This window comes from Rhizobium ruizarguesonis (assembly GCF_017357285.1).
Classification (GTDB): Bacteria; Pseudomonadota; Alphaproteobacteria; order Rhizobiales; family Rhizobiaceae; genus Rhizobium; species Rhizobium ruizarguesonis.
Genome location: NZ_CP071678.1, coordinates 4,059,096 through 4,102,500, shown reverse-complemented (window position 1 = coordinate 4,102,500; position 43,405 = coordinate 4,059,096). Strand labels below are relative to the sequence as shown.

Here is a 43,405-nt window from a genome sequence, read left to right as displayed (position 1 = left end):
ATACCCCCGGGGGTAGAGCACTGGATGGGCTATGGGGACTCACCGTCTTACTGATCCTAACCAAACTCCGAATACCGGGGAGTACTACTCGGCAGACACACGGCGGGTGCTAACGTCCGTCGTGAAAAGGGCAACAACCCTAACCTCCAGCTAAGGTCCCCAAGTCATGGCTAAGTGGGAAAGGATGTGAGGATCCCAAAACAACCAGGATGTTGGCTTAGAAGCAGCCATCATTTAAAGAAAGCGTAACAGCTCACTGGTCTAAATAAGGGTCTTTGCGCCGAAAATGTAACGGGGCTGAAGCCATGCACCGAAGCTGAGGATTTGCGAGCAATCGCAAGTGGTAGCGGAGCGTTCCGTAAGCTGATGAAGGGAGACCCGTGAGGGCTCCTGGAGGTATCGGAAGTGCGAATGTTGACATGAGTAACGATAAAGAGGGTGAGAGACCCTCTCGCCGAAAGACCAAGGGTTCCTGCTTAAAGTTAATCTGAGCAGGGTTAGCCGGCCCCTAAGGCGAGGCAGAAATGCGTAGTCGATGGGAACCACGTTAATATTCGTGGGCCTGGTGGTAGTGACGGATTGCACAAGTTGTTCATTCTTATTGGATTGGATGGGCAGCGGAGCGGTTCCAGGAAATAGCTCCACCGTATAGACCGTACCCGAAACCGACACAGGTGGTCAGGTAGAGTATACCAAGGCGCTTGAGAGAACTATGTTGAAGGAACTCGGCAAATTGCACGCGTAACTTCGGAAGAAGCGTGACCCCATGCTAGGCAACTATTATGGGGTGGCACAGACCAGGGGGTAGCGACTGTTTATCAAAAACACAGGGCTCTGCGAAGTCGCAAGACGACGTATAGGGTCTGACGCCTGCCCGGTGCTGGAAGGTTAAGAGGAGAGGTGCAAGCTTTGAATCGAAGCCCCAGTAAACGGCGGCCGTAACTATAACGGTCCTAAGGTAGCGAAATTCCTTGTCGGGTAAGTTCCGACCTGCACGAATGGCGTAACGACTTCCCCGCTGTCTCCAACATAGACTCAGTGAAATTGAATTCCCCGTGAAGATGCGGGGTTCCTGCGGTCAGACGGAAAGACCCCGTGCACCTTTACTATAGCTTTACACTGGCATTCGTGTCGGCATGTGTAGGATAGGTGGTAGGCTTTGAAGCGGGGACGCCAGTTTCCGTGGAGCCATCCTTGAAATACCACCCTTATCGTCATGGATGTCTAACCGCGGCCCGTTATCCGGGTCCGGGACAGTGTATGGTGGGTAGTTTGACTGGGGCGGTCGCCTCCGAAAGAGTAACGGAGGCGCGCGATGGTGGGCTCAGACCGGTCGGAAATCGGTCGTCGAGTGCAATGGCATAAGCCCGCCTGACTGCGAGACTGACAAGTCGAGCAGAGACGAAAGTCGGTCATAGTGATCCGGTGGTCCCGCGTGGAAGGGCCATCGCTCAACGGATAAAAGGTACGCCGGGGATAACAGGCTGATGACCCCCAAGAGTCCATATCGACGGGGTTGTTTGGCACCTCGATGTCGGCTCATCGCATCCTGGGGCTGGAGCAGGTCCCAAGGGTTTGGCTGTTCGCCAATTAAAGCGGTACGTGAGCTGGGTTCAGAACGTCGTGAGACAGTTCGGTCCCTATCTGCCGTGGGTGTAGGAATATTGACAGGATCTGTCCCTAGTACGAGAGGACCGGGATGGACATATCTCTGGTGGACCTGTTGTCCTGCCAAGGGCATAGCAGGGTAGCTATATATGGACGGGATAACCGCTGAAGGCATCTAAGCGGGAAACCCACCTGAAAACGAGTATTCCCTATCAGAGCCGTGGAAGACGACCACGTTGATAGGCCGGGTGTGGAAGTGCGGCAACGCATGAAGCTTACCGGTACTAATAGCTCGATTGGCTTGATCGTTCTCATTGACTATGCTCATCTCAAGGCGACCGCAAAGCGGTCGTCCTGACAAGGCGAAGGCACCAGCCTTTGCCCGGTCCCGGCGAACACGAAGTGTTCGTCCGGTTGGAGCTCTAAAACGTGTTCAAAAACGAAGTCATAGCACTTCACCAGCTTCTCAAAACATATAGTTGCGCTTTGCCGACCTGGTGGTTATGGCGGGGTGGCTGCACCCGTTCCCTTTCCGAACACGGCCGTGAAACGCCCCTGCGCCCATGGTACTTCGTCTTAAGACGCGGGAGAGTAGGTCGCTGCCAGGTCTGCAAAACGCAACTTATGTAAAACAATCTTCTCATCACTAACTCTACGGCCCATGCCGAACAAAAAGGGTCGCGCAAGCGGCCCTTTCTGCTGTAAAATAATAACGCGGGGTGGAGCAGCCCGGTAGCTCGTCAGGCTCATAACCTGAAGGCCGCAGGTTCAAATCCTGCCCCCGCAACCACTGAAACTCGCAAATTTGCCCACTCCGGGTATTTGCTCTTGAGCTCCTCCGCGTAAGCCTCGAGGAGCTTTTGTTTTTTGGCTTCCGTGTCGATCTCGCCGGAGGCAATCTTCGCCATCAGGTCGTTCTGGGCGGCAGCCGGAAACTGCTGCTCGAGCACGTCAATCGCCTCCATGGATGCCATGATGTTGGCGATTGATCCGTGGACCTGCAGTGACCTTGCCCCCAAGTTCTATCCAGTTTTGAGTTCGCTCCAGCGGTTTTTGGTTGCTGTTGTTGGTTCGGTAGCGGCGGGTTGCGGTGCGGAGCCATTTCGGCTGCGCAGCACCGCATCACGTCGCGGGTTGAGTGTCTGAGCGAATTCGGCCGGTGTCAGCCAGCCAAGGCCTGAATGCGGGCGTTGATCGTTGTAATCACTACGCCAGTTTGAAAGCGCGGACCGGGCGTGAGCAAGCGACGAGAACAGAGTTTCATTCAAGAACTCGTCTCGCAGCCGCCCGTTGAAGCTTTCGATAAAAGCGTTCTGGATAGGCTTGCCAGGCGCAATGTAATGCCAGTCAACTTTGGTCCGGTCCGCCCATTGCAGGATCGCGTTGCTGGTGAACTCGCTGCCGTTGTCGCTGACGATCATCCTCGGCTTGCCGCGCTCCTCGATAATCCGGTCAAGCTCCCGTGCGACGCGAAGACCGGAAAGCGATGTATCGGCGACGAGCGCCAGGCACTCCCTCGTGCAATCATCGACGACGGTCAGAATCCGCAACCTGCGCCCATCGGTGAACTGATCCGACACGAAGTCTAGCGACCAACGATCATTGGCCACCATCGGCACCAGCATCGGCGCTCGCGTGCCTATCGCTCGCTTGCGACCGCCGCGCTTGCGCACCGTCAGTTTCTCCTCCCGATAGAGCCGGAAGAGCCTCTTGTGGTTCACGAGGTGACCCTCCCGCCGGAGCAGCACATGAATGCGTCGATATCCGAAGCGGCGACGTTCATGCGCCAACGCCTTCATTCGCTCGCGAAGCTCATGATCATCGTCGCGCCTGGTCTCGTAACGGACCGTCATTCGGCAAAAACCAATGGCTTTACACGCCCGCCGTTCGCTCATCTCATGATGGCTCATCAGATGCGCGACAGCTTTCCGCTTGGCCGCGGGCGTCACCACTTCTTTCCCAAAAGGTCTTTCAAGGCAGCATTGTCGAGCATCGCATCCGCCAGAAGCCGCTTCAGCTTCGTGTTCTCGTCCTCAAGCGTCTTCAGCCGCTTGGCCTCGGACACCTCCATGCCGCCGAACTTGGCCTTCCATTTATAGATGCTGGCATCGCTGACGCCATGCTTGCGGCAAAGCTCCGAGACCGGCGTGCCTGCCTCGTGCTCCTTCAATATGCCGATGATCTGTTCGTCTGTGAAACGATTGCGCTTCATCCTCTGGTCCTCTCAATGGGCCAGAGCTTACTTCAAAATGGATTATTTCAACGGGGCAAGGTCACTTCTTGATGGCTTCGATATCGATGTCGAGCGCAAGGTCCGGACCGAGGCCGAAATCCGTAAGTTTCTTCAGGCCGAAATCCAGGCCGTTGAACTTGCCTGTGGCGGAGAAACCGGTCTTGACGGTCTTGGCATCCCAGGGAAGCGGAGACTCGGCATTCCAGGTGACATCCAGGGTGACCGCTTTGACGGTGCCGGCAAGCGACAGGTCGCCGCTGACCTTGGCGGTCTTGTCACCGGTCTTTTCGATCTTCGTGCTGGTGAAGGTGACATCGGGAAATTCCTCGACATTGAGGAAATCGGGGCTCTTCAGGTCGGAATCACGCTGATCGAAGTTTGTGTCGATGCTGTTGGCATCGAGCTTCAGCGAGATCGAGCTTTTCGCAATGTCTTCCTTGTCGAAGGAGATCGTGCCCCCAACGGTCTTGAAGATCCCGTGGGCATTCGACCAGCCGGCATGATTGATCTTGAACGAGACCCAAGCGTGAGTCGGGTCAACATCATAAGTATCTGCTGCAAAAGCAGATCCTGCAAAAAGCGCGCCGGTCAGGGCCGCGACTAGAGCTGCGAATTTCATTGGTACTCTCCTTTGATTGGGCCGGCCCGTCCTGGGTCGAATGTTCATCCCTGAAAGAGGACGGCGGCGATGGTGATGGCGATGGTGGCCGGAACCGCGGTGGCAATGCCGGCAGCAATGGGTCGAAGGAACCGCGGAAGGCGATGGAAAGCGATGCCTCCGAGAAGAATGAAAGCGCCGACGACAAGGGGGAGAACCGCGAATATGATTGCGGCGGGCGCCGCCTTCGGCGCAAAGAGTGCTGTCATAATCAAATGCACCGAGATCACGGCGGCAAAGGCAAGCCCCTCGAAACCGCGCAGTGCGAGCGCATGGTCGTCGCCCCTGAAATAGCTGATATAGTTGACCAGCAGCCAGCCGCCGGTGAGCGCCGCAAGCGCACCATCGATTTGGGCCATGCCGACGAATGCGCCTAACGCGGCCGAAAGCGCAGCCGCGATGGAAACGCTAAGCAACGCAGTCGCCAACGCCGATGGCTCCCCGCGGCGAGCACCGGCCGGCTTTGCGATCGCTGGGCCGATCGCGGCGGTCGTGACCACAAACACGGCGAGAACGACGATGGATTTGGTGGAATTGGCAACGAGCACGTTCTTGCCCAGCAACCAGCCTGACAGGGCGAGCGCGACGCCAACCAGCATCGTGCTGACCGCCACCGGAAGCGGCCTGCGCACAAGTGCCGGGATCGCAAAGATGCCGGCGCCGAAGAGCAGAATTATCGGGAGCTTCTGCTTTGCGGAAACGGGAGGAAGCACCGGCATACCTTCGAGCATCAAGTGGATGACAACAGCAGCCAGCGGGATCAGCAGGGCGATGATGAACCCGCGCCTGGCTGGAAACACGATCGAGGCCAACGCAACGGCCATGCCGAGAAAAAACGGCACGCCGACAGTCGTCAACAGAAGCTGCTTCATCATGGTTGTATTTCCCCGAAGCCGGATCAAGATTATCGGTCGGCACGCTATAAGCGCCCATTTTATTTAACAAGTGTACTATCTGTGGCGAGGCAACACAAATTCGTGATCAAATCCGAAACACAAGGCGGCAAACTGTTCAAAAATAGTGAACGAGCAAACCCCTTCTCGCCGATGCTGGGGAGGCCCAATCGACTCCCCTCGCGACTGGAACTGGGGATGAGGTAAATGCTTGAACGGGGCTCTGTCAGATCACCTATTTGTCCTTGTCGATCAGCCTGTTGCCACGCTGCTGAAGGGCGGTGAAAACCAGAAGCAGGATGACCGACAGCGTAATCAAGAGTGTTGCCACGGCCATGACCGTCGGGTCGAGGTTCTCGCGCGTGCCGCTTAGCAGTTCGCGCGGCAGGGTGCGTTGTTCGGGGCCGGTGAGCAGGATTGCTACCACCACCTCGTCAAGGGATGTGGTGAAGGCAAAGATTGCGCCCGAAACGATACCGGGCATGATCAATGGCATGGTCACGCGCCGGAAGGTCGTCAGCCCGCCGGCGCCAAGGCTGGCGGATGCCCGCAACAACACTCGGTCAAGCTGGCTCAGCGAGGCGCTGACGGTGATCACTACGAAGGGCACGGCAAGGGCTGTATGGGCGAGCACCAGTCCAGTCAGGCTGTTGGCGAGGCCAAGCCGCGAGAAGAGGAAATAGATGCCGACGGCGGTGATCACCGTCGGAACGATCATCGGCGACATGAAGCTCGCGATGAGGAAGGACTTACCGCGAAAGCTGGAGATGGACAGCCCGAGCCCTGCCAACGTGCCGAGTGGCGTGGCGATGCAGACGGTCGCGGTCCCGACAATCAGGCTGTTTTTGATGGCGATCCACCAGCGCGGGTCGGCGAAGAACTTAGCGTACCATTTGAACGAGAAGCCCTCCAGCGGATAGGCGAGAATGCTCGACGTGTTGAAGGAAAGCGGGATGATCGCAATGATCGGTGCGATCAGGAAAAGCAAGACGATGAAGCCAAATGTCCTGCCCGCTAGTTTCCACCAATATGTGCTGTCGGTCATGACGGGCTCCTATCCCAATCCGATGCGCTGGACGCCGAACAGCCGGATATAGGCCGCGTAGAGCAGGAAAGTCGCAGCCAGCAGTACGGAGCCAAGCGCGGCAGCAAGGCCCCAGTTGACGGTCTGGGTGGTGTTGAACGCGATGTAGTAGGGCAGCAACTGATCGCCCGCACCGCCGAGAAGCAGGGGGGTGATGTAGTAGCCGAGTGAAAGAATGAAGACGAGAAGTCCACCGGCGGAAATGCCCGGCAGGATTTGAGGCAGGTAGACGGAGAAGAAGGTTCTGAGCGGGCCGGCGCCAAGCGAGTTCGCTGCCAGCGTCTGGTTTCTGGGAACGTTGCGCATCGCGCCGAGGATCGGCAGAACCGCATAGGGCAGGAGAATATGGGCCAGCGCGATCAGCACGCCCGTCCGATTGTAGATCAGTTCCAGCGGCTGTCCGATCAGGCCGATGTTGATGAGCAGCGTGTTGATGAGCCCATTTTTCTGCAGGATCACCATCCAGGCGGCAGAGCGCACCAGAACGGAGGTCCACAGGGGCAGCAGCAGGACGATCATCAGCAGGCTGGATACGCCGGCACCGGTCGACATCAACAGAAAAGCCGCCGGCAGGGCAAGGACGATGCAGATGACCGTGACGGTGAAGGCAATGGTGAAGGTGCGGATCAAGACATCGACATAGAGGCCGCCTTCATCCCGCGCCGCGTGGAGGCGGCCGGCGGGGTCACGGCGCAGGTCGAAGGCAGAGAGCAGATAGAAATCACTCCATGGTCCTCGTGCCCGGGCGATTGCCTGCCAAATGTCGGGCCTGCCCCAAGCCGGGTCGATGACGGGCAGTTCCGCCGCCCAGTCGGTTTCGGTGCCGGCTATTTCCGGCAGGCTGCGCACTGTCGCGGTGACAACGGTGCGCAGCGAGGGAGTATCGTAATTGAGCCGTCTTGCTGCGACCCCTGCAGTGCGTGTCTTCTTGGCAGCCATCAAATCCAATGCAACCGCGTCGTAGACAGCCGGTGCCGGCAGGCCGGTTCCATCCCATCGCTTTATCGCCTCCGCCGTCAAAGGCATGACGCTGGACAGGTCCCTATCCTCTATCGACAGCCGTAACATCCCTGCCAGCGGCACGAAGAACACTGCCAGCAAAAACAGAACAAGCGGCAGGACGAGGAAGAGGCCCGCAGCCTTGATGGAAAACCCGGTAGTCGTCGTCTCGCTCATGGCATCGGCTGCTTCTGTTGCAAGGGAATGGCCGGAAGGCAGCTCCGGGACAAGGAGCCTCTTTGCCGTATGGAAAGCCCCCGGGCTCTGGACGTGCCAGGGGGCCTCGCGTTTACTTCGCTGCCCAGGCGGAGAAGCGCTCGGTCAACTGGTCGATATGGTTGACCCAGAAGCCGGCATCGAGCGTGATGGAGGCTGCCAGATTTTCCGGTGCCGTCGGTAGGTTTGCTGCGAGTTCTGCAGGCACCAGCTTCTGTGCCTCGGTAACACCGACACCGTAGTTCAGCTTGGCCGGCCAATTGGCCTGCACGGCGGGCTTGGCCATGAATTCGATCAGCTTGTAGGCGCTGTCGGCATTGGGCGAGCCTTTCATGATGACCCAGCTGTCGACGTTCAGCATCGCGCCTGGCCACATGATCTTGAAGTTGCGCTTGTCTGCAGCGTTGGCTGCGGGAATGCGGCCATTGTAGGAAGTGGTCATGGCGACTTCGCCCGAGCCCAGCAGTTGCATCGGCTGATTTCCAGAGGTCCACCAGACGATATTAGGCTTCAGCGCATCGAGTTTGGCGAAGGCGCGATCGACGCCCTCAGGCGTTGCCAGCGTTTCATAGACCTTGTTTGCAGCAACGCCATCGGCCATCAGCGCGAATTCGAGATTCATCTTCGGACCGCTGCGCAGCGCGCGCTTGCCCGGAAATTTCTTCACATCCCAGAAGTCGGCCCAACTTTTCGGACCATTGGCGAACTTTTCGCCGTCATAGGCAACCGCGATGCTGAAGATATTGGCCGGAACACCGCACTCCGATGCCGTGCCCGGAAGGTATTTCTCCGCGCCACCGAACTTTGCGGGATCGAGGACCTCGAACAGGCCCTCCTCGCAGCCTATCGTCAGCTCTTCCGCCTCTACCTCGACAAGATCCCAGGTGTTGCTGTCGCCAGCCTGGGCCTTGGAGCGCAACACGCCGACGCCACCATCCCAGCTGTCTTCTGAAAGCGGCGCCTTGGTTTCCGTCTTGAACGGCGTGAAGAACACGTCACGCTGCGCGTCTTGAAAGATCCCACCCCAGGACACAATGGTAAGGTCACGCGCAGCGGCCATCCCAGGTAACGCAAGTGCGGCCGCCAGTGCGGCCAGATGGACTATTTTTTTCATGTTGGCATTCCCCTTGTTTTTAGGTTCGTTTTCACACTTGAGATCGCACGGCACCGGTGACCGGTTGTCGCCATGCCTATTGCTTCGGCAGGACCCGGCAGGCGCCGGCCGAGAGTTCGATGTCGATCCGCTCTCCTTGCGCGATCGGCTTTTCGCCGCCAGCACTCGTCTTGAAGACCAGCCGGCCGATGCCGTCGGCCTCGACGACGATGCGCCTCTGGTCACCGAGATAGACGATGTCGATGACAGCGGCGGAGACGTGCTGGCCGGCATCGGCTGACGCACGGCGAATGTTTTCCGGTCGGATGCTGAGGATGATTTCGTCGCCGGACCTGCACGAAGTCTGGCACCGAGCCCGCAACAGGCCTCCGCCTGCGAAACGGATCGCAACCTCATCGCCGTCCTTGGCTTCAATACGGCCCGGCAGCATGTTGTTCTCGCCGATGAAGGAGGCGACGAAAGGTGTCGCAGGCCGTTCATAGAGAGCTTCCGGGGTGTCTATCTGCTCGATCCGTCCCTTGTTGAATACGGCGACCCGGTCGGAGAGCGTCAGGGCCTCGGATTGATCGTGGGTGACGAACACCATGGTCGTGCCGAGGTCGCGGTGGAGCGCCTTCAGTTCCGCCTGCAAGTGCTCGCGCAGATTTTTGTCGAGCGCGCCGAGCGGTTCGTCGAGAACGATCAGGCGCGGCTTGAAGATGATGGCGCGAGCAAGCGCCACGCGCTGTTGCTGTCCGCCGGACAGCTGCACCGGCTTGCGGTCGCCCAACCCTTCCAGATGCACCATGGCCAGCGCAGCATCCACCCGGCTTCGAATGTCTGCGGCCTCCACCCGGCGTACGCTGAGCGGAAAAGCCAGATTGTCGCGCACCGACATATGCGGAAAGAGCGCGTAATTTTGAAAGACAACACCAATGTTGCGTTTGTGTGCCGGCAGCCTCTCGATGCGGCGTCCATCCATCTCGATTGTGCCTTCGCTCGGCGTTTCGAACCCGGCCAGCATCATCAGCGTCGTGGTCTTGCCCGATCCCGACGGGCCTAGAAACGTGATGAACTCGCCCGGCACAATATCGAGATCGATCCCGTCGATGGCCTGGTAGATTCCATAGTTCTTGGAGACACCGCTGAAGCGGACGATCGGGCTCGCCGTTGCAATGGCCATCAGCGCGACCTCCGGCTCGCGGCAATCCATGCGGACAGCCGGCCTTCCCGCTGAACTCTGGCTTCACGCATTTTCATAGGCGGTGCCCTCTTGGGGGTTAGTGGTCTGTTCGGTCTGCCATCCGGTGCCTGGCGTCAGATGATCATTCGGCGGCCTCGATCTCGGCGAAGACTTCACGGGCCAGGCGAAATGCCTCCACACCGGCCGGTATGCCGGCATAGATGGCGAGTTGGATAAGCGTGTCCTTGATTTCGTCCCGGCTGCAGCCGTTCGTCAGCGCACCTTTCAGGTGCAGCTTGAACTCCGTGCTCCGGTTGAGCGCGCCGAGCATGACCAGGTTCAGCAGGCTTTTGTCGCGCAGACTGAGCGCGGTGCGCCCCCAGCCGGCGCCCCAGCAATACTCCGTGACGAGATTCTGGAAGTCACGGTTGAAATCATCGGCCGCGTCTAGCGATTTCTCGACATAGGCCGCGCCCAGCACCGCCTTGCGAATATCGAGGCCACGTTCGAAGACGTCCTGTCCCATTACGCAGTTCCTTCATCGATAACGGGGTTCGACAGCGTGCCGATACCGGGGATTTCAACGGTGATCCGGTCTCCATGTTTCAGAAAGATCGGTGGCTTGCGCTTGAAGCCGACACCGGCCGGCGTCCCCGTCGGGATCACATCGCCCGCTTCCAGATCGATGAAGTCGGAAATGTGCTCGAGGATCGTCGGAATGTCGTAGATCATCGTTTCGGTGTTGGCGAATTGCATCACTTCGCCGTTCAGCGTCGTGCGGATGTCAAGCTTGTGCGGATCTGCAATCTCGTCGGCCGTGACGATCACCGGACCGAAAGGTCCGGAGGCGCGGAAGTTCTTGCCCGCCGTGTATTGGGTAACCCGGAACTGATAGTCGCGCACGGTCACGTCGTTGAAGATGGAGTAGCCGAAGACGTAGTCCATGGCCTCTTCCTTTTTCAGGCGGCGACCATTGGTATTTTTGCCGATGATGATGGCCAGCTCGCCTTCCCAATCGAGATGGGTGGAGACAGACGGCACGATGACCGGGCCGCCGTCAGCGACAAAGGTGTTGGCGAAGCGCGCGAAGATGATCGGAATCGGTGAGATTTCGAGGCCGGCTTCCTTGGCGTGCTCAGCGTAATTGCGCGCTACGCAGATGATCTTGGGCGGGCGGCCGATCGGCGGCAGCAACTTCACGCCCGAACGCAGCTTCGAGATCGCATCGTTCGCAACGTGGTCCGCTTCGAAACGAGCGATGACTGCACGCGCCGATTCAGAGAAAACATCCGGCTCCTCGAAGAACGTCTCGATGCGCGAAGGGATGATTTCGATCGTCTCGTCGTCTGCGGCGTAAAGTTCACTGGCGCCGGCAAGGTCGATCACACGATCGCCACAGAGGGCGCCAAAGCGTGGGGTGCCATTTTCATCGTAACTGACGAGTTTCATTTTTTTGTTCCGCTATTTGAACATTTATGTTCGTATTTAGATCATATTGTGCGATACTCGTCAATGATCCGCTTGCTACAAAAACGGTGTCGAAGTAGTAGTCTTCTGATCATTTCCGGCCAGAAACCGGTATGACCTACGCAGCGGAACGGGCGGCTCGACCTTCACAGGAGTTGAAATTGGCGGAAATCTCATCGACGGGAGACCAGATGCTGACCGTTCTCGAAACGGTGGCGGGGCAGGGGCCCGTCAGCGCGTCCGACGTGGCGCGAATGTGCGACATCAACCGCACGGTGGCCCATCGTCTGCTCGTGACGCTGGCGCAACGCGCTTATGTCCGCCGAAGCGACGAGGGCTATATCGTCGGGCCTGCCGTCTTCAGTCTTGCACGACAGACCGGCACGGATCTGCGCAGCGTCGCCAAACCCGTCATGCAGAGACTGGCGGCGGAAATAGGCGAGACTGTCGTTCTGCACGGGCTGGACAATTGGGAGGCCGTCGTCATCGACCAGGCCGTCGGCCAGCGGCATCTGGTGCGCGTCGAACACAGTCCCGGTTCGCGCCACCCGCTCTACAAAGGAGCCAGCGGCTGGTCTATCCTGGCGTTCCAGGGCGAAAAAGCGATCACTCGTATCCTGAAGAAAACCGACGACCCGGTTGCGGCCCTTGCACGAATCGAAACGACGAAGGCCGATGGCTGCTCCATTTCTCATGACGAGCTGCAGATGGGCGTTCACGGGATCGCCGCGCCCCTTCTCGAAAAGAACGGGCGCTGCGAAGCAAGCCTTGGCGTTCTTGTGCCAAGTACGCGTGCCCATTTGCTTTTGTCGGTGCAAAAGCCGCTCCTCGAGGCGGCCGCGGAGATCATGAAAGGCCTCAACTGACCGATTGAAGATGCGCATCATCGCGTTGAGGCCCTTCTGTTCAGTTGTCAGGTGTTGAGACCGGAGCGAATGCCCTTGCGTGCCTCGGCTGCATCACGTTCGCGCCGGTCGACATAGGCTTCGAAATCGAAGTTGAGGAGGTCGATTTCCTCGATCGGGTCGTATGCGCGCGATGCGCCTTCCCAGCCGATCTTGTCGATGCCCCAGTAGAATTCCAGCAGATTGCCGTCGGGGTCGCGGGCATAGAAGCGCGGCTGGTTGCCGGGTCCGCCTTTGCGGCTGTTGACGATCTCGACGCCCCCGTCCCGCATCTTCTTGAAGAGCCCTTTCAGGTCTTCCGGCGTATTCAGCTCAAACGCGATATGGTGCAGTCCGAAACCATAGCGCGGCGCATCCGGTGCATCGGCGGCGAGAATGTCGCGGCGCATCCGGAAGATCGACATTTCATGATGAGTGACGTCACAGCGCAGGAAGGCTCCCGCGGCGACGGCCACGCCATGGCCGATCTTCTCTTCCGGATATTCGAACTTTTCCGTCAGACGCATACCCAGATACGTCGAATAGAAATCGATCGTGCGATCGATATCCCTGACTGTGAGCCCAACATGACCGAGCCTGACAACGCGAACCTCCATTCGATGATCCTCCTTTACATTATCCGTTAATTGAACATATATGTTCTTTATACGAACATCATCGTTCGCGCAAGAGGCGCGAAACAGGCAATGTCATCGCTGACAAATGAATGAAAACGAGGGAAAATGACCGATACAATCAGCATCGCGGTAATCTGCGGAAGTCTTCGCCAAGGATCGTTCAATGCGGCGATCGCGCGGGAATTTTCGACGCTTGCGCCAACCGGGATCTCTTTCCACCCGCTGGACGGCATGGAAAGTATTCCTCACTACAATGCGGATATTCAGTCTCAGGGCTGCCCCGCCATCGTACTCGACTGGGCCGAGATCATCCGGTCTTCGGATGCCGTTGTGTTCGTCACACCGGAATACAATTACTCGATCCCCGGCGTTTTGAAGAATGCGCTCGATTGGCTGTCACGGCTGTCTCCGCCGCCGTTCTCGGGCAAGCCGGTCGCGATCCAGACGGCTTCGGTCGGCATGCTCGGCGGTGCGCGGGCGCAATACCACCTGAGACAGGTGCTGCTTTATCTCGATGCATTCGTGCTGAACAAGCCGGAGATCATTATCGCAGATGCAGCCAGCAAGGTCTCGGCGCAGGGCGAGCTTACTGACGAGACGACACGGCGGCTGATCGCAGAACAGCTCGCCGCGCTTCAGGGGCTTATCCAGAGGGTAGCAGCATCTTGAGCATACCCCGCAAACTGTGCAGCAGTTTTGCGACCACGACATGGGGGAAACCAAAGATCTAAAGCGTCAGCAGCGAAGCTGAAAGATTGCGACGCGCATTAGTAAACCTTTGCCGTGTCCGAACTTCCGGCGGTGGTCGCGCCAGCGTTCCGAAAATCGGAAAGCTGGCGTGAAGCACCGTTTGCCAGGAGGCCGACATCGTTGCCGATGGCGACGAAGGTGGCGCCAAGTTCCACATAGCGGTTGGCAAGCGACTGGTCAGCGGTCAGGATACCGGCGGCCTTGCCGTGCGACTGGATACGGATCAGCGCCGCTTCCACCGCCTGCTGCACCTCGGCATCGCCAGGCCTGCCGAGATGGCCCATGTCGGCGGCAAGATCGGCCGGTCCGATGAAAACACCATCGACGCCGTCGGTGGTGGCGATGTCATCGAGTGCGGCCAGCCCGGCGCGGCTTTCGATCTGCAGCAGCAGGCAGACCTCGTCATTGGCGGTCTGCAGGTAGTCGGGAATACGATTGAATGCCGAAGCTCGGGCAAGCGCTGCCCCGACGCCTCGCACGCCGTGCGGCGGATAGCGCACCGCGCGCACCATGGCTCTTGCCTGGTCGCCGCTCTCGATCATCGGCACCAGCACCGTCTGCGCGCCGATATCGAGGATCTGCTTCAAGATCCAGGCCTCGCCGATCGGTGCCCGCATGATCGGATGGCTCGGCGAACCCCGGAGCGCTTGCAACTGCGCCATCATCAGAGGGATATCGTTCGGCGCATGCTCGCCATCGATCAGCAACCAGTCATAGCCCGCGCCTGCGCAGACCTCGGCCGCATAGGGGTTGGCGAGCGCCAGCCAGAGGCCGATCTGCGGACGCTTCTCCATCAAGGCCGCCTTGAATGTGTTTTTTGGCGCCGGCATGGGCATCGCTCCTATGCGAAATAGCTGCTAACGGTGCCGTAGGGTCCGAAATCGGCAACGATCGTATCGCCGCGACGTGCTTCGACCGGGCGAATGAAGGAGCCGGCAAGGACGATCTGGCCCGCCTCGATGCCGTCGCCATAATCAGCCAGCCGATTTGCAAGCCAGGCAACGCCGCGCGCCGGCTGGTTGAGAACTCCGGCACCCAGACCGGTTTCCTCGACCTCGGAGTTGCGACTAACAATTGCGCCCATCCAGCGCATGTCGACAGTGTCGGGTCGCATCATGCGTCCGCCGAGCACGATGCCGGCATTGGCCGCATTGTCGGAAATCGTGTCGACGATGGTCCGGGCCTTCTTCGTTTCCGGATCGACACGCAGGATCCGCGTATCGAGAATTTCCAGCGCCGGCGTCACATAGTCGGTGGCATTGAGCACGTCGAAGACCGTGGCGTTTGGGCCCTTCAACGGCGCCTTCATGATGAAGGCGATTTCCGCCTCGATGCGTGGCTGGATAAAACGATCCTGCGGAACCGTCTCGCCGTCCTCGAATATCATGTCGTCGAACAGGACGCCGGAATCGGGAATGTCGATATTCAGCGCATACTGCATCGCCTTGGAGGTAAGGCCAATCTTCCAGCCGATCACCTTGCGACCGGAAGCGACCTTCTTCTTGACCCAGGCCGACTGCACAGCATAGGCGTCGCCCATCGTCATGCCGGGGTACTGCAGCGACAAAAGACCGGTCTGGACGCGTGTCCGCTCTGCGATGTCAAGCCTTTCGGCCGCTTGGCGGATCTCATCGGGTGTCAACATGGTCAAACCTCGTCTGTGATCGTGTTGCGCAAGATGCCGATACCATCGGCCTCGACCTCGACGACATCGCCCGGCTTCAGCCAGATCGGCGGATCGAAGCGGGCACCGGCACCGGTTGGCGTGCCGGTGACGATCACATCGCCGGGAACCAGCGTAGTGAAGGTCGAGATGTAGTTGATGATCTTGCGAAAGGAAAAGATCATCCGGCTGGTGCGGTCGCTCTGGCGGACGTCTCCGTTGACGCGGGTTTCGAGCCTGATGTCGGCGATCTGCGCCTCGTGCGTGAACGGGATCAGCCAGGGGCCGATCGAGCCGGTGCGGTCGAAGTTCTTGCCCTGGGTGACGTTGAACTTGGCGTGGCGGACCCAGTCGCGGATCGTGCCCTCATTGCACAGAGACAGCGCCGCGATGTGGGATAGTGCCTCAGCCTCGGGAATGCGCCGGCCGGTCTTGCCGATGATGATGACGATTTCACCTTCGTAGTCGAGCTGCGGGCTTTCCGGCGGTCGGATCAGCGGCTGATCGTGGCCGGTGAAGGAGCGCGGAAAGCGAGTGAACAGGGAGGGATTGGAAGGCGCTGCCTGCCCATCCTTATATTCCTCGTTGCGGTCGGGGAAGTTCACGCCGACGCAGATGATCTTCTCCGGGGCGGGAACAGGGATTTCGTAGCGGATGTCCGACACCGGGAAATCGGGCTCCAAGCCCGCCGCTTCCTCAGCGAGCTTCAGCAGCACGCCGTCGGCAATCACCTCGCGTAGCGTTGGCCACTTCGTGCCATGGCGGGCGGAAAGGTCAATGATTCCATCTCCGGCAAGAACGCCGTATCCACTGTGGCCGTTGCGGGTAAAGCTGACAAACTTCGGGTGGGACATGGTTTTTCTTCCTATTCAGTTCAGCCGATGCCGCCGAGGCAGACATATTTGATCTCGGTGAATTCCTCGATGCCATATTTCGAGCCCTCACGGCCGAGACCCGACAGTTTGACGCCGCCAAACGGCGCTTCGGCTGTCGAGATCAGGCCGGTATTGACGCCGACCATGCCGTATTCCAGCGCCTCGGCCACACGAAATACCCGGGCGAGATCCTTGGCGTAGAAGTAAGAGGCGAGGCCGAACTCGGTGTCGTTTGCCTGCTCGATGACGTCGGCTTCGTCCTTGAAACGGAACAGCGGCGCTAACGGCCCGAAGGTTTCCTCGCGCGCCACCGCCATGTCCTTGGTGACCTCGCCCAAGATGGTCGCCTCGAAGAAGGTGCCGCCCAGCGCATGCCGTTTGCCGCCTTGCACGACGCGCGCGCCCTTGCCCACCGCGTCTGCGATATGCTCCTCGACCTTGGCTAGGGCGGCCTTGTCGATCAGCGGTCCGAGGATGACGCCTTCGTCAAAGCCGTTGCCGGTTTTCAGCTTGCCGACGGCCGCCGCCAGCTTCGCGGCGAAGGCATCATAGACGCTGTCCTGGACATAGATGCGGTTGGCGCAAACGCAGGTCTGGCCGTTGTTGCGGTATTTGGCAATCAGCGCGCCTTCGACCGCAGCATCGAGGTCGGCATCGTCAAAGACAATAAACGGCGCATTGCCGCCAAGCTCGAGGCCGAGTTTCTTAATGGTCGGGGCGCTCTGCTTGTAGAGCTCGGTGCCGATTTCGGTCGAACCGGTAAAGGTCAGCTTGCGCACCACCGGGTTCGAGGTCATCTCGGCGCCGATGGCCGCGGCCGAGCCGGTGATGACGCTGAAGAGGCCCTTCGGCAGGCCGGCGCGTTCTGCCAGGATCGCAATCGCGATCGCCGAGAACGGCGTCTGCGAGGCAGGCTTCAGCACCATGGCGCAGCCGGCGGCAAAGGCGGGACCGGCCTTGCGGGTGATCATCGCATTGGGGAAGTTCCACGGCGTGATTGCCGCGACGACGCCGATCGGCTGCTTCATCACCATGATGCGCTTGTCGGGCTGGTGGCCGGGGATCAGGTCGCCGTAGATGCGGCGGCCTTCCTCGGCAAACCATTCGATGAAGCTCGCACCATAGACGATTTCACCGGTCGCCTCCGCCAGCGGTTTGCCCTGTTCCAGGGTCAGAATACGGCCAAGATCGTCCTTGTTTTCGATCATCAGCTCGTACCATTTGCGCAGGATCGCGCAGCGTTCCTTGGCAGTGCGCCCAACCCAGCCCTTCTGGGCCACGCGGGCAGCCTCAATGGCCGTCCTGGTCTCGGCGGCGCCCAGCTTCGGCACCCGGCCGATGATCTCGCCAGTCGCCGGGTTGTTCACCTCTATCGCGTTGTTCGGATCGGCCTCGATCCAATTATCGCCGACAAGAGCGGCTTGGCGGAACAAGGAAGGATCTTGCAATTTCATGGCTGGCTCCTCACCAAGCATTAAAAAAACGGCGGACGCTTTCGCGCCCGCCCAGCTGGGGAAATTCAGGGCGCGACGATCGGCTGGGCCTTCAGCACGGAATCACGCACCTCGGTACCGGCAAAGGTGCTGCCTTCCTCGAACCAGGATTTCGGCGCCGGAGCCCCCCAAAGCGTCTGGCGCTGCGGATCCTTGAGATCCCATTTGATCGGCTCGAGATCGGGATCGACCGTCTGATAATCCGAGCAATAGATCTCGATGCGGTGGCCATCCGGATCGCGGATATAGAGGAAGAAGGCATTCGAAATACCGTGACGGCCGGGGCCGCGCTCGATATTGGGCAGCCAACCGGTGGTCGCCATCAGATCGAGCAGGTCGATGATGTTGAGCGGCGTCGGAACCCAGAACGCGGTGTGATGCAAACGCGGACCGCGACCGTTGGTAAACGCGATGTCATGGACGCCACCCTTGCGATGCGTCCATGCCGCCCAGAGCTTCCCGGTTTCCTCGTCGGCAGTGTATTCCGTCACGCGGAAGCCGATCTCATTGTAGAAGGCAACGCTTTCGTCGACATTCGGTGAGAAGCAGTTGAAGTGATCGATACGGAGCGGCTTTACGCCTCTGTAGAGGGCATATTTCTGGTGGATCGGCGGCAGGCGGTCCATTTTCGAATAGAATTCCAGCGGAATGCCATGCGGATCGCGGGTACGGAAGGTACGCGACTGGTAGGGCCGCTCGATCCATTCGACCGGCAGGCCGTTGCCCTTGAAGAAATGCTCGGCCTTATCGAGGTCCTCGTCGGAGAAGACTTTGAAGCCGAGATCGCGTGCTTCGGCGGCGGCTTCTTTTTTCAGGACGATGCAGTGATGCCCTCGTTCTTCGAGCGCACGCAGATAGATCGTGTCTGCCGTCTCGTCGGTCACCTGCAAGCCGAGCGTGTCGACGTAGAAGGCGCGCGATTTCGCAAGGTCGGTCACGGCAAGCTCGACATGGCTGAGGCGCACGATGTTGAAGGCCGGATAAAGATTGGGTGTGGGCAGGGGCATGGGGTTCTCCTCCAAATTCAATAGGGTGTCCGGTGCACTCAGCCGCCGAGTTTCTGGATCGCATGCGCCTTGGTGGCGAAAGCAACGTTCTTGGTCTCCATGTAGAAATCGAAGGACCAATCGCCGCCGTCACGGCCGATGCCGGAATTCTTGACGCCGCCGAAAGGGGTCGGCAGATGGCGGACGTTTTCCGAGTTCACCCAGATCATCCCGGCTTCCAGGGCATCGGTGAAGCGGAAGGCGCGGGTGACGTCCGAAGTCCAGAGGTAGCCGGTGAGGCCATATTGCACGTCGTTGGCAAGCGCCAGTGCATCGTCCTCGTCCTTAAAGGGGATCGCGATCAGAACAGGTCCGAAGATTTCTTCCTGCGCAATGCGCATTTGGTTGTTGGCGCTGGTGAAGAGGGTGGGGGATACGTAGCATCCGCCACCCGGCCCTTCGAATTTCGTGCCGCCAGCGGCAACCGTCGCGCCGCCGGCTTTGCCGATCTCGATATAGTCCAGCACCTTCTTTTCGTGCACGGGGTGGATCAGCGGGCCGACCACAGTTTCTGGATCAAGGGGGTGGCCGACCTTGATGCGCTTGGCTTTCTCGGCGACCATCGCCGTGAAGCGGTCGTAGATGCTTTCCTCCACCAGCAAGCGGGAGGATGAGGTGCAGCGCTCGCCATTCAGCGAATAGATCATGAAGACGGCAGCATCGGCGGCGCGCTCAAGGTCGGCATCGGCAAAAACGATGACGGGGTTCTTGCCGCCGAGTTCGAAATGTACCCGCTTCAGCGTGTCGGCGCCCTGTTTCATGATCATCGAGCCGGTGCGGCTTTCGCCGACGAAGGCGATTGCTCTGATGGCAGGATGCTCGGTCAGCGCCTTGCCTGCGTCCTCGCCGAGCCCGTTGACGAGATTCCAGACCCCCTTCGGCAGACCAGCCTCTTCGGCGATTTCGACCAGCAGCCGCGCAGTCAGCGGCGAGAATTCCGCCGGCTTGTGTACGATCGTGCAGCCGGCAGCGAGCGCCGGTGCAATCTTCCATGTCGACAGCATGAAAGGCGTATTCCATGGCGTAATGACGCCGACCGGGCCGATCGGTGCGCGAGTAGTGATGTTGACTTGACCATCCGCACGCAGCGTTTTGCCGTCACGGGCTTCCACGGCGCGATCGGCGAAGAAGCGGAAGTTCTCTGCTCCGCGAAGGGCTGCCTTCGCCATAAATTTCAGCGATTGACCGGTGTCCATGCATTCGACGAACGCGATCTCTTCGGAACGCGCTACGATCGCATCGGCGATCTTATGGAGAAGTTTCTTGCGCACGTCGCCCGACATCGCGGCCCAGGCAGGAAAGGCGGCTTTTGCGGCTTGTGCCGCCCGGTCCACATCCGCCGCCTTGCCGTGTGCCACCTTTGCCAAAACCTTCAGGTCGACCGGAGAGATGATGTCGAACGTGGTGCCATCGGCTGCTGGCATTGCCTCGCCAGCGATATGGTTCAATACGCCGTCTTTGCGAAAGCGGGCCAAATAGGCTTCGGCCTTTGCGATGTTTTCTTCAAGTGTCGACATGCTTTTCTCCGATGTGTCCTGCTTGCGATCACTCGCTGCGGCGCTAACCGTTTGTCTTGCGCAGGCGCGGGTGGATGGCGTTTTTCTTCCAGCTCAGCGCCGGGTCGATTTCGCGGATTTCGAGGGTGAGGGCGAAGTGCGGCGTCTCGAACAGCTTGCGGAGGTGTTTCGTGACGGCGGTAAAGATCGCTTCGCCGGTGCGCCGCTTATCCTCCTGGCTACGACCTTCGCCGATGCGAAAGGACATATCGATGAAGGCATTTTCATCAAGCAGATCGGCAATCGCATAGGCTTCGCAACGGATGGCGCGCACCCGCACGGCACCGGTCTCGAACAGGCCCGTGCCGAGAATCTCGGCGTGGACGACACGGCACAGCGCGCCGAAGTCCACTTTTCCGTCGAGATTCGCCGAATAATCCATGGTGAAATGCGGCATCGTTCCTCCCCGCGCCACGACCTCAGTATATTTAACATGTTAAATATTTTGTCGGCTCTGTCAAGGGCATCGTGGCTGCCGGCCACGTTGCGCGGTTCAAGAAATTGATCCATAGAACCCTTATGACCAAACAATCCCCTGACGATAACGGCATAATGCAGGATGCCTTGCTGCCCCGCGATACACGCCGCTCGCTGCCGATTGCGTTGCTTCGGGCGCGTGAAGCGGTGATGGGGCACTTCCGGCCCATGCTGGCGCTGCATGATGTGACGGAACAGCAATGGCGCGTTATTCGCATTCTGGCGGAAGCCGGAACACTGGATGCATCGGAGATGTCGGAACGGGCCTTTATCCTTGCTCCGAGCCTGACGCGGATCATTCGGTCTCTCGAGGAGCGCGGCTTCATCACCAAGAGCAAGGATGCTGAAGACGGCCGCCGGATACTGTTGCAGATCACGGCCGCGGGACTGAAGATCATCAACGAGGTCAGTCCCGACAGCCGGACGATTTATACTGCGCTTGAGCAGCGGTTCGGCCGCGAGCGCATCGATACCTTGCTCGACATGCTCGACGAACTGGCGACGCTGAACAAATAGCACGGCCTCCGCTCCTATCTGCTGGTGCCGGTTTGGAGGGTGTCTGCCAACGCCAGAGCATCGGCTACATAGGGCTGAAGCCGCTCTGCCGCATCCGGCGCGCCAATTCGCTCACCGATCCAGCCGATATAAGTGATGCTGCGCAGAACCATGAAGAGCGGCAGGGTTTCAAGGGCGCTGTCCGGTAGCGACCGTACGCCGCGATATCCCTCGATCAACGCTGCCTTGATGAGTTCGTAGTGCGGCTCGCCGCGATTCTTGAACAAGGCTGTGGCGATGTCGAACATCCGCCAGCCGTAGCCACCATCGTCAAAGTCGATCAATTCGACATGATCGCCGTCTATGAGGACGTTTTCCCGAACGAGATCGGCATGGATGAGACCATAGTCGAGATGGCGGAGTGCATCGGTTTTCTCTCGCAGCAAGAGCCTGAGATCCGACAATCGCATCACCTGATCCGGCGATAATCCTGCACAATCCCAGAATCGGCCCCAAAGCGGCTGCCCGCCAAGCAAACCATCGCCGTCCCATGCCGGGCGGCGGAAGTTGGCCGGTGGTCTCCAGGCATCGGTGGCTGTGTGCATCCGGGCTATCGCTTCACCCAGCGAGCGGAAAATAACGACGAGGCGCTCCCTGGAATGCGCAAGAAGAACACCCGATTGGCCGAGCGGGCTGCCGGTCATCCAACTGACGATGTCGGCGTATTGGTCACCGAACACAGGATTTGCCGCAAGCGCAACGATTTGGCGTCCGTCCAACGTGGAAACAGGTGCCGGAACGCGCAGGCCCGCCTCGCGTAAGGCTGCCATCCAGGAGAGTTCCGAAACCAATGCATTTTTGTTGTGATAGCCGGGCCGGTGCAGCCGCAGGGCTGCAGGCTCGCCGCTCCTGAGCGTCACCCGGAATACCGCATTCTCCCGGTATTTCAGGAGCTGGGGTATCTGGGCGCCGAGCTCCCAGCTGGCAAGCGCTTCGCATGCCCGCGCACTCAGCGCCTCCATGAAAGAGGTGGTTTCATGTTCCGACATGGCCACCGTCACAATCCGGACAGAACGTCATCGAGCGTGGAAAGCATCAAATCGGCATTCTCCTTCGAAAATGGCATGGGTGGCCGGATCTTGGTCGCGCATTGATGCACCCCGATTTTGCCCATCAGAACGCCGCGCGCGCGCATGTCATTGATGACCTTTGTGGCGATGTCCGGCGCCGGGGTCTTTTTCTCACGGTCGAGAACCAGCTCCGCCCCGAAGAACAGGCCGCTGCCACGCACGTTGCCGATGACGTCATGTTTTTCGGACAGGTGTTTGAGGCCGTCTTGCGCGTAGGCGCCGACGGCACGGGCGTTTTCCATCAGCCCTTCATCTTCGATCACGTCGAGAACCGCCAGCGCCGCAGCACAGGAAACCGGATTGCCGCCAAAGGTATTGAAATAGCGAAAGGCCTTGCGGAAGGCGTTCAGCGTGTCGGCATTGGCGACGACGCCGCCGACCGGATGGCCGTTGGCCATCGGCTTGCCGAGCGTCACCACGTCGGGCACGAAGCCTGCGCGCTGATGGCCCCACATATGGCCGCCAGTGCGCCCGAAACCCGGCTGCACCTCGTCGGATATGACAAGCCCTCCCGCCTTGCGCACGGCAGTGATTGCCTTGTCGAGAAAGCCCGTCGGCAGGTCGGGAAATCCCTCATTGGCAAAGAACGGGCAGATGATGAGCGCCGAAAAGCCGTGCGGGCTGCTCTGCAGCGAGGCGATCGCTTTTTCCACTTCAGAGGCGAAAGCCTCCGCAAAGGCTTCGCCGGGCATACCACCCATGGGCCGATAGCTGTCGGGCGCCGGCACGTGGCGGACATGGCCGCCGAAACCGCCGACCGGGGGCATGCGGGTAGAGAGCTGCGACACGGCCGCGGTATTGCCGTGGTAGGTATGGTTGGTCGCGATAACACCGGTCTTTCCCGTAACCGCCTGCGCCATACGCAACGCGATGTCGTTGGCTTCACTGCCGGTGCAGGTCATGATCGCAGTATCGAGGCTCTTGTCGAATGTAGCCGTCAGCCGCTCGACATAGTCGAGGATGCCTTCATGCAAATACCGCGTGTGGGTATTCAGCGTCGACGCTTGCCGGGTGATCGCGTCGACGACGCGTGGGTGGCAATGGCCGACGTGCGGCACATTGTTGTAGCAATCGAGATATTTCCGGCCGTCGGCATCCCACAGCCAGACACCTTCTCCACGCACCAGTTGAACCGGGTCGTCATAAAAGGTGGACATGTTTCGGCCAAGAAGCCGCTCGCGGCGGGCGAGAAGTGCTGCGTTTTCCGCCATGTCATTTGCCTCCTGCGGCAGCTGTCAGGCCTGCCTCGAGTGCGGCGAGGATCCGATCTACATCGGCTGTGGTGATGATAAGCGGCGGCGAGATGATGACGTTGGAGCCGGAGGTACGCACCATCACGCCGGCGTCGTAGGCCGCGTCTTGCAGGCGCTGGACCACATCCTTCGGCGCGCCGGTCTTTGCCGCGCGGTCCGTCACCAGTTCCAGCGCGCACATCAGCCCTTTGCCGCGCACGTCGCCGATCAGTTCATGTTTTTCTTTCAGCCTGTTCAGACCAGCCAGCAGTTCATTGCCGCGCGCGCCTGCAATGGCGGCCACGTTGAGGCGCTTGGTTTCCTTGAGCGTCGCCAGCGCCGCCGCTGCACCCACAGGGTGGCCGGAATAGGTGTAGCCATGACCGATCGTGCCGACGGTGTTCTTGTTGGCCTCGAAGGCTTCCGCGATCTTGTCGGCGATCATCACCGCACCGAAGGGATAATAGCCGTTGGTAATCGCCTTGGCGGTCGACATCAGGTCGGGCTTGGTGCCCCACAGGCGCGACCCCGTCCAGGCACCGGTGCGGCCAAAGGCTGTGATGACCTCGTCGGCGATCAGAAGAATGCCATTCTTGTCGCAGATGGCACGCATCAGCGGCATGAAGGTTTCGTGCGGCACCATGATGCCGCCGGCGCCCAGCACCGGCTCCATGATGAAGGCGGCGATCGTATCGGCGCCCTGGAAGGCGATCTCGTCTTCGAACTGACGACCGATGGCCGCCGCGATTTCCGCCGGATCGTCGGTGCCGAAAGGATTGCGGTAGCCATAGGGAGCCGCCAGGTGCGAAACGCCCGGGAGCAGCGGCTCGTAGTTGCGACGGTTGTTGGCATTGCCGTTGACGGACGCACCGCCGAAATGGGTCCCATGATAGCCTTTCTTCAGCGCCACGAATTTGGTGCGCTCCGGCTGGCCATTGACCTTGTGGTACTGGCGGGCAAGCCGCAGGCAGGTCTCCACGGAATCCGAGCCGCCCGAGGTGAAGAAGGATCGGCTGAGGCCGTCTTCCTTGAACCACTCAGCCAGTTCGTAAGACAGTTCGATCAGCGGCGGATTGGTGGTGCCGCGAAAGGCGGAATAATAAGGGAGTTCCTCGAGCTGGTCACGGATGGCCTGTTTGATCGGATCGCAGGAATAGCCGAGGTTGACGTTCCAGAGCCCCCCGACGCCATCGAGCACCGTCTTGCCGTCGATATCGGTGATTTCAACACCGGAAGCCGCCCTGATGATGCGCGGCGGATTGGCCAACATGTCGGCCGGGTGCGCCATCGGGTGCCAGACATGACGGGCGTTGTTTTCGGTCAGAAAATTGGTTTCGCGCATATCGCAGTCCTCTTCGTTCAAAGTCCAAGCATGGAAAGGGCGCGGGCATAGCCGTCAGCGGGCCGGGTAACGTCGAAATGGACGTTGGGAAGCTTGACGACGTCGGCGCCCTCAATGTTCTTCAACTGATCGTCGACGAAGACGCAGGCTTCGCGCGGAAGCCCGACCTCGGCGATCACCTGTTCATAGGCGCGCGGATCCGGTTTCAGGATCTTCGTGTAGGTGGCATCGACGATAACGTCGAAGAAATCGATCAGCGGGAAACGCTTGCGAAATTCGACACCGTAGAAAAGATCGAGTTCATTCGAAAGGATGGCGAGCCGCAGGCCGGCGGCCTTGGCGCGGGTGATGGCGTCTGCCGCTTCCGGACGCAGCACGAGATCGGCATCGGCGCCGCGCGCCCGCTGGACGAAGGTCTTCATGTCGGTCCAATCCTCACCGACCAGCCGGCCGACTTCCGCGGTCCGTGTCATCCAGTAGTCGCGTTCGGTGATCTCACGGTTCTGCATCGATACCCAGAGTGGATCGGTCGTTGTGTCGAACGGACCGCGCCAGGTGAGTGTGCCGGCGGCAAGGCCAAGCGCCCGCTCGGTGACGTCGTGCGTTTCGAACAGCGTGCGGGTGACGACGCCGCCGAAATCGAGGATGAGTGCGCGATCACCTGTCATGGCCTGCCTTCCTGGATGATGCCCTGTGCAACCCACGCATCGAATACGGCGAGGGCTTTTGTGGAGAATTGAGGGGAATTGATGTGACCATCGACCTCATGCAGGGCGACGGATGGGGGGAGGGCCAGGCGCATCGCATCGATAAAGGCTGAAAGGCCTACCGGATCATGCAACGGTTCACCCGGCTGGTCCCATTCCTGTATGCCTTCGAGCGGCAGGATCAGGGCGACCGGCGCCTGCGCGCCGCCAAGCTTTTCTCCGATCAGGGCAGCCGTTGCCCGGCGTCCTTCAGGCGAGGTGGTGACCGAGCCGATCAGCCGGTTGTGTGCGTGATAAGGTCGGTCGGCAAGTGCTGCCGGCAGCGGCTGCCACGCGGGCAGGTCCACCATATCGACCGCGCCGGGCGCGACGATCTGCGGTATGCCGGAGCGGCCCGCATTTTCCATGCGGTCAGGACCGGAGGTGACCACGGTGCCATTCTGGTGGTTGACGACTTCCTGCATGCAGAAGTCGAACACCGCGGCAAAGCCTTTCTGCGCGGCAATCGCCTCGAAGGCCCGTCCGCCCATGCCGGTCGAGTGGAATACTGCGACCTCATAGCCGCGCTTTTCAAGCTCCGGCTTCAAATGTTTCATATATTTGAGGCAGGTGGAACCGAGGGAGGTCATTCCGATCAACGGCCGCTCCGCCTTGGGCTTCACGCAGGAACGGGCAGCCCCGACGACGGCACCGCAGGCCTGGGAAAGCACGGCGCGGCAGATATCGTTCAATCCGTAAAGTCCGCCGGCCCACAGTATCATCATCAAGTCCGGGGCGATGCGCTCCGGCGGCACGAGATGCGAATAGGCAATCGTCGAGACCACGAATTTGGGAACGCCGAGCGGCAGGGCGGCCGCCACGTCAAGCGCAAGGTCCGTACCCATGGAGCCGCCGAGAACAATGATGCCATCCGCCTTTCCGGTCGCATGCAACGTTCCGACGAGAGCCGCAGCGCCGGTCGACATCAGCGCCATTGCTGAATTTTCGTCGCCGCTGTTAATGATCGCTTCGATCGAGGTTCCCGCCGATTTGGCGATGTCGTGCCGGGAATAATCCGGTGTGTAAGGCGGATCTGACAAGATACTGACGTCAACCATGACCGGTTCTGCGCCGGCATCGCGGATGATGCCTGCCATGAACTGAAGCTCGTCGGATTTGGTGTCACCGGTTCCAATCACAAGGATGCTGGGCAGGCGTGTTTGTTCTGGCGAAGGCTCTGCTGGGCTCATTCAACCGGTCCTCTTTGTTTGCGTTTTTGTTCCCGAAGGCCGTTCCGGCCCGTAGTATTTTTCTGAGATACGTTTGGCTGTGTCGGCGACGGCTGCGCCGAAGCTCGCCAGAGTGGCCGCGCGCGCACGTGCCAGCGGCGCCGCGATGGTGATGGAGCCGATCGGTTGACCGGTCGGCGAAAGAATGGGAGCGCCGGTGCTGACGACGCCGACTTCGAGACCCTGGCTGCTGATCGAAAATCCGCGCGCGACCGTTTCGTCTATCAGTTTGTGGACCACGGCCGGATCGGTCACGGTGTGCTCGGTGAAGGCTTCCAGCGGCTGCGACAGGACCAACTCGATGTATTTCTTATCGGAGAAAGCCAGATAGGCGAGGCCTGATGCCGTGGCGTGGAAAGGCAGGCGCGTGCCGATCTCGACGATGACCCGGTGAGCCCGCGGTGAGTCCTCGACATGGATCGTCGAAAGTGTGCTGCCGCTGAATTCGGCGAGATGAACAGTTTCCTCGGACTTCTCAGCGAGCTCCCTTACGAAGGGGATGGCGACCCGCAGGAACGGATAGCGCGCCTCGCGAATCCGCGCCAGGCGAACCGGAGCTGAACCGATCCGGTATCTGCGCGTCTCCGGATCCTGCTCGACGAAGCCATGCTTTTCCAACTCGACAAGCAGGCGGCGGGCCGTCGCTTTGTCGAGGTCGCAGAGACGGGCGATGTCCGTCAATCCCGCTTCGTGGTTGAGTTGCGACAGGCTGTCCAGCAAGGACAGTGCTTTTCCGACGGTGCTCATGCGGTTTCCTTTTTTGCCCGGTCGTCGTTCGATACCGGTCGGTGTTACGGACACCTGTCTGGGTCATCACCGTCGATGCCGGTCCTCTATGTCGGCACAAACTACTTAACATGCGAAATAACTTGACAGGTGCAGCCGTTATTTGCAAGTCTATATTTGAAGCAATGGTTCAATATGTGAACCATATGCGCCGACCTGCGCGCGGCCAAGAGCAAAAGAAAAAACGCGGCAGATTAGTCCGGTTCGAAATGACGGCGGTTTGGGAGGACGGTTTTCCCGGAGCGCAATCGGATAGTTGCAACAAGGGGAACTTGAGCAAAATGGACAATCAATTCTCAACAGGCGCAGGTGAAAACCAGCTGCGCAAGAACAGTCTCGGCGTCGGCGCCGTGACATTTCTGGTGGTATCGGCCGCAGCGCCGCTGACGGCGGTCGCCGGCGGTGTGCCTCTGTCGATGGTGCTCGGCAACGGCGCGGGCATCCCGCTGACCTTTCTGCTGGTCACGGCAATCCTGGTGCTATTTGCGGTCGGCTACGTCGCCATGGCGCGCCACATCCGCAATGCCGGTGCCTTTTATGCCTATACCGCCCAGGGTCTCGGTGGCATGATGGGCGGTGCAGCCGCCCTCATCGCCATCCTTGCCTACAATGCCATGCAGATTGGCGTTTTCGGTCTCTTCGGTGCGGCAACCGCAGGGTTCTTCGCGGGCATCGGCCTTGAATTGCCATGGTGGGTCTGGACCTATATCGGCATCGCCGTCGTCGCGGTCTTCGGCTATCGGCGCGTTGATCTGTCGGCCAAGATATTGACGGTCCTCGTCATTCTTGAATATGTCGTCGTGCTGGTCATCGACGCCGCTATCTTGCTCAAGGGCGGTGACAGCGGCATCTCGGCCGTACCCTTCACGCCCGCCGCCTTCATGAGCGGAACGCCGGCAATCGGCATTCTCTTCTGCTTTGCAGCGTTCATCGGCTTCGAAGCCACCACGATATACAGCGAGGAAGCCCGCGAGCCGCACAAGACCGTGCCACGCGCGACCTATATCTCTGTCCTTATTATCGGCCTCTTCTACATGCTGACCTCGTGGCTGATGGTCAACGGCGCCGGCGCCGATAAGCTCGTTCCAGAACTGCAGGGCCTCGCCGATCCGACGACCTTCCTCTTCGGCCTTGCCGAACGCTATGTCGGTCACTGGATCGTCCCGGTCATGAACGTACTCTTCATCACCAGCCTGTTTGCCGGCGTGCTCGCCTTCCACAATGGCGTTGCCCGCTACATGTATGTCGCCGGCCGCGAAGGTCTGCTGCCGAAGTCTGTTGGTGTCACCCACCCTGTCTTCCAGAGCCCGCATGTTGGTTCGGTGATCCAGACGATTGTCGCCGCTCTCGTCATCGCGCTCTTCGCCTTTACGGGGCAGGATCCCGTGCTTGCCCTCTTTTCGTGGCTCACCAACGTCGGCACGCTTGCCATCATTCTGCTGATGGCCTTCACCGCATTCGCCATCGTCGCCTTCTTCAGCCGCAATCCCGGCCTCGAGGGCAACGTTCTGGTGACCAAGATCTTGCCGGTGATCACCGGCGTCATCCTGCTGGGACTAGTCTACTATATCACCGTGAATTTCGGCGCGATCGCCGGCGCAAGCGGTGTGCTCGCCGTGCTTCTGCCGGGCTTGGTGGTGATTGCCGCCATTGTCGGCTTGATAGCAGCTGCCCGTCTGAAGTCGGAAGATGCTGCTGGTTTTGCCCGGCTCGGCGCCGGACAGGAAGCCTGACATATCTGGATCATGATGGCGGACGCTGGTCCGCCATTTCTTTCGTGAGGAGATTGAGATGCAGGACAAGATCGACCAACTCCGCTCAGACGTCGTCTCGCCGCAATCGCTGTTCATTGGCGGCGAATGGCGTGCACCTCAAAGCGACACGACCATGGATGTCATCTCGCCGATCGACGGATCGAAATTGACGACCATTGGCGATGCCGGTGCAGTCGATGTCGATTTGGCCGTCAAGGCTGCTCGCGCCGCTTTCGAGAAAGGCACGTGGTCGAAGGCAGCGCCCGCAGAGCGCAAGAAAATCCTTTTCCGGATCGCCGAGCTGATCGAGCGCGATGCGCTTGAACTGGCGGTGCTCGGCGTGCGCGACAACGGTACGGAAATCAGCATGGCCCTGAAGGCCGAGCCCGGCAGCGCGGCCGCCACTTTCCGCTATTACGCCGAAGCCCTCGACAAGGTCTACGGCGAGATTGCCCCCACCTCCGAAAGCGTTCTCGGCCTCATTCACCGCGAACCCGTCGGCGTCGTCGCCGCTATCGTGCCATGGAATTTCCCGATGATGATCGGCGCGTGGAAGATCGCGCCGGCGCTGGCAGCCGGCAACTCGGTGGTGCTGAAGCCAGCCGAAGGCGCATCGCTCAGCCTTCTGAAACTGGCGGCAATGTGTGCTGAAGCCGGCTTGCCGGAGGGAGTGCTCAATGTTGTCACCGGCCGCGGCACGGTCGCCGGCGAGGCGATCGGCCTGCATGGCGATATCGATGTTCTCGTTTTCACTGGCTCCGGCGGCGTCGGCCGCCGGCTGCTCGAATATTCGGCGCGCTCCAACCTGAAGCGGGTCTATCTCGAACTGGGCGGCAAATCGCCCAACATCGTCTTCGCGGATGCGCCGGACCTTGAACAGGCCGCCAAGGTCTCTGCGCTCGGCATCTTCAGAAATTCGGGGCAGGTCTGCGTTGCCGGGTCGAGACTCCTGGTCGAGCGGTCGATCCACGAAGCCTTCGCAGAACGGATCTCAGCCATTGCCGAAAAGATAAAGGTTGGCGATCCGCTGTTGCTCTCGACCGAATCCGGCGCCATCTCCAGCGAGATCCAACTCGAGAAGGACCTCGGTTTCGCCGCCCAGGCGCTGTCCGAAGGTGCAAGACTGAGGACCGGCGGCGGCCGTATTCTTCAGGACACCGGCGGTTTCTACATGCAGCCGACCGTTTTCGACGTGACGCCGCAGATGACGCTGGCCAGAGAGGAGGTTTTCGGACCGATCCTCTCCATCATTCCCTTCGATGACGATGCAGAGGCAATCAGCATTGCCAATGCCACGCCTTATGGTCTCGCTTCAGCCGTGTGGACCGGCAATCTGTCGCGCGCCCATTGCATGGTGCGGGGAGTCAAGGCCGGCGTCGTCCACGTCAACACCTATGGCGGCGCCGACAACACCGTGCCGCTCGGCGGCATCCGCCAGTCGGGCAACGGCCATGACAAGTCGCTGCATGCGATGGACAAGTACCATAATCTCAAGACGGCGTGGATCCAGCTCTAGCTTAGTCGAACACTTTGCTGAGAGCAGGGGCGCAGTTGAAATGCCGGATGCATCTAAAGTTAAAGCTCCCGCGTAGCCCGTTCGCTGTCAGCCGCAACGCGGCTGACAGCGAATACCTTCAACCTCCGAAGCTGCCGAGTTGCGTCGGGACATGAACGTAATTCCGGTCAAAATACAGTAACGCGTTGCCATCGGGGCGGGATCTGATGCCGGCGATCCGTCCGATGAAGATGTGATGGCTACCGACAAGTCTTGCCTCAGACAGCTCGCAATCAAATGAGACGATCGCATCCGCGAGAGCATCCGTACCTGAAGGCATTGCGACCCAATCCGCAGAGGCGTAGCGCGCCTCCATATCGGCGGTTGCTCCGGCGAATTTCCCGGCTAGCTCTCTGTGGTCGTGACTTAATACGTTCACGCAGAACCGGTGGTTTTCCAGAAACAGGGCAGTTTGGGCGGATCGGCTATTCATGCAGACGAGCAGCGTCGGCGGCTCATCCGTGACGCTGCACATGGCCGTGGCGGTGAACCCGCCGCGACCGGCGGGACCATTGGTGGTGATGACGTTGACCGGCGCGCAAACGCGCGCCATGGCATTGCGGAACTCGGTTTTGGAAAAGGCCTCCTCCATGGTCGCCTCCTATTCAGCAGCGGACTTGAACTGGTCTGCATTGCCGATCGGCGGCAACCAGGTGTCACCGGTCCAGCCGTTTTCGTCGTAGTCGCTCATGCAGGTATCGACCAAGGCCTCCATTTCGCGCAACCGTCCGCCGCGCTCGGCCCCCTTCAACACCTGAAGGCGGACTTCTTCCGGCGCTCCGGCATAGTTCAATTCGTAGAGCGCATGCCGTCCGCCGAACTCGGTTCCGGTTGCGTCCCACAGCAGCTTCATGATCTTGATGCGTTCGATATGGCCCATATCGTTGGAGCCGCGCACATATTGGCCGAGATAGCGGTCGATCTCCGGATTGCCGAAATCCTTGGCCGAGGACGGCAAATAGATCAATCCCGAGGCGACGACCTTGCGGACCGTCTCGATGACCCGGGGATAGGCTTCCGACATGAAAGTGCGATAGGCGAGAGCCGCCTCCAGATTGGGCAGCACTGCGCCGTTCGCCCAGGGGATCGGATTGTAGGCCATGGCGTTGGAGAAGCTCCAGAACATGTGGCGCAACGCGATGACTTCACCAAGTGCGGCCTGATTGCCGCGGAAGGCATCGCCGCCGGTCGCCCGCAAAGCCTTGGCGAGCAGGCCCGCCAGGAAGTCGAGTTTGACGGCGAAACGCGTGCAGCCCTGGAAGCAGTAGCCGTGCATGAAGCCGGAAGCGGGATGGAAGGACAGGATCTTCGGCGCATCGCGCAGGACCAGCACGTCCTCCCAGGGGATGAAGACATTGTCCAGAACCAGGATGGCATCGTTCTCATCGAAGCGGGAAGAGAGCGGGTAGTCGAACGGCGTGCCGACACGGTTTGCCGTTTCCTCATAGGAAACGCGGCAGAACATCTTGATGCCGGGCGCATTCATCGGAACGATGAACATCACCGATAGCGACGGGTCTTCCGTAACCGTCGCCGAGCTTTGCGCCAGGAAATTGTAGTGCGTCAGCGCAGAGGACGTCGCCACCACCTTGGCGCCCGAGACGTAGATGCCTGCATCGGTTTCCTTGGTGATATGAACGAATACGTCTTTTACGGCATCCGCCGGCTTGTGGCGGTCGATCGGCGGGTTGACGATCGCGTGGTTCATGAAGAGAGCCGCTTCCTGAGCGCGCTTGTGCCAGGCGAGCGCATTGTCCTTGAAGGGACCGTACCAGTCGGCATTGGCGCCCAGCGTATTCATCAATGCCGCCTTGTAGTCAGCGGTACGGCCCATCCATCCATAGGACATACGGGCCCAATCGGCGATCGCGCCCTGCTGGGCGACAAGATCAGCGGAGGACTTTGCGACGCGGAAATATTTGTGGGTGTAGCCTCCGGAGCCGGTGTCGGTCGGCGATGTCAACCGTTCCTTGGTCTTTTCCGCATGCAGCGCATCGTAAAGCCTGGCGAGCGAGCGGGCGGAATTGCGCATCGAGGGATGCGCGGTCACGTCCTTGACACGCTCACCATTGATGTACACCTCCCGCCCGTCACGCAGGGATGCCAGATATTCCTCACCGGTGAAGGGCCGCTTGGTATCGGCCCGGAAATCTTCTGATCGCATGTCGTCCTCCCTTGATGTGAGACAAATGCTAGTCCTTGCGTTCGCCTTCCACCATGGACAGAATAGGGAAATCACTTGTACTTTTTACGGCGGCCAGCATGAACGACATCGTCCCAAGTTTCTTTGTCTATGGCGAACCGGATCGCCCTTTGGAGATCGGGTTTCTTCATGTCGAAACGGTGATGGCGCGCGCAAATCTCCATTCCGGCCAGGTTCGAGCCCATAAGCATGATCGGATGATGCAGGTCACTTTCTGGACCAGCGGCAACGGATCCTATTTCATAGAAGATCAACGTTTGGACTTTTTGGCGCCTGCCGTCAGCTTCGTGCCGAGCGGCGTCATCCACAGCTTCAACGTCGATCCGCTTGTTTCAGACGCGGTCGTCGTGTCGATCGCAGACAGTCTGCTGCCGTCGATCGCCGGCCAGACGACGCTGCCGCTGGATCGCCCGGTGATGGTGACGGGGCAAGGCGCGGAAGCGTTCTGGGAGAGACTTCGGCGGACCATGCAATTGATCCTGGAGGAGTACGCCGAGGGGAGAGGCCAGGCCGATACGATCCTTTCACCATTGGTTGCCGCCATGCTGACCCAGATCCGACGCCTGGCGTCCGACGCGCCGACGCTGGCACAATCGCCACAACGCCTGCTTGCTGGTGACCTTCGACGGCTGATCGACCGGCATTTTCGCGAGAACTGGCCGGTTGCGCGCTACGTTTCGAGCCTCGGCACCACGCCGCATCTTCTTGCCAAGGCCGGGCACATGGCATTCGGCCGGGGCGTCAAGGACATGATCGCCGAGCGTCGCCTGCTCGAGGCCAAGCGGCTGTTGCTTTTCACCATCCGATCGCTCGAGGACATAGCCTACGAGGTGGGCTTGAAGGATGCCGCTTATTTTTCGCGCTTTTTCCGCGCGCGGACCGGTATGCCGCCCAGTGAATGGCGGCGGCAAAACATAGCTGGTGAGAAGAGTCGGGATGACGGACTCTAGTTAACATGTGAAATATATTGACAGGGCGATCGATCTTCGACACTCTTTCAGTTTACCGGTCTCAGGTGTTGCCGCCTTTTTGCGCTTGTGGGAGAGTCGCGCGAGACGGACATGTCGTTGACTGACACTGTTGGGAGGCAGAGTTGGAGCTCTTGAACAATCAGGCCCTGATGCAACACGCATGGGCAACCGTTCCCTATGATCAATGGACCAGTGATCTCCAATCGATCTGCGGCAACTTCAATCCGAAAGCAATGGAGAGCGGCAAGGCCGTAACGGGGGCAGCCCGGCGTATCGATGTCTGCGGTATGGAGTTCGCCCATGTTTCCAATGATCTCGATCGCGTCCATCGAGATTGGGATGACATTCGCCGCGACGCCAACGAACACCTTTTTCTCATCATGCAGCTCGAAGGGTCCTGTGGTCTCGAGCACGTCGGCCTCCAGGCAGTCCTGGATGTCGGTGATTGCATTCTCGTCGACTCGACCCGGCCCACGACATTCCATTTCGGTGGACAGTTCAGCAATCATCTGTCGCTGCATTTGCCACGCCAGATCATGTATGCCGAAAGCCCGATCGATTTCGACATCGCCCGCAAACTCGAGGCCTTTGACCCGATGGCAATGATGCTGCGTGCGCTGGTGGCGAAGATCATGTCCAATTCGGCATCGGATGCCGCGTCTGCCAATCTGCGGCACCTGATGTTCAATGCGACGCGACAGGCCTTCGTCTCAAACGGCGAGGCCATGTCCGCTCTCAACGACAGCGCTTCGCGGCGGCTGGAAATGGTCGACATACTGATCGACCGACACCTGACCGAGAGCGATCTCAGCGCCAAGTGGCTGGCGACACGGATCGGCGTATCCATCCGCACGTTGCAGCAGGATTTTCAAGGTATCGGCATGACCTGCACCACGGTCATCCGTGACAAGCGGTTGCGCCTCGTGCGTGAAAAGATCGCGCAGATCAAAGATCAAAGAAGCCCAAGGACGATCGCGGAAGTCGCCTATTCGGCCGGTTTCAATGATATTTCCTATTTCAATCGCAGCTTCAAGGATCTGTTCGACTGCGCGCCGACCGATCTGCTCAGGCCGGTGACATCAACCGCACAATAGTGCAGTTTGAATACTTGATGAGCCGACGGCCTGTTGCGTTTGAAACCAAGTCGCGGCGCGCTCCTGCCCAAGACGGCTTTCTTCTGCCCCGTCATACTCCTTCCAAAGCTCAGGGAGGAGCCAATCGTGAAGCAGTACAGTCTGTTCATCGGCGGAGCACGCATCGAGACCGCAACCTATGCCGACGTTCGCAACCCATCGACCGGCGAAATCGTCGGTCAGATGCCGCTGGCGACGGCGGCGGATCTCGACCTTGCCGTTGCCGTCGCCTCAGCCGCCTTTCGCACTTGGAGCCAGGCGTCGGAAGAAGAGCGCCAGGCCGCCTGTCGCGCCATTGCCGAAAAGATCGCAGCCAATGGCGAGGAACTTGCACGCCTTTTGACGCTGGAGCAGGGCAAGCCTCTCAATGGTCTCGGTTCCCGGTTTGAAATAGGTGGTGCACTTGCGTGGACACGCCATACGGCAGAGCTGAATCTGCCCATCGAAATTCTGCAGGACGACAATGAAGGACGTGTCGAATTGCATCGCAAGCCGATTGGCGTCGTCGGTTCGATCACACCCTGGAACTGGCCGGTGATGATCGCTTGCTGGCATATCGTGCCAGCGGTGCGAGCCGGCAATACGGTCATCATCAAGCCCTCGCCGCTGACACCACTTTCGACGATCCGTCTTGTCGAGATCATGAATGAAGTGCTGCCGCCCGGCGTCGTCAATGTCATCACCGGCGAAAACAGCATTGGTGCAGCACTTTCCGCCCATGACGGCATCGCCAAGATGACCTTCACAGGCTCGACCGAGACCGGCAAGAAGGTCATGGCTTCGGCTGTCGCGACGTTGAAGCGCCTGACGCTCGAGCTTGGCGGCAATGATGCCGGTATCGTTCTTCCCGATGCCGACCCTGCACAGATCGCCGAGGGCCTGTTCTGGGGAGCCTTCATCAACAACGGCCAGACCTGCGCAGCGCTGAAGCGCCTTTATGTGCACGACAGCATTTATGAAGACGTCTGCGCACGGCTTGCCGACTACGCCGGCAGGATCGTGATCGGCGACGGCCTTGACGAAACCAGCATTCTTGGCCCGGTCCAGAACGAAATGCAGTTCAACAAAGTTCGCGAACTTGTCGATGATGCGCGCGCCAATGGCGGCCGAATTCTCGCCGGCGGCACGCCGATCGATCGGCCGGGTTACTTCTATCCGATCACGCTTGTTGCCGACGTCGACCATGGTGTTCGTCTCGTCGACGAAGAGCAGTTCGGGCCGGCACTGCCGATCATTCGTTACACCGATATCGATGAGGTCATCGCCCGCGCCAACACCAATCCCGCCGGGCTTGGCGGCTCTGTCTGGTCGGCAGACGCCGAAAAAGCCAAGCGCTACGCAATGCAGCTCGAATGCGGCTCGGTCTGGATCAACAAGCACGGCACGATCCAGCCGAACGCGCCCTTCGGCGGCGTCAAACAATCGGGCATCGGTGTCGAGTTCGGCTCCGAAGGGCTGAAGGAATTCACCACGATCCAGACGGTGTTGAGCTGAGCCATGGCGAACTTCGACTATATCATCGTCGGTGGCGGATCGTCCGGCTGTGTGCTGGCAAACCGGCTCTCCGAGAACCCGGAAAACAAGGTCCTGCTGATCGAATCCGGTCGGCGTGACACCGATCGCTGGATCCATGTTCCAGCGACCTTCTTTAAGGTTCTCGGCAAGGGTGTCGACATTCACCCCTATGCCTCCGAGCCGGAGAAGGGCCTCAACGGCCGCCCTTGCATTACCCCGCAGGGAAACGTGCTCGGCGGTGGCAGTTCCGTCAATGCGATGATCTACATCCGTGGCCACAGGAACGACTACGATACGTGGTCGCAGATGGGGTGTCACGGCTGGTCCTACGACGATGTGCTGCCGGCTTTCCGATCGCTTGAGAATAACGAGAGCCTCAGTGGCGAATTTCATGGCCGCAGCGGCGGCCTGCACGTCTCGAACCCTCGTCACCGCCATCCGCTGAGCGAAGCCTTCATTCAGGCAGCCACGGAAGTCGGCATTCCGTATAATCCCGACTTCAACGGTGCAGACCAGGAAGGCGTCGGGTTCTATCAGAGTACGACTTACCGGGGGCGTCGTTGGAGTTCCGCGCAGGCGTTCCTGCGCGACGCGGAGATAAGGCCGAACGTCACGATCCTGACCGAACGCAAGGTCGCCCGCATCCTGTTCGAAGGTCGGCGGGCGACGGGTGTCGCGTTGCAGGATGGCACCATATTCACCGCTACCAAGGAAATCGCCCTGACGGCGGGTGCGATCGCGACACCCAAGATCCTGCAGCTTTCGGGCATTGGCGAGGCCGAGCATCTCCGCTCTCACGGCATCAATGTGGTGGCCGACCTGCCGGGCGTCGGCGCAAACTATCAGGATCATCTCGAAGCGCCGGTTCAAGGCGAAACGCACGAGCCGATCTCCATCCTCGGGCATGACAGTGGGATTCGCGCCGCCGGACACATGGCGCGCTACCTGCTGTCGCATCGTGGCCTGCTTTCATCGAACGTCGTCGAATGCGGTGGTTTCGTCGATACGGCGGGCACCGGCCAGCCGGATGTTCAGTTCCATGTCCTGCCGGTTCTTGTGGGCTTCGTCGACCGCGATCCCGAACCCGGTCATGGTCTCAGCATCGGCCCCTGTTACCTTCGGCCGCGCTCGCGCGGCACCATTCGTCTCAGAAGCGCCGACCCGAATGACAGGGCGGAGTTCAACGCCAATCTCCTCTCGGACCCGGCCGACCTCGATACGTTGGTGCGCGGTGTCGAGACAGCGATCCGCATTCTGGATGCGCCAGCACTTGCGAAGCTTATCAAGCGACGCGTCCTGCCGAAACCGGGGGTCGAAAGTGATCCCGCGGCATTGCGAGACTACATCCGCCAGACCGCCAAGACCGTTTTCCATCCGGCGGGCACGGCGCGCATGGGGCGAGCTGACGATCCGATGGCGGTTGTCGGGGCCGATCTGAAAGTGCGCGGCGTCGAGGGTCTGAGGGTATGCGACGCGTCGGTGATGCCGACGCTGGTATCGGGCAACACCAATGCTCCGGTGATGATGATTGCGGCGCGCGCGTCCGCCTTCATGACAGGCAAGGCGATCGCCGGCTGAGGCAGAGATTCCACGATGGAAGACGTTCGCGGGGAGTGCGGACAATAACGGAAACTGGAGGAGGAAACGATGAGAATAGATATGAGGGGGCTGGTGGTCGGCCTCGGCCTGATGCTGCTTTCGGCATTCAGTGCTCATGCCGCTGCGTCCTGCGGCGACAATACCGGCAAAGCCGCGACCGGTGAACCGATTGTCATCGGTGCGATCACCGGCAAAACCGGTCCGGACGATTTTTCGAATTCAACCAGGGCGGCCAAGGCCTATTTCGACTGCTTGAACGCCAATGGCGGGATCAAGGGGCGGCCGGTCAAATATCTGGTCGAAGACGATCAGTGGAATCCTGAGACGGCCGCTCAGCTGGCCGCCAAGCTCGTCAACGACGAGAAGGCAGTGCTGATGGTCGGCAATTCGAGCTTTGTCGAATGTGGCGCAAACGCGGATTTCTACAAGAAGTCCGGCATTCTCGTCGTCGCTGGCGTCGGCGTTCCTCGCGAGTGCTTCTTTGCCGAAAACTACGCCGCGACGAATGCCGGACCGCGCGTCTCCACGCTGGGCGCCATGGGCTACGCATTGGATCAGCTCAAGGCAAAGTCGGTCGTTTGCATCGGTCCGAACATCCCGAACGTCGGTACATGGTCCTGCGACGGCATTAAGTCCCTAGCCAAGGAAAAAGGCTTCACGGCGGAAACGATCCTGATGGATCCCGGTACGGCCGACTCGACCTCGATCATCCTGCAGGCGGCGGCTTCCAAGCCTGATGTCATTATCCTCGGCCTTCCCAAGGGCGTCACAATCCCGCTTCTGACCGCGGCCGAAGAACAGGGGCTCAACCAGACCATCAAGTTCCTGAGCGCGGCATCGGCTTATGATCTTTCGGTGCCCGGTACAATTGGCGCAGGCTGGGATGGTAATTTCTATGTCAACATGGAGTTCAACGATCTCGAGGCCGCGACGCCCGACAATCAGAACTGGCTTGCCGTCATGGACAAATATGGTCAGCCGTCCGATCCGCGCGACACGTTCGCCCAGGCCGGATATCTTGCCGCCCGGATTGCCGAGAAGGCACTGATGTCACTTGATCCCAAGGACATCACCCGCGAAAGCACCAGTGCCGCCATCCGGCAGGTCAAGGGCTTTGCCAGCGATATTTTCTGCGCGCCTTGGTATTTCGGCGATGGTCAGCCGCGCCACAATGCAAATTCAACGACGCGCATGGCAGTCAGCGAAGGCGGCAAGTGGAAGGTGATTTCCGATTGCGCGCCATCGCCCGATCCGGAGTTGGCCGACATCCGCGCCTTTGAAAAAAGCGCCGGAATAGCTCCATAAATTGAGGCATCACGCATCATCCCGTGGTCCGGGCCACGGGATACGCTGCCCGCCGTCTCTTCGGCCGCACATCGGAATCCGCTCATGACCTTTTTACCATTTCTGATATCGGGTCTCGGAATTGGGGCCGTCTATGCCCTCTCAGGCGTCGGCCTTGTCATCCTCTTTCGGGCAACCGGGGTCCTTAACTTCGCCTCCGGCGCGTTTGGTGCTATCGGCGCGCATTGCGCCTGGCAGCTTCTCGAATGGAAAATGCCGCTTTCCGTGGCCATCCTCGCGGCCGTCGTCGTGTCCACGGCGATCAGCTTTCTCTACGGGCGGATCTTTGCGCCTATGCTATCGCATCGCGATACGGTCGTGCGCGCCGTCGGGACCTTGGCGCCGGCCTTGGTGCTGATCGCCCTGATGGGAATTATCTGGGGTGAGCTGCCGCGTCGCCTGCAGTTTCCGACCGACCAGATGTTCATTTCCCTCTTCGGTGTTCGCCTGACCTATACGCGCATCATCGCCATCCTGCTTGCTGTGGTGATGGTTGGCTCGATCACACTGCTGCTCAATCGGACGCGCCTCGGCCTTGACATGCGAGCCTTGGCCAACGACCGCGACCTGAGCGCAATTCTCGGTGTTCGCATTCTCTACACAGAAACGGCGGCATGGGTCATTACCGGCATTTTTTCCGGTTTCGCCGGCCTGCTGCTTGCCGACCTCGTCCGCCTCCAGGGCACGTTCCTGACTTTGCTGGTGATCCCAGCGATCGCGGCGGCAATTCTCGGCCAACTGCGCTCGCTTTGGGAAACGGCTGTCGCTGGGCTTCTGATCGGCATTGCCGAAGCTGCGCTCACCCCGGTCGGCTGGATCTCACCCTATCGCGCCGCCGCACCTTTCATTATCGCGCTCGTCGCGGTGACGATCTTGGGGAGTACGGCCAAGGCCGTATTGAAGGACCGATGATGACTTCGCAACAGACGATACAGGCATTACCGGAGCGCGTTCCGGTGGCCCGCTTTCCCAAACAGCTTCTTCAAGTTCCCGCGACGATGGCTCTGTTTGCTGCCGTGGTCACGTGTCTTGCCAATTCCTACTGGCTGTCGGCCGCAACGTCGGCGGTGGCGCTGTCGCTCTCGGTGGCGGGGCTGGCGATCCTCTATGGGCAGCTCGGCCTGGTCTCGCTCTGCCAATTCGCGCTCGTTGGGGTTGGCGGGTGGGTAACGCTTCGTGTCGGCCACGCCTTTCACCCGCCGTTCGAATTCAGCCTTCTGGCCGGAGGCATCGTCGCTTCCGTGGTCGGCCTTGCCTTCGGCTTGCCGGCGCTGCGCTTGAGGGGGCTTTATCTTGCCCTGGTCACGCTGATGCTCGCGGGGGCGTTTCAGATCATCATCAGCGCCTGGGGCTTTCCCGACGGCGGCAGCGGTTTTCTCGGCCGCGCCGACGGTTCCGGCCGTGCCATGCTTCCCCGGCCTGAAATCGCCGAGGGAGCCGTCGGCTATTTCCTCTATGTTTGCCTTGCCGCGACGATCGCTCTGCTGATCGCCCAATGGCACAAACTGGGACGACCCGGCCGCGCCTGGGCTCTGATCCGCAAGGGCGAGACGGTCGCCATTGCAAGCGGCGTCAATGTGCTGACCTACAAGGCATGGGCATTCGCGCTCAGCGGCTTCCTCGCGGGCGTTTCTGGTGCACTGCTTGCCGGAAATGTCGGACAGCTCGATGGTCGTGCGTTTGGCGCCTTCGAAAGCCTGAACCTCTTCGCCCTGGCGATCGTCGGAGGCGTCTACAACTGGTACGGAGCGCTGATTGCCGGGCTGCTGCTGCGGGCGGTGCCGGCACTGCTGACCGATCTCGGGATCGATGGATATGTGACCATCGGTATTTTCGGCGTCGCTCTGTTCCAGGCATTGGCGACGGCACCATCCGGCATCGCCGGACAGATCGCCTCGCTGATCGCCCGGCTGCGATTCGGTTCGGCAAAGGAGAGGGCGCGATGATCGCCATCGACAACCTTGTCGTCCAGTTCGGCGGCGTCAAGCCGATCAATGAATTGACGGCGACGCTTGCTGCGCCAATCGCCGGTCTGATTGGCCCGAACGGTGCGGGTAAGACAACCCTGCTCAATGTTCTCTCAGGTTTCGTTAGGCCGGCTCGTGGCAGCGTCGCACTGAATGGCGAACAACTGCTCGACCTTGCACCGCTGCAGCGCGTGCGCGCCGGCCTCCGGCGGTCTTTCCAGACAGAGCAGGTCGTCGAGGATCTGACGGTGTCGGGCAATCTCGCCGCGATCGCAGATCATGTAGTGGCGCCGCTAAATCGCGCCGCGGCCATCGATGCCGCTCTTGCTTTTGTCGGCCTCCGACCGGTGACCGATAAGCTCGGCCAGTCGCTCAATCTGTTCCAGCGCCGTCTGGTCGAGCTCGGCAAATGCGTGATCGGCAATCCCAGGCTCATCCTGCTCGATGAACCTGCCGCCGGCCTGACGGAAGAGGAGGGCGGCATGTTTCGCGAACTCGTTTTGCGCATCCCCGCCGAAGTCGGAGCGCAAGTGTTGGTGATCGATCACGACGTCGAGCTCATTCGGGCGATGTGCAGCGAGACGATGGTGCTCGATTATGGAAAGCTGCTGGCGCTGGGGCCGACGGAAGCGGTGCTTGCCGACCCGAACGTGCGTCGCGCCTATCTGGGGGAATTCTGATGGCAGCGATCTCATCCGTGGTCGTTAAAAACCTCGCCGTCGAGCGCGGTGGCAAACGGGTCATCCACGATGTCTCCTTTGCCATCAAAAGCGGAGAAATCACCGCTTTGCTGGGTGCCAACGGCGCCGGTAAGTCGAGCACCGTTATGGCGCTTGCTGGCGTCCTGCCTATCGCTGGCGGCAGAATGCGGCTCGACGCGACGTCGCTCACCGGGCTTTCTCCCGATCGCATCCGCCGGGCCGGCCTGGCGCTGGTGCCGGAGGGCCATCGGGTGCTGGGCCAGCTGTCGGTGGAAGACAACATTCTCGTTGCTGCCTTCGATGGATCGCCTTCCGCCCGTCGGGAGGGACTCGAAAGAGCCTATGAAATATTTCCCGAACTTGCCCAGCGCAAACGCCAGCTGGCTTCCGATCTCTCGGGGGGCCAGAAGCAGATGGTCGCGATGGCGCAGGCGTTTATCGCCAAGCCAGGCTTCATGGTGGTCGATGAGCTTTCGCTTGGGCTGGCGCCGGCTGTGGTCAAGCGGCTGGCGGAAGCACTAAAGATAGCAGCCCAAAACGGCATCGGCGTGCTCCTGATCGAACAGTTCGCCAACCTTGCTCTCGATCTGGCCGATCACGCGATGGTCATGGAGCGCGGCCGGCTGGTCTATGACGGTGCTTCCACGACGTTGAGGGCCAATCCCGAAATCCTGCATGGCGCCTATCTCGCCAGCTGATCTCAAGGAGAGACGATGACCTTTGCCAACGATCTTTTTACCGGCCGAACCGTCGTTATCCCCGGCGGAACATCGGGCATTGGGGCTGCGACGGCTGAGCGTTTTGCTGCGCTCGGTGCCCGGGTCGTCTGCTGCGGCCTTGGCGCCGCCGGCGGACCACGCAGCGAGCGGATCGAGAGCCGGGACATC

Annotated in this window: 40 protein-coding genes, 1 tRNA gene and 2 rRNA genes (2 of these 43 only partly in view); 18 read left to right on the top strand and 25 right to left on the bottom strand. The window is 60.1% G+C overall.

The window, feature by feature from the left end; all coding sequences use genetic code 11:
* From J3P73_RS20215 to J3P73_RS20205, 3 genes are all read left to right on the top strand, one after another.
* A 23S ribosomal RNA gene (locus tag J3P73_RS20215) occupies positions 1-1,917 on the top strand (it extends 1,026 nt beyond the left edge of the window).
* Positions 1,918-2,101: 184 nt separating this feature from the next.
* Positions 2,102-2,216, top strand: a 5S ribosomal RNA gene (rrf, locus tag J3P73_RS20210).
* Positions 2,217-2,321: 105 nt separating this feature from the next.
* A tRNA-Met gene (locus tag J3P73_RS20205) sits at positions 2,322-2,398 on the top strand.
* Between the two features lie 232 nt (positions 2,399-2,630).
* On the opposite strand, the gene J3P73_RS20200 is transcribed toward J3P73_RS20205, so the two are convergent.
* From J3P73_RS20200 to J3P73_RS20160, 9 genes are all read right to left on the bottom strand, one after another.
* Positions 2,631-3,820 (bottom strand): IS3 family transposase gene (locus J3P73_RS20200; RefSeq protein ID WP_130693083.1). Its coding sequence is split into 2 segments (ribosomal slippage): positions 2,631-3,571 and positions 3,571-3,820, totalling 1,191 coding nucleotides; the frame shifts between segments, so codons are not numbered across the junction.
* Positions 3,821-3,881: 61 nt separating this feature from the next.
* A complete protein-coding gene (locus J3P73_RS20195) occupies positions 3,882-4,460 on the bottom strand; it encodes a YceI family protein (RefSeq protein WP_130692583.1) in 579 nt (192 codons plus the stop codon).
* A 44-nt stretch (positions 4,461-4,504) separates the two neighbouring features.
* Positions 4,505-5,374, bottom strand: a complete 870-nt coding sequence (locus J3P73_RS20190; RefSeq protein WP_130692581.1) for a hypothetical protein — start codon at positions 5,372-5,374, stop codon at positions 4,505-4,507.
* Between the two features lie 253 nt (positions 5,375-5,627).
* A complete protein-coding gene (locus J3P73_RS20185; RefSeq protein WP_130692579.1) occupies positions 5,628-6,437 on the bottom strand; it encodes an ABC transporter permease in 810 nt (269 codons plus the stop codon).
* 9 nt (positions 6,438-6,446) lie between these two features.
* The gene (locus J3P73_RS20180) at positions 6,447-7,652 is read right to left on the bottom strand and encodes an ABC transporter permease (RefSeq protein WP_130692577.1); all 1,206 of its coding nucleotides are present in this window, start codon (positions 7,650-7,652) and stop codon (positions 6,447-6,449) included.
* 112 nt (positions 7,653-7,764) lie between these two features.
* On the bottom strand, positions 7,765-8,805 hold the full coding sequence (locus J3P73_RS20175) for an ABC transporter substrate-binding protein (protein ID WP_003577020.1): 1,041 nt from the start codon (positions 8,803-8,805) through the stop codon (positions 7,765-7,767).
* A 76-nt stretch (positions 8,806-8,881) separates the two neighbouring features.
* Positions 8,882-9,967, bottom strand: coding sequence for an ABC transporter ATP-binding protein (locus J3P73_RS20170; RefSeq protein WP_397516208.1), 1,086 nt, complete (start codon positions 9,965-9,967; stop codon positions 8,882-8,884).
* A gap of 142 nt (positions 9,968-10,109) precedes the next feature.
* A complete protein-coding gene (locus J3P73_RS20165; RefSeq protein ID WP_003577023.1) occupies positions 10,110-10,493 on the bottom strand; it encodes a carboxymuconolactone decarboxylase family protein in 384 nt (127 codons plus the stop codon).
* Entirely contained in the window at positions 10,493-11,416 is a 924-nt protein-coding gene (locus tag J3P73_RS20160; protein ID WP_018073556.1) for a fumarylacetoacetate hydrolase family protein, read from the bottom strand. Before J3P73_RS20160 ends, J3P73_RS20165 begins: the two co-directional genes overlap by 1 nt.
* Before the next feature lie 179 nt (positions 11,417-11,595).
* On the opposite strand from J3P73_RS20160, the gene J3P73_RS20155 reads away from it, so the two are divergent.
* A complete protein-coding gene (locus tag J3P73_RS20155; protein WP_020397622.1) occupies positions 11,596-12,300 on the top strand; it encodes an IclR family transcriptional regulator in 705 nt (234 codons plus the stop codon).
* A gap of 47 nt (positions 12,301-12,347) precedes the next feature.
* Here J3P73_RS20155 and J3P73_RS20150 read toward each other — a convergent pair whose 3' ends face one another.
* Positions 12,348-12,935 (bottom strand): VOC family protein, encoded by a 588-nt coding sequence (locus J3P73_RS20150; protein ID WP_003577030.1) that lies wholly within the window; start codon positions 12,933-12,935, stop codon positions 12,348-12,350.
* A 126-nt stretch (positions 12,936-13,061) separates the two neighbouring features.
* Between J3P73_RS20150 and J3P73_RS20145 the strand changes: the two genes are divergently transcribed.
* Positions 13,062-13,625 carry an NADPH-dependent FMN reductase gene (locus tag J3P73_RS20145; RefSeq protein WP_207579692.1) on the top strand — a complete coding sequence of 188 codons (564 nt, stop codon included), beginning with the start codon at positions 13,062-13,064 and terminating at the stop codon, positions 13,623-13,625.
* 98 nt (positions 13,626-13,723) lie between these two features.
* Here the strand turns inward: J3P73_RS20145 and hpaI are convergent, their stop codons facing one another.
* The 7 genes from hpaI to J3P73_RS20110 form a co-directional block, all read right to left on the bottom strand.
* The gene (hpaI, locus tag J3P73_RS20140; RefSeq protein WP_130692571.1) at positions 13,724-14,536 is read right to left on the bottom strand and encodes a 4-hydroxy-2-oxoheptanedioate aldolase; all 813 of its coding nucleotides are present in this window, start codon (positions 14,534-14,536) and stop codon (positions 13,724-13,726) included.
* Between the two features lie 11 nt (positions 14,537-14,547).
* On the bottom strand, positions 14,548-15,351 hold the full coding sequence (gene hpaH / locus J3P73_RS20135; protein WP_018073561.1) for a 2-oxo-hept-4-ene-1,7-dioate hydratase: 804 nt from the start codon (positions 15,349-15,351) through the stop codon (positions 14,548-14,550).
* A 2-nt stretch (positions 15,352-15,353) separates the two neighbouring features.
* A complete protein-coding gene (locus tag J3P73_RS20130) occupies positions 15,354-16,223 on the bottom strand; it encodes a fumarylacetoacetate hydrolase family protein (RefSeq protein WP_130665046.1) in 870 nt (289 codons plus the stop codon).
* Between the two features lie 20 nt (positions 16,224-16,243).
* Entirely contained in the window at positions 16,244-17,698 is a 1,455-nt protein-coding gene (gene gabD, locus J3P73_RS20125) for an NADP-dependent succinate-semialdehyde dehydrogenase (RefSeq protein WP_130665045.1), read from the bottom strand.
* Positions 17,699-17,763: 65 nt separating this feature from the next.
* Complete coding sequence (hpaD, locus tag J3P73_RS20120; protein WP_130656140.1) at positions 17,764-18,744, bottom strand: 3,4-dihydroxyphenylacetate 2,3-dioxygenase; 981 nt, start codon at positions 18,742-18,744, stop codon at positions 17,764-17,766.
* A gap of 38 nt (positions 18,745-18,782) precedes the next feature.
* A complete protein-coding gene (hpaE, locus tag J3P73_RS20115; protein ID WP_207579691.1) occupies positions 18,783-20,300 on the bottom strand; it encodes a 5-carboxymethyl-2-hydroxymuconate semialdehyde dehydrogenase in 1,518 nt (505 codons plus the stop codon).
* Between the two features lie 43 nt (positions 20,301-20,343).
* On the bottom strand, positions 20,344-20,736 hold the full coding sequence (locus J3P73_RS20110) for a 5-carboxymethyl-2-hydroxymuconate Delta-isomerase (protein WP_024323647.1): 393 nt from the start codon (positions 20,734-20,736) through the stop codon (positions 20,344-20,346).
* Positions 20,737-20,858: 122 nt separating this feature from the next.
* Here J3P73_RS20110 and hpaR point away from each other — a divergent pair, with 122 nt between their 5' ends.
* A complete protein-coding gene (hpaR, locus tag J3P73_RS20105) occupies positions 20,859-21,332 on the top strand; it encodes a homoprotocatechuate degradation operon regulator HpaR (protein ID WP_024323646.1) in 474 nt (157 codons plus the stop codon).
* 14 nt (positions 21,333-21,346) lie between these two features.
* Here the strand turns inward: hpaR and J3P73_RS20100 are convergent, their stop codons facing one another.
* Genes J3P73_RS20100 through J3P73_RS20075 form a run of 6 tightly spaced genes read right to left on the bottom strand, consistent with a single transcriptional unit; the run spans position 21,347 to position 27,737 of the window.
* On the bottom strand, positions 21,347-22,360 hold the full coding sequence (locus tag J3P73_RS20100) for a phosphotransferase enzyme family protein (RefSeq protein WP_130656138.1): 1,014 nt from the start codon (positions 22,358-22,360) through the stop codon (positions 21,347-21,349).
* Positions 22,361-22,368: 8 nt separating this feature from the next.
* Positions 22,369-23,652 (bottom strand): aspartate aminotransferase family protein, encoded by a 1,284-nt coding sequence (locus tag J3P73_RS20095; protein ID WP_130692569.1) that lies wholly within the window; start codon positions 23,650-23,652, stop codon positions 22,369-22,371.
* A gap of 1 nt (position 23,653) precedes the next feature.
* Positions 23,654-25,015: an aspartate aminotransferase family protein gene (locus tag J3P73_RS20090; protein ID WP_130692567.1), complete on the bottom strand. Its 1,362-nt coding sequence runs from the start codon at positions 25,013-25,015 to the stop codon at positions 23,654-23,656.
* A 17-nt stretch (positions 25,016-25,032) separates the two neighbouring features.
* Positions 25,033-25,683 (bottom strand): HAD family hydrolase, encoded by a 651-nt coding sequence (locus tag J3P73_RS20085; protein WP_130692565.1) that lies wholly within the window; start codon positions 25,681-25,683, stop codon positions 25,033-25,035.
* Positions 25,680-26,951 carry a Tm-1-like ATP-binding domain-containing protein gene (locus tag J3P73_RS20080; RefSeq protein WP_130692563.1) on the bottom strand — a complete coding sequence of 424 codons (1,272 nt, stop codon included), beginning with the start codon at positions 26,949-26,951 and terminating at the stop codon, positions 25,680-25,682. The genes J3P73_RS20085 and J3P73_RS20080 overlap by 4 nt, the downstream gene beginning before the upstream one ends.
* The gene (locus J3P73_RS20075; RefSeq protein ID WP_130665041.1) at positions 26,952-27,737 is read right to left on the bottom strand and encodes an IclR family transcriptional regulator; all 786 of its coding nucleotides are present in this window, start codon (positions 27,735-27,737) and stop codon (positions 26,952-26,954) included. It lies immediately after the preceding gene.
* Between the two features lie 320 nt (positions 27,738-28,057).
* On the opposite strand from J3P73_RS20075, the gene J3P73_RS20070 reads away from it, so the two are divergent.
* Positions 28,058-29,509 (top strand): APC family permease, encoded by a 1,452-nt coding sequence (locus J3P73_RS20070; protein WP_130692559.1) that lies wholly within the window; start codon positions 28,058-28,060, stop codon positions 29,507-29,509.
* Between the two features lie 58 nt (positions 29,510-29,567).
* A complete protein-coding gene (locus tag J3P73_RS20065) occupies positions 29,568-31,046 on the top strand; it encodes an aldehyde dehydrogenase (protein WP_130665039.1) in 1,479 nt (492 codons plus the stop codon).
* 118 nt (positions 31,047-31,164) lie between these two features.
* Here the strand turns inward: J3P73_RS20065 and J3P73_RS20060 are convergent, their stop codons facing one another.
* On the bottom strand, positions 31,165-31,677 hold the full coding sequence (locus J3P73_RS20060; protein ID WP_018073576.1) for a flavin reductase: 513 nt from the start codon (positions 31,675-31,677) through the stop codon (positions 31,165-31,167).
* A gap of 9 nt (positions 31,678-31,686) precedes the next feature.
* Positions 31,687-33,249: a 4-hydroxyphenylacetate 3-hydroxylase N-terminal domain-containing protein gene (locus J3P73_RS20055; protein ID WP_130665038.1), complete on the bottom strand. Its 1,563-nt coding sequence runs from the start codon at positions 33,247-33,249 to the stop codon at positions 31,687-31,689.
* Between the two features lie 53 nt (positions 33,250-33,302).
* Here J3P73_RS20055 and J3P73_RS20050 point away from each other — a divergent pair, with 53 nt between their 5' ends.
* The 10 genes from J3P73_RS20050 to J3P73_RS20005 form a co-directional block, all read left to right on the top strand.
* On the top strand, positions 33,303-34,238 hold the full coding sequence (locus tag J3P73_RS20050; RefSeq protein WP_130693103.1) for a helix-turn-helix domain-containing protein: 936 nt from the start codon (positions 33,303-33,305) through the stop codon (positions 34,236-34,238).
* A gap of 170 nt (positions 34,239-34,408) precedes the next feature.
* The gene (locus tag J3P73_RS20045; RefSeq protein WP_397463100.1) at positions 34,409-35,353 is read left to right on the top strand and encodes a helix-turn-helix domain-containing protein; all 945 of its coding nucleotides are present in this window, start codon (positions 34,409-34,411) and stop codon (positions 35,351-35,353) included.
* Positions 35,354-35,479: 126 nt separating this feature from the next.
* Positions 35,480-36,886, top strand: a complete 1,407-nt coding sequence (locus J3P73_RS20040) for an aldehyde dehydrogenase family protein (protein ID WP_130692557.1) — start codon at positions 35,480-35,482, stop codon at positions 36,884-36,886.
* A 3-nt stretch (positions 36,887-36,889) separates the two neighbouring features.
* Complete coding sequence (locus J3P73_RS20035) at positions 36,890-38,485, top strand: GMC family oxidoreductase (RefSeq protein ID WP_130665037.1); 1,596 nt, start codon at positions 36,890-36,892, stop codon at positions 38,483-38,485.
* A 69-nt stretch (positions 38,486-38,554) separates the two neighbouring features.
* The gene (locus J3P73_RS20030; RefSeq protein ID WP_130675704.1) at positions 38,555-39,811 is read left to right on the top strand and encodes an ABC transporter substrate-binding protein; all 1,257 of its coding nucleotides are present in this window, start codon (positions 38,555-38,557) and stop codon (positions 39,809-39,811) included.
* 84 nt (positions 39,812-39,895) lie between these two features.
* Complete coding sequence (locus J3P73_RS20025) at positions 39,896-40,762, top strand: branched-chain amino acid ABC transporter permease (protein ID WP_130773641.1); 867 nt, start codon at positions 39,896-39,898, stop codon at positions 40,760-40,762.
* On the top strand, positions 40,759-41,796 hold the full coding sequence (locus J3P73_RS20020) for a branched-chain amino acid ABC transporter permease (RefSeq protein WP_024323631.1): 1,038 nt from the start codon (positions 40,759-40,761) through the stop codon (positions 41,794-41,796). The genes J3P73_RS20025 and J3P73_RS20020 overlap by 4 nt, the downstream gene beginning before the upstream one ends.
* Positions 41,793-42,497, top strand: coding sequence for an ABC transporter ATP-binding protein (locus J3P73_RS20015; RefSeq protein WP_003550310.1), 705 nt, complete (start codon positions 41,793-41,795; stop codon positions 42,495-42,497). Before J3P73_RS20020 ends, J3P73_RS20015 begins: the two co-directional genes overlap by 4 nt.
* Entirely contained in the window at positions 42,497-43,216 is a 720-nt protein-coding gene (locus J3P73_RS20010) for an ABC transporter ATP-binding protein (protein ID WP_024323630.1), read from the top strand. Before J3P73_RS20015 ends, J3P73_RS20010 begins: the two co-directional genes overlap by 1 nt.
* A 15-nt stretch (positions 43,217-43,231) precedes the next feature.
* Positions 43,232-43,405, top strand: the beginning of a protein-coding gene (locus J3P73_RS20005) for an SDR family NAD(P)-dependent oxidoreductase (protein ID WP_130675703.1). It continues 543 nt past the right edge of the window; only the first 174 of its 717 coding nucleotides appear in the window; it begins with the start codon at positions 43,232-43,234; the stop codon falls past the right edge of the window.

Coding starts and splice junctions, on each gene's coding strand:
- J3P73_RS20195 (WP_130692583.1), bottom strand. CDS start 4,460: ATGAAATTCGCAGCTCTAGTCGCGGCCCTGACCGGCGCGCTTTTTGCA.
- J3P73_RS20190 (WP_130692581.1), bottom strand. CDS start 5,374: ATGATGAAGCAGCTTCTGTTGACGACTGTCGGCGTGCCGTTTTTTCTC.
- J3P73_RS20185 (WP_130692579.1), bottom strand. CDS start 6,437: ATGACCGACAGCACATATTGGTGGAAACTAGCGGGCAGGACATTTGGC.
- J3P73_RS20180 (WP_130692577.1), bottom strand. CDS start 7,652: ATGAGCGAGACGACGACTACCGGGTTTTCCATCAAGGCTGCGGGCCTC.
- J3P73_RS20175 (WP_003577020.1), bottom strand. CDS start 8,805: ATGAAAAAAATAGTCCATCTGGCCGCACTGGCGGCCGCACTTGCGTTA.
- J3P73_RS20170 (WP_397516208.1), bottom strand. CDS start 9,967: ATGGCCATTGCAACGGCGAGCCCGATCGTCCGCTTCAGCGGTGTCTCC.
- J3P73_RS20165 (WP_003577023.1), bottom strand. CDS start 10,493: ATGGGACAGGACGTCTTCGAACGTGGCCTCGATATTCGCAAGGCGGTG.
- J3P73_RS20160 (WP_018073556.1), bottom strand. CDS start 11,416: ATGAAACTCGTCAGTTACGATGAAAATGGCACCCCACGCTTTGGCGCC.
- J3P73_RS20150 (WP_003577030.1), bottom strand. CDS start 12,935: ATGGAGGTTCGCGTTGTCAGGCTCGGTCATGTTGGGCTCACAGTCAGG.
- J3P73_RS20145 (WP_207579692.1), top strand. CDS start 13,062: ATGACCGATACAATCAGCATCGCGGTAATCTGCGGAAGTCTTCGCCAA.
- hpaI (WP_130692571.1), bottom strand. CDS start 14,536: ATGCCGGCGCCAAAAAACACATTCAAGGCGGCCTTGATGGAGAAGCGT.
- hpaH (WP_018073561.1), bottom strand. CDS start 15,351: ATGTTGACACCCGATGAGATCCGCCAAGCGGCCGAAAGGCTTGACATC.
- J3P73_RS20130 (WP_130665046.1), bottom strand. CDS start 16,223: ATGTCCCACCCGAAGTTTGTCAGCTTTACCCGCAACGGCCACAGTGGA.
- gabD (WP_130665045.1), bottom strand. CDS start 17,698: ATGAAATTGCAAGATCCTTCCTTGTTCCGCCAAGCCGCTCTTGTCGGC.
- hpaD (WP_130656140.1), bottom strand. CDS start 18,744: ATGCCCCTGCCCACACCCAATCTTTATCCGGCCTTCAACATCGTGCGC.
- hpaE (WP_207579691.1), bottom strand. CDS start 20,300: ATGTCGACACTTGAAGAAAACATCGCAAAGGCCGAAGCCTATTTGGCC.
- J3P73_RS20110 (WP_024323647.1), bottom strand. CDS start 20,736: ATGCCGCATTTCACCATGGATTATTCGGCGAATCTCGACGGAAAAGTG.
- hpaR (WP_024323646.1), top strand. CDS start 20,859: ATGACCAAACAATCCCCTGACGATAACGGCATAATGCAGGATGCCTTG.
- J3P73_RS20100 (WP_130656138.1), bottom strand. CDS start 22,360: ATGTCGGAACATGAAACCACCTCTTTCATGGAGGCGCTGAGTGCGCGG.
- J3P73_RS20095 (WP_130692569.1), bottom strand. CDS start 23,652: ATGGCGGAAAACGCAGCACTTCTCGCCCGCCGCGAGCGGCTTCTTGGC.
- J3P73_RS20090 (WP_130692567.1), bottom strand. CDS start 25,015: ATGCGCGAAACCAATTTTCTGACCGAAAACAACGCCCGTCATGTCTGG.
- J3P73_RS20085 (WP_130692565.1), bottom strand. CDS start 25,683: ATGACAGGTGATCGCGCACTCATCCTCGATTTCGGCGGCGTCGTCACC.
- J3P73_RS20080 (WP_130692563.1), bottom strand. CDS start 26,951: ATGAGCCCAGCAGAGCCTTCGCCAGAACAAACACGCCTGCCCAGCATC.
- J3P73_RS20075 (WP_130665041.1), bottom strand. CDS start 27,737: ATGAGCACCGTCGGAAAAGCACTGTCCTTGCTGGACAGCCTGTCGCAA.
- J3P73_RS20070 (WP_130692559.1), top strand. CDS start 28,058: ATGGACAATCAATTCTCAACAGGCGCAGGTGAAAACCAGCTGCGCAAG.
- J3P73_RS20065 (WP_130665039.1), top strand. CDS start 29,568: ATGCAGGACAAGATCGACCAACTCCGCTCAGACGTCGTCTCGCCGCAA.
- J3P73_RS20060 (WP_018073576.1), bottom strand. CDS start 31,677: ATGGAGGAGGCCTTTTCCAAAACCGAGTTCCGCAATGCCATGGCGCGC.
- J3P73_RS20055 (WP_130665038.1), bottom strand. CDS start 33,249: ATGCGATCAGAAGATTTCCGGGCCGATACCAAGCGGCCCTTCACCGGT.
- J3P73_RS20050 (WP_130693103.1), top strand. CDS start 33,303: ATGGACAGAATAGGGAAATCACTTGTACTTTTTACGGCGGCCAGCATG.
- J3P73_RS20045 (WP_397463100.1), top strand. CDS start 34,409: ATGCAACACGCATGGGCAACCGTTCCCTATGATCAATGGACCAGTGAT.
- J3P73_RS20035 (WP_130665037.1), top strand. CDS start 36,890: ATGGCGAACTTCGACTATATCATCGTCGGTGGCGGATCGTCCGGCTGT.
- J3P73_RS20030 (WP_130675704.1), top strand. CDS start 38,555: ATGAGAATAGATATGAGGGGGCTGGTGGTCGGCCTCGGCCTGATGCTG.
- J3P73_RS20025 (WP_130773641.1), top strand. CDS start 39,896: ATGACCTTTTTACCATTTCTGATATCGGGTCTCGGAATTGGGGCCGTC.
- J3P73_RS20020 (WP_024323631.1), top strand. CDS start 40,759: ATGATGACTTCGCAACAGACGATACAGGCATTACCGGAGCGCGTTCCG.
- J3P73_RS20015 (WP_003550310.1), top strand. CDS start 41,793: ATGATCGCCATCGACAACCTTGTCGTCCAGTTCGGCGGCGTCAAGCCG.
- J3P73_RS20010 (WP_024323630.1), top strand. CDS start 42,497: ATGGCAGCGATCTCATCCGTGGTCGTTAAAAACCTCGCCGTCGAGCGC.